Here is a 43,755-nt window from a genome sequence, read left to right on the forward strand (position 1 = left end):
GTTACTATGGGACTTCCGGATCTGTCAAACTATGCGTGCCTCCCCGGCAAAGCCGGGGGGTCTCCCTTTTGGACTAGATCCCATTGGTTCCACAGCATTGAATCATCAGCAATGCCCCTTTTACTGCCCATAGTTTTTAGAGGTAATACTTTAGCCTTGCCTTTTAACCTGCTTTTAAAGTCAGAACGTAACCTTGCAACAATAGTTGCTATAGAATATGCCTGAGCTCTGAGTGTTTTTCCGTAGTCGGCAATCGCTTTATGAACCATCACAGTCCTGCTACCACGCAGAAACACTCCTGAACTGGATTTCCATATTTCAAAGATTCGCTCTCGCGGTATACCATTTCCTAGAGGTTCCCTATAGTAACTATCAAACTCTAAAGGTGGCAAAGCCGGTAAATGATACTCATCGGCCACCCCTAATAAGGTGTATACGTAGGGAACAGGGGCATGAACCATCCGCTGTATAATCTCTTGGACAAAGATTATCGCTGGGCTAATTTCTCCCGCTTCAGTTTCGACTAGTTCATTAGGCGGAAATAACCAAGCCAAACTACATTGTTTATTATCAGGGAGGTTTAATACTGATCCCAAATGACGACCAAATGCCTTACAAAGTTCGCCATACTGCCTCTGCTCCCAAAAATATATCTGTGTTCGAGGATTTACTTTCCGTCTGTTTTTATCAATAATACTTAGCTCTCCGAAACGAGCATTGGCACGTTCAACAACCCTCACAAAGGTTTCGATAAAATTTTGAATTGCACCCCACTCAGCTGACAAATTATCTTTTGGCACAACAAAGTCAGCATAGGCTAATCTCTCCGGGTCTACACGTACATCATAAGGGAAAAGCAAATTCGCACGCAATCCAATCCCTGTAAGATAACCTGAAGAAGAATCAAAGTTGACAGCTATATCGATTTCAAGATTCACGTCCTGCGCTAAGCCTGCAACAACAGCACATGTATCGGTTGATGTAGTCCTAGAAAGTAGAGATTGAGCTTTTATTGAAATAGAGTTTCTTTCTCTTTTTAAAAAGGCGTGCTGTCCGAGGGCTGCTGGTGCAGTCGTTTGAACAGCGGTTAAATCAGGAACTGAATTTACTCCGTACTCAGATAATATTTTCCCAGCTCCACGACTAAGTCCTGCGACACGACACAAATGGTTGGAAGTCTCTGCTGCTTTAGAACAATAGTTATTTGGATTTCTCTTAAAAATCTCTTTATCAGTCGGATTTAACCATTTTTCTACTCCCAGCCAATCGCATGAATTACAACGAGGAGAGACATGATAAGGTACGCTTGCCCAGCCTGATGTATCTCCAGCGTTAATTACTCGCAATACATCTTCTTTGAAAAACTTGATGACACTAGGAATGTAAAGTAAATAATTAACCGGCTCCCAGTCAGAAACTAAAGCTAGAATTTTTTCAGGGTAGGTTTTAACCGTTTTCGATTTCAATGATTCTTTAAAATTGAGTAACTCAGCATTGTTCCATAGATAACTCGTTTGAGAAACATAATACTTACCAGACAAACCGTTCTCATGAATCCATGTCGATAAAAAGAACGTATATAAACATACTTCCGCCGAATAACTTGCATTTCCTTCTTGGACATTCTTTAAATCGACAACAAAAAGTGCCTTGCGATTGTCATCGTCACCAATAGCTTTACGGGAACCGTTAGTAAGCACTTCCCAATCGCCTGACTTCGGTAAAGCAACATAGATAATATCAGGCCTCATACCACTTAAATGCGGTATGTTCTGCTGATCTATGAGGTTAACGCCAAGGTTCGTCAGCACCGATTGCCGAAAGTCTTCCGGCTCAATCGCAGGTTGAATAATAAGGGACGGTGTAACCGCCTGACAAAGTGACTTTTCCAAATCGATGGGAGTAAAGGAAGAATCGAAAATAACATGTCCGGGCAATTCTCTAATGAGCATTTCATTTTGCTCACGCTCAAAGTCTTGGCCTGACTTCGTGATTATTTGTATACCGGGCCTAGACTTAAGCGGGACGGGAATGCCTGTCGTTTCTATTATTTCTTTTTTACCAGTAAATAGTGAGAGATACAGTTCACGATCACATCCTGTTCGTAAGAACATAGACATCGTGCTTTTAGAAATTCTCTTCTTCGGTAACGCAGACACCCTAAATACTCCATCATTCATCTAAGCCATATTCCATTAGAGTTAGTTATTTTATTTGATAATACCCACTATCTTTTCATGGTTATTATTATGCAATACCACTTTTGTATGCTCACGCAAACTTAGATACTTCCCAGTTTACGAATTATGGGATCCCACATTCAAACAGCACTATACATCCAAATTCTCTACCGCCAGAGCATTACTCTCGATAAACTCCCGGCGCGGCTCCACCTGGTCGCCCATCAGGGTGGTAAAGATCTGGTCGGCGGCGATGGCGTCTTCCACGGTTACCTGCAGCATACGGCGGCTCTCCGGGTCCATGGTGGTGTCCCACAGCTGTTCCGGGTTCATTTCCCCCAGCCCCTTATAGCGCTGGATACCATAGCCACGGCGGCTCTCATTCATCAGCCAGTCCATCACTTCCGGAAAGCTGTCCACCGCATGCTGTTTTTCGTTGCGCTGAATAAAGGCGCCCTCTTCTAGCAGACCCACCATTTTCTCACCCAGGGCACAGAGGGAAGCGTACTCCCCAGAGTCGAAGAACTCATGGTTGACCTGGTAGTCATCTCCAACGCCGTGGGCCACCACGTGGATATGGGGCAGGAACAAGCCGCGTTCGGTATTCTCGTGCACGCTCACTTCGTGCCGGCGGCTACCGCCGCTTTCTTCATCGGCGAGCTTTGCCTGTAGCTGATTGCACCAGTGGGCCATGGCTTCCTGGGACTGCAGTTGTTCCTGGGAGAGCTTGGGCAGATAAATCATGTTGCGCAGTACTTCTTCCGGGTAGAGACGCGACAGGCGCTCGATTGTAGCCTGTACACTGCGGTATTCACCCACCAGGCCCTCCAGAGACTGGCCAGACAAGCCGGGCGCTTGCGGGTTAACGTACAGCGTGGCACCTTCCAGGGCGGCGTTGGTGAGGAACTGGGTTAAAGCCGCCTCATCCTTCAGGTACTGCTCCTGCTTGCCTTTGGAAATCTTATACAGGGGCGGCTGGGCGATATAGATATGCCCGCGCTCGATCAGTTCCGGCATCTGGCGGAAGAAGAAGGTGAGCAGCAGTGTACGAATATGCGCACCATCCACATCCGCATCGGTCATGATAATAATGCTGTGGTAGCGCAGCTTGTCCGGGTTGAATTCACTTTTACCGATACCACAGCCTAACGCGGTGATCAGGGTACCCACCTCGGCACTGGAGAGCATCTTGTCGAAACGCGCTTTTTCCACGTTGAGGATCTTGCCCTTGAGTGGCAGGATCGCCTGGGTTCGGCGATCGCGGCCCTGTTTGGCGGAACCGCCGGCGGAGTCTCCCTCCACCAGGTAAATTTCTGATAGCGCAGGGTCCTTTTGCTGGCAATCGGCCAGCTTGCCGGGCAGACCGGCAATATCCAGGGCACCCTTGCGGCGGGTCATCTCGCGGGCCTTGCGCGCCGCTTCGCGGGCCTTGGCGGCATCGATCATCTTGGTGACAACAGACTTGGCTTCCTGCGGGTTCTCCAGCAGGTAGTCGCTAAAATGCTTTCCCATCTCCTGCTCGACTGCGGGCTTCACTTCGGAGGAAACCAGTTTGTCTTTGGTCTGGGAAGAAAATTTGGGGTCCGGCACTTTCACAGAAATAATCGCGGTGAGACCTTCGCGGGCGTCATCGCCGGTGGTGTTCACCTTGTCCTTCTTGCCCAGGCCTTCCCTTTCGATATAGCTGTTCAGACCGCGGGTGAGGGCGGTACGGAAGCCCGCCAGGTGGGTCCCACCGTCGCGCTGGGGAATATTGTTGGTGTAGCAGAAAATACTTTCCTGGAAGCTGTCATTCCATTGCAGGGCCACTTCCACGGCGATGCCGTCCTCCCGCTGGCTAATGAAATGCAAGACTTTATTGATCGGCGTCTTGTTCTGGTTGAGAAACCCCACAAAGGCACTCAGACCACCCTCATACTCGTAGACTTCCTCTTTGCCACTGCGCTCGTCCTTCAATACGATGCGCACACCAGAGTTCAAGAAAGACAGCTCCCGCAGACGCTTGGCCAATACATCGAAGTGGAACTCGATGTTGCTGAAGGTCTTTGCGGAGGGTTTAAAATGCACAGTGGTACCGGTGACATCCGTTTCCCCTACCACTGCCAGCGGCGCCTGGGGCGCACCTTCGTGGTAAGTCTGCTCGTAAATCCTACCGGCGCGGCGGATGGTCAGCTTCAGCTCTTCCGATAAGGCGTTCACCACCGAGACGCCCACACCATGCAGACCGCCGGAGACCTTGTAGGTGTTGTCATCAAACTTTCCGCCGGCGTGCAGCACGGTCATAATGACTTCTGCAGCGGAAACCCCCTCTTCCGAATGGATTTCCGTGGGGATACCGCGGCCATTATCGGCTACCGAGACGGATTCATCCGGGTGAATGGTTATGCGGATCTCATCACAATGGCCAGCCAGCGCTTCGTCGATGGAGTTATCGACCACCTCGAATACCATGTGATGCAGGCCTGTGCCGTCATCGGTATCGCCGATATACATACCGGGGCGCTTGCGCACCGCATCCAGGCCTTTGAGTACCTTGATACTGCTAGAGTCATAGCTTTGCTGCTCTGACATTGATTCGCTCCATTCAACTTATAGTGCGGCCGATGGTTCGGCACTGATATTCCCATGTTCCACGTGGAACACTTTCGGACAATTCCAGGGGGGATCGAGCTGTTGCCATGGCCGGCTCGTCGCGCCCTCTTCAATTCCGGTAACAAGAACCTGGCTGGCGCAACGGCTGACCCAGCGGGCAAATACCTGCTGGTTGGTTTCATCCAGCTCTGCCGGCAGGTCATCCACCAGGAATACAGGCTGCGCCCGGTGGCGACTGACCAGCTCCGCCATGGCTGTACGCACCGCACAGACCAGCATCTTCTGTTGACCACGGGATAAAATATGCTGCACAGCTTCTCCGGCCAGGGTGAATCGTATATCCGCCCTGTGCGGACCAATGCGTGTATGGCCCAGGGAAAAATCCCCCTCGCGAGACTCCTGCAGGGCTGTGTGCAGATCGGTCTCCTTGCGCCAGCCGCGCCGAAAACCGATTTCAACAGATCCTGGCAGCCCTCCGGGCAGCTCCGATAAGAGTGCCGACACCGCGGACTGAAATTCACCGAAGTGTCCCTGACGCAGGGTATTTACCCGCTCACCACTCTGTGCCAGTTGCTTTTCCCAGGCAGTAATGGCATCCACAGCGATTTTACCACGACGTAACAGCGCGTTTCGCTGTCGCAGCGCGATTTGATAGTTTTTCCACTCCCGGGCAAAAATAGGTTCCACGTGGAACACTGTCCAATCCAGAAGGCGGCGGCGCACGCCCGGCCCACCATCCAGAACGGCAAAACTGTTACTGTTAATCAGCTGCAGGGGGAGGCAGCTGGCCAGTTGGGAGCTGGACTCGGCGGGCCTCTGGTTGATTCTTGCCCGACCACTGCCGTCGCTGAGGCGTTCAACCCCCAGGCTGTAGCCTGTTTCCAACTGAGTGAAGACTGTGAGCCCCCGGCTGCTGTGCTGAATGACAGAGCGATGCTGGCGGGAGCGAAAAGAGCGGCCGGTGGCGAGCATATGCACCGCCTCCAGCAAAGAGGTCTTACCGCCGCCATTGGGGCCGCAAAACAGGTTTACCTTCGGTTCCAGCACCAGTTCGGCATGGCGGATATTGCGGAAACCGGACACCAGAAGGCGGGTCAGCGCCATTGGCACCTTCCCACAGGGGAAACTGGGCATACCCCGGGCAGGAGGCCGCCAAGCACAAGAACCGCGGTATCAATCATTGCAGCGGGTTCAATATTGTCAGGACAAACGACACTGGTGCTCCCACTACAAACGCATCGGCATAATCACATAGAGGGCGTCACCCTCCTCCGGTTGCTGTAGCAGTGCACTGCTGTTGGCATCCGCCAGGCTGATCCGTATCTGATCACTGTGGATGGCACTGGTTGCATCCAGCAGGTAGGACACATTAAAGCCTATCTCCAAAGGTTCTCCCACGTAGTCTACCTCTATCTGCTCTTCCGCCTCCTCCTGCTCCGGATTATTCGCCACAATTTGCAACAGGCTCTCCGCCAACTGCAGGCGAACACCGCGGTACTTCTCGTTGGACAGGATGGCTGCGCGGGAGAAAGCCTGCCGCAGCTCCTGGCGATTGGCGAAAACCACATTGCCGGTATCCCGGGGCAGCACGCGCTCATAATCCGGAAATTTGCCATCCACCAGCTTGGAGGTAAAGGTGAACTGGCCACAGGCCACGCGGATATGGTTGTTCCCCAGGACTACCTGCGCCGGCACCTCGCTGTCTTCCAGCAGACGGCCCAGCTCCAGCACCCCCTTGCGCGGCACAATCGCCTGAATCGGCGCAGAGACATTCAGCCCAGGTGCGTCCCGGTCACACAGCGCCAGTCGGTGGCCATCGGTGGCCACGGCGCGCAGTTGCTGCGGACGACACTCCAGCAACAATCCGTTCAGGTAGTAGCGCACATCCTGCTGAGCCATGGCGAAGCCGGTGGCTTCAATCAGCCGGCGGATCTCTCCCTGGGAAATCTCAAACTGGGTCTGGGCACTGGTTTCCTTCTGGTTGGGAAAATCCGCCGCAGGCAGTGTGGATAATTGAAAACGGCTGCGCCCGCTGCGCAGTACCAGACGCTCACCGTCACATTCAAGATGCAGCTCTGCGCCATCCGGGAGAGAGCGACAGATATCCAGCAGCTTGCGCGCGGGCACTGTAACCTCGCCTTCCAGTTCCACCTCCCCAACCGCCAGGCGACCGACAATTTCCACCTCTAGATCGGTGCCGGTCAGGGAGAGCTCCCGATCACTCAATTGCATTAATACATTGGCCAGGACCGGCAGGGTCTGACGCTTTTCAACAACCCCGGCTACCAGTTGTAACGGCTTGAGTAGGGCGTCCCGGCTCACAGAGAATTTCATCGGTAATTTCGCCTTGTTTTGTCAGTTATTCAATTAAGTGGTCAGGGACCTTGTCAGCAATTTAACATCCTCGCAGATATCCGCGTCGGAGCCCTGCAGCTCGCGAATCTTGCGGCAGGCGTGTAAAACCGTTGTATGATCCCGCCCGCCAAACGCATCACCGATCTCCGGAAGGCTGTGATTAGTCAACTCCTTGGCAAGGGACATGGCGACCTGACGCGGTCGCGCCACGGATCGGCTGCGCCGTTTGGAGAGCAGGTCCGACACCTTGATCTTGTAATACTCGGCCACAACCCGCTGAATATTATCCACACTGACCAGTCGGTCTTGCAGGGCGAGCAAGTCTTTGAGCGCCTCGCGCACCAGTCCATCATCGATAGGCCGTCCGGTAAACTGGGCGTTGGCGATCACACGTCGCAGTGCGCCTTCGAGTTCGCGCACATTGGAGCGGATACGCTGGGCAATAAAGAAGGCAGAGTCGTGGGGCAGTTCCACACCGAACTGCTCCGCCTTCTTCATTAATATGGCAACCCGGGTTTCCAGTTCCGGCGGCTCCACCGCCACCGTAAGTCCCCAACCGAAGCGGGATTTAAGCCGCTCCTCAAGGCCATCGATCTCCTTGGGGTAGCGGTCGCAGGTGAGGATAATCTGCTGTCCACCCTCCAGCAGCGCGTTAAACGTGTGAAAAAACTCCTCCTGGGAGCGCTCTTTCTTGGCAAAGAACTGGATATCGTCAATCAGCAGGGCATCTACCGAGCGATAGTAGCGTTTGAAATCGCTGATTGCATTGAGCTGCAACGCTTTCACCATATCTGCCACAAAGCGCTCAGAGTGCAGATAGACGACTTTGGCGTTTGCATTGCGCTCCAACAGCGCGTTGCCCACCGAATGCATCAGGTGCGTCTTGCCCAGGCCCACACCGCCGTAGATAAAGAGGGGGTTATAGGCGCCACCAGGATTTTCGGATATTTGCTGGGCTGCAGCCAGCCCAAGTTGATTGGACTTGCCCTCCACAAAGGACTTGAAAGTAAAGTTGCGATTGAGGGAACTGCCGCTCCTGATGCCCCCCACCCCTTCCACCTGTCGCGCGGGCGGATTTGAGGGCGCTGAACACGCCAGATTGGTCCTGGCCGGGGGGGGCGGGTCGGCCAGCGCCTTTTCTCCAACCGCCTCCTCGGCCTTTACCACCGGGTACGGGGCACTTCCATCACGGCTTCCAAAGCCCTCCTGGGGCGGCTGGTAAGACGCTCTGGTCGTCAACCTCTCAGGCGGGGCTGCAGCCATCCCTGTGGAAGTCTCAGAAACCCGGGCTACTGGCACTGACCCAGGCATTTCGAGCGACGTCTGTATCGGGGCCGCCTCCGCCTCTGGCGCAACCCGGGTGCGCTGAAAGCGGGCTGGGCGTCGGGCTGTGATTTCCAGGGCCACCTGCAGCGGTTGAGCGGGGGAGAGCTGATACACCAGTTCCCGGATACGGCTCAGGAATTTATCGCCAACCCAATCCAGAACAAATCGATTCGGAGCAATCAGGCGCAACTCGCCCTCCACGCACCCGGGGTTGACGCGCAGTGGCCTGATCCAGGTGTTGAACTGTTGCGATGGCAGCTCGTCCTGTAAGCAGCCCGCGCACTGCTTCCAAACGGATTCAGTCAAGAAAACCCCCAAAAACCCCAATACGATAAGACCAAGGGAAGACGGCAAGGCCGGGGCAGAAAGTGCCCGTTGCCGTCAAACAAGATCGATGCAGTATATCTTTTCGTCGCTGGGTTATCCACAAGAAAGACCGCCAGCGTGAAAAAACCCGCGTGGAAAAAGCCCGTACAATCAGTTAGTTGCACAACAAATGAGCAAACAGATTCCAACCCCGACAAACTTATCCACAAGAGCCTGTGTGTATCTTGGGGTCAATCAGTGGGCATTATGAGATACTCCAATTACCTCAATGACTTGTTGTGGAGAGTGAAAAAACACCAGCAATTAATTCGCGGCCATCGCGTTGCTTTCACTGCTGGCTTTCTATACAATCCGCGACCTTCGCAGCGCGTAGCGCCGGCTCTTCTGTCGCGGGTACCGGGTCGAACTCCCGGAAAAAGTCCCGAGAAATTTCGAACACAAAGTCTCAGGTAGTAAGACTATGAAACGCACATTTCAACCCAGCAACGTGAAGCGCAAACGCACGCATGGTTTCCGCGCGCGCATGGCAACAAAAAATGGCCGCAAAATTCTCGCCCGCCGCCGCGCCAAAGGCCGCAAAGTCCTGTCTGCATAAGACCGCTTCTCTTTAGTCCAGAGATCCCCCTATGCAGCAGATGCGCAGCGACTTCGGATTTGCCAAGGCGCTGCGCCTGCTCAATGCTGCGCAGTACCGCAGCGTATTCAATGACAATCTTGTGCGCTCAGCACATCCGCACCTGTTAATTCTCGCCCGCCCCAATACACTGGGACACCCGCGTCTCGGCCTGGTGATCGCCAAGAAGCATGTGCGCAACGCCACCGACCGCAATCAGATTAAGCGTATTAGCCGGGAGACTTTCCGCCTGCAGCAACACCAGCTGCCGCCGCTGGATACCGTGGTATTGGCTCGCCCCGGGGTCGGAGACCTGGACAAGGCCGCTCTGACAAAACTGCTCAACAAGCTCTGGCGCAAACTGGCCAAGCGCGCCCACCAGGCAAAACAAAAGCCATGAAATGGGTGCTTATCAAGCTAATACATGCATACCGCTACCTAGCCAGCCCCTGGGTCGGAAACCAATGCCGTTTCTACCCCACCTGTTCCCGGTATTCCGAGGAGGCCATTGCAACGCATGGAGCCACAATAGGGGGTTATTTAACCGTGCGGCGCCTTATAAAATGCCACCCCTGGCACCCCGGTGGGTTGGACCCGGTCCCCCCCAGACACAATAACTCTGTTTAGGTAACAAAATGGATTGGCAACGCTATACGCTGATGGGGGGAATTGCTGCTGTTCTCCTGGCCCTGGCTTTCCAGTGGAATACGTTTAAAGAGCAGCATACCCCTGCGGTAGACCGCGAGACCATTGTGCATAGCCCCGGGCAGGCCGACAACACGCTTCCAGAGAATCAAAGCGGCAGCGGGGAGAGCGATGTACCCCAGCTGCAGTCCCAGGCATTGGCACAGGCCGCAACCGACACAGATGACACTGAGCGTAAACTGATTCAGGTCACCACCGACGTTTTCGACCTGCTTATCAATCCCCGCGGTGGCGATATCGTTAAAGTGGCCCTGCGCCAGTTCGAACAGAAGCTGGATACCCCGGATCAACCGCTGATCCTGCTCAACCAGACCCGTTACCATACCTATATCGCGCAGAGTGGCCTTATCGGCCAGAACGGTACCGACAGCGCAACGGGCCGGCCATTGTTCAAAATCGAAAAAACCCAATACGCCCTGGCCGAGGGGCAAGAGGCCCTGATTGTCGACCTGACCCTGCATCAGGAGGGGGCCAATATCACCAAGCGCTTTACTTTCAAGCGCGGCGACTACCTGATCCAGGTCGCCTACCTGGTGGACAACACCAGCAACACCCCCTGGTCCGCGGCCATGTTCGGCCAGATCAAACGCGACAGCAGTGAGCCCCCTACAGATATGGGCTTCGGTATGTCTCCCTTCCTTGGTGCGGCTTTACGCACCACTGAGAAGAATTATTTCAAGCAGGATTTCGAGGAAATCGCTGAGAAACCCACCCGTGAAACCATCGAAGGTGGCTGGGTGGCCATGGTACAGCACTATTTCATCAGTGCCTGGATTCCACCCCAGGATGCACGTAACACCTTTGAATTGAAAGAACTGTCCGACGGGCTGTTCCGTATGGGCTTTACTGCGCCACAGGTGCAGATACCGGCCGCCACCCAGGGGGAACTGAGCGCTTCCTTCTACGCCGGCCCCAAAGATGTCTACCGCCTGGAAGAGATTTCTCCCAGTCTAGAGCTAACCGTGGACTACGGCTGGCTCTGGTGGATTGCCAAACCGCTGTTCCAGGTACTGCACTTTATCCAGGCGCATATTGTCAGCAACTGGGGCTGGGCGATCATCCTGCTCACCATCTTTATTAAAACCCTGTTGCTACCCCTGTCTGCGGCGGGTACCAAGTCCATGGCGCGCATGCGCAAATTCGCCCCACAGATGAAAAAGCTGCAGGAGCAGTACAAGGAAAATCGACAGAAGCTGGCGGAGGAGACCATGAAACTCTACCGCCGCGAGAAGATCAATCCCATGGGCGGCTGCCTGCCGATCCTGCTGCAGATGCCGGTGTTTATCGCCCTCTATTGGATGCTGACTGAAACCGTAGAACTGCGTCATGCCCCCTGGATTTTCTGGATTCACGACCTGTCGGCAAAGGACCCTTACTTTATCCTGCCGGTATTGATGGGAGCCTCCATGTGGTTTATGCAGAAACTGAACCCGGCCCCCGCCGATCCCACCCAGGCGCGCATTATGCAGCTGATGCCGGTGATGATGACCATCTTCTTCCTGTGGTTTCCGGCAGGGCTGGTACTCTACTGGATCGCCAACAACCTGATCACCATCACGCAGACCTGGTATATCAACAAGCAGGTGGATACCGGCAAGATTTGAGCTTGGTGTGAGTGCACACTTACTCGATGAGAGCCGCGGATTCGGCCCAGTGCCCTTGCCATCAGTTAAACTCAGCCGATGATGCAGCAAAGCCTTAACCGAGACACCATCGCCGCCGTTGCCACCGCGCCCGGGCGCGGTGGTATCGGCGTGATCCGCCTGTCGGGCAGGCTTGCCCGACAAATTGCCGGGCAAATCTGCGGTGATCGCCCGCTCGAACCGCGCCACGCCCATTACCGAAGCTTTTTCCACGGGGAGCAACTGATCGACCAGGGCATCGCCCTGTATTTCCCCGGCCCCAACTCCTTTACCGGAGAGGATGTGGTGGAACTGCAGGGCCACGGCGGCCCGGTCATCCTCGACCAGCTCCTGAAGGCCGCCATTGCACTCGGAGCGCGCCAAGCGCGCCCCGGCGAATTCTCCGAGCGCGCCTTCATCAATGACAAAATCGACCTGACCCAGGCAGAGGCCATCGCCGACCTGATCGAAGCGGGCAGTGCCCAGGCGGCGCGCAATGCCCTGCAATCCCTACAGGGTGCCTTCTCCTCAAAGGTGGCAGATCTGGTGGAAAGCCTCACCCAACTGCGCATCTATGTGGAGGCGGCCATCGATTTCCCCGAGGAGGAAATCGACTTTCTCACCGACGGCAAGGTGGCTGCAGATATTGAGACACTGCTGGCGCAATTAACAGACGTGGCGGCCCAGGCGCGCCAGGGCGCCATTATGCGCGAGGGCATGCATGTTGCCATTGCCGGGCCCCCCAATGCCGGCAAATCCAGCCTGCTCAACGCCCTGGCCGGACGCGATACCGCCATCGTCACCGATATCGCCGGCACCACCCGGGATATTCTGCGCGAACATATCCACATCGATGGCATGCCGGTGCAATTTGCCGATACCGCCGGAATGCGCGACGCCCCGGACAGGGTGGAACAGATCGGGATAGAGCGCGCCTGGAAAGAGGTTCACCAGGCCGACCGTGTTTTATTGGTCATGGATGCCGCGCAGCTGCACTCCCTGAATCCACTCGATGCCTGGCCGGCCTTTACCAGGCAACTTGCGGAACCCGACAAGCTCACCCTGGTATTGAATAAAATTGACCTCACCGATTACACCGCCGGATTACAGTCCCGGACCGAAGGCATACCGGTTTTGGCGGTCAGCGCCAAGACCGGCGCGGGACTGGATGCCCTCAAGGAACACCTGAAGCAGAGTATTGGCTTTAGTGGCGCGGCTGAGGGCTGCTTCAGCGCGCGCAGACGCCACCTGGAAGCCCTGGCCCGGGCGCAGGAGTTTATCCAACAGGGCGCTTTGCAGTTGCACAGTAGCGGCGCCGGCGAACTGCTCGCCGAAGACCTGCGCCAGGCTCAGCAGGTACTTGGTGAGATCACCGGCGTTGTCAGCGCCGATGCACTGCTGGGCAAGATTTTTGGCAGCTTCTGTATCGGAAAATAGCAACACACACCGTCTTTTTTACCACCGCACATCTCTACCATTTCCCTACCCCGGCCTATTGCCCTTTCAACACAATTTTTACACCGGTTGTGCACAGACTTCTCCCAGACCTGCCCCCATTTAGGCAACTCTTTTGCGGTTTTCTGCCCTTTTTAATGGTTCGTCCTCCCACTTGACACTCTATTTACAGCGCCTTGAAAACTTCCCCTGCACAAACCTGTTGATTACAACAGGCATTTCCTGGGGATAAAACAGACACTGTGTTCTCCACGGAGAATACACAAGAATTTTGCTGCTCTATACACAGAGTTATCCCTTCCCGAAAAATGCCCACGGGTTATCGCCATATTATGCGCACAAATACCCACAGTCTTTCGCCAGGAAAACATCACTGTGGACAATAAAGGGAGTAAGTACCTGGAAAACACCGCAATCAATTGAGGATAAAATTGCCTGTGGCTCGGGCAGCGAAAAGTTATCCCGGGTTTCCACAGTGCTCTACCCCGGTTACCCCCCCTTCCACCAAGGGGTTATTGGCTATGTTTTATGCCGCTTACCCTATTGATTTATAATGTTTTTCTGAAGTTATACCGGATTGTGGCGAACCCAATAATAACAACAATATCTAAATACTCTCTTTAAGAGATATATTCACTTTTATTAATTAAGATACTGGCTTACCCAGAGAAATACTTTCGCCCCGCCCCATTGAGACGGTCCCATTTACAGGATTGGTTCTGAATCCGGATAGACGGACACTACAGCTATGTGCGCAACAACCTGGGCCTGTTACACAGAATACAGCGAGGGATTCAGGTACTGATCCAGCCCCACCGGGTTTCCGTCCTCGATCAGAGGGAATGACATTGACGGCAATCTGCCGGCCACGAATTGCTGGGGGGACGAACTGTCTATAAAATGTGCGCCCCAGGTTGTAACCGTGAGCAGCAAGAGCCAGTATGGATTTCCCTAAAACCTATGACGTGATCGTGATCGGCGGAGGCCACGCCGGTACCGAGGCTTCCCTCGCGGCTGCGCGCATGGGGGCTTCCACCCTCCTCTTGACCCACAATATCGAGACCCTCGGACAAATGTCCTGCAACCCCGCTATTGGCGGCATCGGCAAGAGTCATCTGGTCAAGGAGGTGGATGCCCTCGGCGGCGCCATGGCCCGGGCCACTGACTTGGGGGGAATTCAGTTCCGGGTCCTCAATGCGCGCAAGGGTCCGGCCGTGCGCGCCACCCGTGCGCAGGCGGACCGGGCCCTGTACCGTGCTGCGATTCGATCAATACTGGAGTGTCAGGAAAACCTGGAGATTTTCCAGCAGGCTGCCGATGACCTGATTGTCGAAGGGGAACAGGTGGCGGGTATTGTCACCAGCGCCGGTATACGCTTGCGCGCAAAAACCGTGGTCCTGACGGCCGGCACCTTCCTGGGCGGGCGCATCCATATCGGTCAGGACAACCATCGCGGTGGTCGCGCCGGTGACCCACCCTCCCTCGCTTTGGCGGCACGCCTGCGCGAGCTGCCCTTTCGTGTCGAGCGTCTAAAAACCGGCACCCCGCCCCGGATTGATGCGCGCTCTGTGGATTTCAGTGCGCTGGAGGCGCAGTGGGGAGACAGTCCCACCCCGGTGATGTCCTATCTGGGCAGCCGCGATGAGCACCCGCGCCAGGTCTGCTGCTGGATTACCCATACCAATGCCCGTACCCATGAAATTATCCAGGGCGGTTTGGACCGTTCGCCCATGTACTCCGGCGCAATCGAGGGCGTAGGCCCGCGCTATTGCCCGTCAATCGAGGACAAGGTGCATCGCTTCGCCGACAGGGACAGCCACCAGGTGTTTATCGAGCCGGAGGGGCTGACCACCAACGAACTGTACCCCAACGGTATTTCCACCAGTCTGCCCTTCGATGTGCAAGTCGATCTGGTGCACTCCATCAAAGGGTTTGAGACAGCGCATATCACCCGCCCGGGCTACGCCATCGAATACGATTTCTTCGATCCCCGCGATCTGCTGCCGTCCCTGCAGAGCAAACGGCTTCGGGGGCTTTACTTCGCCGGCCAGATCAACGGCACCACTGGCTACGAAGAGGCCGCCGCCCAGGGGCTGTTAGCCGGCGCCAATGCCGCCCTGCAGGCCCAGGAGCGCGAAGTTTGGTCGCCGCGCCGGGACGAGGCCTACCTGGGCGTGCTGGTGGATGACCTGATCACCAGCGGCACCAAAGAGCCCTACCGCATGTTTACCAGTCGCGCCGAATATCGCCTGTTGTTGCGCGAGGACAATGCCGATCTGCGCCTGACCGAGAAAGGCCGCGCGTTGGGCCTGGTGGGGGAATCGCGCTGGCGCGCGTTTTGCGACAAGCGCGAGGCCATTGCCCGCGAAACCCAGCGCCTTCAAGACACCTGGGTGCATCCAAAGACCCTGCAAGCCGCGGCGGTAGAAACCAAGCTGCCCCGGCCCCTGGCACGCGAGTACAGTTTGATGGAACTGATGCGCCGCCCGGAACTGGGCTATATGGATGTGGCCAGCCTGAAAGGTGTACCGGTGGCGGATGAGCGGGTTGCAGAGCAGGTGGAAATTTCGGCCAAATACGCCGGTTATATCGATCGCCAGCGCGCAGAAATTGAGCGCTTGCAGGCCTATGAAGAGACACCCATTCCGCAGGATTTCGACTACAGCGCTATTTCAGGCCTCTCCATGGAGGTCAGGCAAAAGCTCGGTGAGACCCGCCCGGATACGCTGGCGCGGGCCTCGCGGATACCGGGGGTTACCCCCGCGTCCATCTCACTGCTGCTGATCCAGCTAAAAAAACGCGGGCTGCTCACCCGCAACAGGGCCGTCTGAGCCCTTATCCACAGGGGGCGCGGACCCTGTGGCGAAAGAATTCGCAGGAATACTGGGGGAATACCTATTTATCGGCAAATGGAACAATTTCGCCCGCGCCTGCTCCAGGCTGCGGCGCAGATGTCAGTGACACTGAGCGACCAACAGCAGGACCAACTGCTTCAGTATCTCGCACTCTTTGCCCGCTGGAACAGCACCTACAATCTGTCGGCGATTCGCGATCCGGCGCAGATGCTGGAGCGCCATATTATCGACAGCCTCAGTGTCGTGAACCTCTGTGGCGCGGGGTCCCTGATTGATGTGGGCAGCGGCGGCGGCCTGCCCGGCATTCCACTCGCTATTGTGTATCCCGCGCGCTCGATCACGCTGCTCGACAGCAATGGCAAGAAAACCCGCTTTCTGTTTCAGGTAATAAACAGTCTGCCGCTGCACAATGTGCAGGTGGTCAATGAACGGGTGGAAAAGTTTAGCGTGGAGCAGCCCTTCGCCGGTGTTGTTTCAAGGGCTTTTGCCTCTGTGGCCGATATGGTGGATTGCAGTGCCCATCTACTGGCTCCAGGGGGGCGGTTTTACGCCATGAAGGGCAGGCTGCCCGAGGATGAGTTGAGTGCGCTCCCAAAAGGCATTATGGTCGAGCAGGTACACCGCTTGTCGGTGCCCGGGTGTGATGCAGAGCGCCACCTGATCCTGCTGAGCCGCACAGAGTAAGCGAACACCCGTTGGGGCCCTCTCCGGCCTGAATACGCCCTGCGGGGGAATCCAACAGCCGTTGACGCCACTGGTAACCGGTGTCGGCGGAAACAACAAAGGACGGGAACCTTGAGCAAGATATTTGCGGTAGCCAACCAGAAGGGAGGGGTCGGCAAAACCACCACCTGCGTCAACCTGGCTGCCTCTTTGGTTGCCAACAAACGACGGCTATTGCTGATTGACCTGGACCCCCAGGGCAACGCCACCATGGGCAGCGGTGTGGACAAAAACGAGCTGAAGGTGTCGGGCTACGACGTGCTCGTACAAGGGCTGCCGGCAGAGCGGGCCCTTGTCACTACCGCGAGTGGTTTTGATCTGATCCCCGGCAACGGGGACCTTTCTGCCGCCGAGGTGGAACTGCTCAGTATGGAGGGGCGGGAATCCCGCTTGCGTCAGGCCCTGTGCGGCCTGGTTGATCGCTATGACCATGTGATTATCGATTGTCCACCCTCGCTGAATATGCTCACGGTGAATGCCCTCTGCGCCGCCCAGGGTGTGTTGATTCCCATGCAGTGTGAGTACTACGCACTGGAGGGGTTGTCGGCGCTGATCGATACCATTACCCAGATCCAACAGGCAGCCAATCCGGATCTCAAGATCGAGGGGATACTGCGCACCATGTACGATCCGCGCAGCAGTCTCACCAGTGAGGTCTCCATGCAATTGCAGGAATTTTTTGGCGAGCGCCTGTATCGCACCTGCATCCCGCGCAATGTGCGCCTCGCGGAGGCGCCCAGTTTCGGTAAGCCCGCCCTGGAGCATGACCGCCACTCCAAGGGCGCCATCGCCTATCTGGCCCTGGCTTGCGAAATCACCCGCCGCCAGAGCGATCACTCACCCAACAAAGGCCGCCCGATGGCCGAAGTGGTATAAGGGGTAACGACTATGTCCGCCAAACGCAAGGGCCTGGGCCGGGGTTTATCGCACCTGATCAGTAACCATGCCGGTGATGCGATCGCCGTGGCAACCGGCGATGTCACCAGTGAGGTAGCCGACGGCGAGCTGAAAGAGCTGCCCATTGAGTTCCTGCAGCGCGGACGCTACCAGCCGCGGCGGGATTTCCCGCAGGAATCCCTGCAGGAGCTGGCCGATTCGATCCGTGCCCAGGGCATTATGCAGCCCATCGTTGTGCGCTCAACCGGCGTGCAGCGCTATGAAATTATTGCCGGCGAGCGCCGCTGGCGCGCCGCCCAACTGGTCGGGCTGGAAAAGGTGCCCGCGCTGCTGCGCAATGTCTCGGATGAGGCCGCCATCGCCATGGCGCTGATTGAGAATATTCAGCGCGAGGACCTGAATCCGGTCGAAGAGGCGGTGGCACTGAAGCGCCTGCAAGACGAATTCAAGCTGACCCAGCAGCAGGTGGCCGATGCAGTGGGCAAGTCGCGCACCGCGGTTACCAACCTGTTGCGCCTGTTGAGCCTCAGTGAGGAGGTGCGCACCTTTCTCGAGCGCGGCGATTTGGAGCTGGGCCATGCCAAGGCCCTGCTGGGTCTCTCCGGCGCCACTCAGCGCTCCGCCGCGCGCCAGGTGGTGGAGCGCAGCCTCACCGTGCGCCAGACCGAGGCGCTGGTGCGCCGCCTGCAGCAGCCGCAGGCCCCAGCGTCGGAAAAAAACCCGCCCGATGCGAATATCCGCCGTCTGAGCGAGCGTCTGGCGGAGAAAGTGGGGGTACCGGTCTCGATCAATCACAACGACAAAGGCAGCGGCCGACTGGTGCTCAGATACACGACTCTGGAGGAGCTGGACGGAATCCTCGCCCACCTGGGCTACGCCGAGGATTGAAGCTTGGGAAAATGTGCGCCGCCCTGGCGTACAGGTCATTTGTTTGTAAGTACTCACTTCCATGTGTAATTCCAGGCAAAATCGCCAGAAAATCAAATAAGTTGGCGACATTTGCCGGTTGAATCGCGGCTGCGGTTGCTCCTATAATTCGCTCGCCCAAATTTTGGGCGGACAGCGCAGAAACAGTCGGTTTATCCCGTCTATGACGAAACCCCCGGTATTGCGAATCGCCGCGGTGCAGCTTCTGCTGGTATCGCTGGCCGGTGCGGTATTGTACTTGAGTGGCAAACCCGTGACGGCGCGCTCTGTGCTGATTGGCGGTGCCCTGTGTGCATTGCCCGGCGTTTATTTTGGCTGGCATGCCTTTCGCGACAGCGGCGCGCGCGCGGCCCAGCGGGTGGTAGGGAACTTCTACCGCGGGCAGGCCGGCAAGTTTGTATTGACCCTGGCGGGGTTTGCAGCGGTGTTTGCCACCGTTAAACCGTTAAATGCAGCGGCGCTGTTTATCAGCTACGGCCTCTGTGTGATCGTGCAGTGGGTACTAGCGGCGCGCATGGTGCGCTAGCCGGAACAGAAAAAGAATTATTACTTTTACGATTGTTGAGGAACTATGGCAGGCGAAGCTCAAACCGCGACGGCGTATATCCAACACCACCTGCAGAACATGACCTACGGCAAGCTGCCGGCCGGCTATACCCGCGCCGACGGCACTGTGGTCAGTGAGTCTACCTGGACTATGGCGCACTCCTCCCAGGAGGCCGCGGATATGGGCTTTTGGGCCCTGCATGTGGACACCCTGGGCTGGTCCGTGGGCCTCGGTCTGATTTTTTGTTTCCTGTTCGCGCGCGCGGCAAAAAAAGCGCGCGTGGACAAACCCACCGGCTTCCAGAGCTTTGTGGAGCTTGTCACCGAGTTTATCGACAAACTGGTACGGGAAACCTTTCCGCACCGCAACACCATGGTGGCGCCCATGGCCCTGACCATCTTTGTGTGGGTGTTTTTGATGAACCTGATGGATCTGGTACCGGTGGACTGGTTGCCACAGCTGGCCGCCAAGGTCTCCGGCAATGAGCACCTCTTCTTTAAGGTGGTGCCCACCACAGACCCCAATGCCACCCTGGGCATGGCCCTGGCGGTATTCGCGCTGATGATCTTCTTTAGTATCCGCGAAAAGGGGGCGCTGGGCTTTATCAAGGAATTAACCCTGCACCCCTTCCACACCGGCAAATGGTTCTTCGATATCCTGCTGATCCCGGTGAACTTCCTGCTTGAAGCGGTTTCCCTGATTGCCAAGCCGATCTCCCTGGGCCTGCGTCTGTTCGGCAACCTGTATGCCGGCGAGATGATCTTTATCCTGATTGCGCTTGTTTTCGGCGTGGGCGTACTCGGTTTTATTGGTGCGGGCCTGATGCATATGGGCTGGGCCATTTTCCATGTACTGGTAATCACCCTGCAGGCGTTTGTATTTATGGTATTGAGCACCGTGTATATGGCGATGGCGCACCACCGCGATGACGAGCACGAGCACGACCAATAAGTTTTATACAGAGAACCTTTTACCCAACCTTTACAACAACTCTTTGACTTTGATTTGGAGAACACAATGGAAGCATTAGGTCTGGTTTATATCGCAAGCGCACTGCTGATTGGTCTGGGCGCACTGGGTACCGCAATCGGTTTCGGCACCCTGGGCGGCAAGCTACTGGAGGGCTCTGCACGCCAGCCGGAACAGGCCCCGGCGCTGCAGGGCAAAATGTTCCTGATGGCCGGTCTGCTCGACGCGGTTCCCATGATCGGGGTTGGTATCGCCATGTACCTGATCTTCGCCGTTGCGCCTGGTCTGGTTTGATTACGCCGTTCCAATTGCCCTTAACCCCTTTTAAAGAGCAAGAGGTGTCGGTGTGAATATCAACCTGACTTTAATCGGCCAGTCGATCGTATTCCTGTTTTTCATCTGGTTCTGCTGGAAGTTTGTCTGGCCGCCGCTTTTGGGCGTGATGAGAGAGCGCGAGCAGAAGATCGCGAATGGACTCGCGGATGCCGAACACGCGCAAAAAGACCTGAAACTGGCCAAGCGCAAGGCGGCCGAGCAGCTGAAGGAAGCCAAGGATCAGGCTGGCGAGATTATCGATGGTGCCAACAAGCGCGCCAACCAGATTGTCGATGAAGCCAAGCAGGCCGCTCTGGCCGAGGGCGAGCGCCTCAAGGTGGCGGCCAAGGCGGAGATCGACCAGGAAGTGAACCGTGCCAAAGAACAACTGCGCAGCCGTGTGGCAGCCCTGTCTGTCCTGGGTGCGGAGAAGATTCTCGCGGTCAATATCGATGCCCGGGCGCAAGACGACCTGATCGACAAACTGGCAGCCGAGCTGTAAGCGAGGAACCCCATGGCGGAACTCAGCACACTGGCCCGGCCCTACGCCAAAGCGGCATTCAGCTATGCGCAGCAGGCCTCCGACCTCAGCGGTTGGAGCGCTGCGCTGGAAACCGCGGCGGCGGTCAGCCAGAGCGAAAAAATGCGTGAGCTGCTGGACAATCCCCAGCTCACCAGCGAAGAGCGGGCAGAGACTTTTCTGTCGATTTGTTCAGATGAACTCGGTGCCCACGCAAGCAACTTCATCCGGTTGCTGGCGGAGAATCACCGGCTGCAACTGCTGCCGGAAATTGTCCATCTGTTCGAAGCGTTGAAGGCGCAGGCGGAAGCCACCCTCGAGGTGGAAGTTGTCTCTGCAAAAACCCTCAGCGATGCGCAGACGCAGGTATTGAGCGAAAAACTCAGCAGGAAGTTTGAACGCGAAATACATCTGCACTGTGCGGTGGACGAGAGCCTGCTGGGCGGCGCGGTCATCCGCGCCGGTGACACAGTCATCGACGGCACCGTACGCGGCCGTCTGGCCAAGCTCGCCGAGGCGATGAACTCCTAAATTACTTTCCCCGCTGGCCGGTGTCACCGGGGAACTTGAGGAACAGAGCATGCAGCAACTGAATCCCTCTGAGATCAGTGAAATCATCAAAAGCCGCATCGAAAATCTCGATGTGCGCACTGAAGCCCAGAACGAGGGCACCATTGTTTCCGTTTCCGACGGGATCATCCGCATCCACGGCCTGGCCGACGTGATGTACGGGGAAATGATCGAGTTCGAGGGCGGTGTTTACGGTATGGCGCTGAACCTGGAGCGCGACTCCGTCGGTGCTGTCATCCTGGGTGATTACAAGGGCCTGGCAGAGGGCCAGAAGTGCCGATGCACTGACCGTATCCTGGAAACCCCGGTCGGCCCCGAGCTGCTCGGCCGTGTCGTAGACGCGCTGGGCAATCCCATCGACGGCAAGGGTCCGCTGAACAACAAGCGCACCGATGCGGTGGAGAAGGTGGCACCCGGCGTTATCGCCCGCCAGTCTGTGGACCAACCGGTGCAAACCGGTCTGAAAGCGGTGGATAGCATGATCCCGATCGGCCGCGGCCAGCGCGAGCTGATTATCGGCGACCGCCAGATCGGTAAGACTGCGGTGGCAATCGACGCCATCATCAACCAGAGAGGCACCGGGGTTAAGTGTATCTACGTTGCCGTGGGCCAGAAGCAGTCCTCCATTGCCAATGTGGTGCGCAAGCTCGAAGAACACGGCGCCATGGATCACACGATCGTGGTTGCCGCGGGTGCCGCCGACCCGGCTGCAATGCAATTCCTGGCGCCTTACGTCGGCTGTACCATGGGAGAATACTTCCGCGATCGTGGTGAGGACGCCCTGATCGTGTACGATGACCTCACCAAGCAGGCCTGGGCCTACCGCCAGATCTCCCTGCTGCTGAAGCGCCCGCCCGGCCGCGAAGCCTATCCCGGTGATGTTTTCTACTTGCACTCCCGCCTGTTGGAACGCGCTGCACGGGTCAACGCCGAGTACGTGGAGAAGTTCACCAACGGCGAGGTAAAAGGCAAGACCGGCTCTCTGACCGCCCTGCCGATCATTGAAACCCAGGCCGGTGATGTCTCCGCGTTCGTACCCACCAATGTGATTTCCATTACCGATGGGCAGATCTTCCTCGAGACCGATCTGTTCAACGCCGGTATCCGCCCTGCCATCAACCCAGGTATCTCTGTATCCCGTGTGGGTGGTGCCGCGCAGACCAAGGTGATCAAAAAGTTGTCCGGGGGTATCCGTACCGCCCTGGCCCAGTACCGCGAACTGGCGGCCTTCTCCCAGTTTGCCTCCGATCTGGACGAAGCCACCAAGGCCCAGCTGGATCACGGAGAGCGCGTTACCGAGCTGATGAAGCAGAAACAGTATTCTCCACTGTCTATTGCTGAAATGGCGGTTTCCGTTTACGCCGCCGACAAGGGTTACCTGAAAGAAGTGGAAGTGGCAAAGGTGCTCGACTTCGAAGCCGCCCTGCTCGCTTACATGAACAGCGAACACGCGGAACTGATGGAGAAGGTGAACAGCACCGGCAACTACAACGACGAAATTGATACTGCGTTCAGAGCGGCCATCGAGAAGTTTGTCGCCACGAGCAGCTGGTAAACGCCCTGGAAAGCACGGGAAGAGGGGCCACAGCGGCCCTTCCCCAGATTCACATTTCCAGCGAACAAGGTAAATCACTATGGCAGGCGGAAAAGAAGTACGCACAAAAATTGCCAGTATCAAGAGCACGCAGAAAATTACTGCCGCAATGGAAATGGTGGCGGCCAGCAAGATGCGCAGGGCTCAGGATCGCATGGCACTGGGGCGCCCCTATGCCCGACGCATACGCGCGGTGATTGGTCACGTTGCCAACGCCTCGGCGGAGTACCGGCATATTTACCTGCAGGAGCGCGAGGTCAGCCGGGTTGGCTTTGTACTGGTATCCACAGACCGCGGACTCTGTGGTGGCCTGAATGTCAATATGTTCAAGGCGGCCATTCGCGAGATGCAAGCCTGGTCCGAGAAAGGGGTCGATGTCGAAGTCTGCGCTGTGGGCAACAAAGCGGCCGGTTTCTTCAACGCCATCGGCAGCAAGGTTGTTGCCGCGGTGCGCGATCTGGGCGATGCGCCCCAGGCCAGCAAGTTGATCGGCTCGGTCAAGGTGATGCTGGATCGTTTTGCGGAAGGTGATATTGATCGCCTGTTCCTGGTCTCCAATGAGTTTGTGAATACCATGTCGCAAAAGCCGCGGGTTGAGCAATTGCTGCCGCTGCCGAAAGACGAGGACGAACAACTCATGCAAGCGTGGGATTACCTCTACGAGCCGGACCCGGTGGAATTGCTGGACGGCTTGCTGGCCCGCTATATCGAGTCCCAGGTATACCAGGCGGTCGTAGAGAACAAAGCCTGTGAGCAGGCCGCGCGCATGATCGCGATGAAGAGTGCTACGGACAATGCCGGCGAACTGATCGATCAGTTGCAGCTTGTCTACAACAAGGCGCGCCAGGCGGCCATTACCCAGGAGCTGTCGGAAATTGTCGGCGGCGCCGCGGCGGTTTAAGCCCCTGCTGATACCTGCAATGGTCGACCTTGAAAGAATTTAAAGCTGAGGATCCGGAAATGAGTAACGGACAAATTGTGCAAGTGATCGGAGCGGTCATCGACGTGGAGTTCCCACGCGACAGCGTTCCGAATGTCTACGACGCACTCGTGGTTGAGGGCAAGAACCTCACTATGGAAGTGCAGCAGCAGTTGGGCGATGGCGTGGTGCGCGCAATTGCCATGGGTTCATCCGAAGGTATCAGCCGCGGTCTCGCCGTGCACAATACCGGCGCTCCGGTTTCCGTGCCGGTTGGCCACGAAACCCTCGGGCGCATCATGGACGTGCTCGGCAACCCGATTGACGAGTGCGGCCCTATCGGTGAGAAAGAGCGCGCCTCTATTCACCGCGCGGCACCCACTTACGAGGAGCAGTCCAGCTCCACCGAGCTGCTGGAAACCGGCATCAAGGTGATCGACCTGGTTTGTCCGTTCGCCAAGGGGGGCAAGGTTGGCCTGTTCGGCGGTGCCGGTGTTGGTAAAACCGTCAACATGATGGAGCTGATCAACAACATCGCCACCGAGCACTCCGGTCTGTCTGTATTCGCCGGCGTTGGCGAGCGTACCCGCGAAGGGAACGACTTCTATTACGAGATGGCGGAGTCCGGCGTTGTCGACCTGGACAACAAAGGCAACTCCAAGGTGGCGATGGTATACGGCCAGATGAATGAGCCCCCCGGCAACCGTCTGCGTGTAGCCCTGACCGGCCTTACCATGGCGGAAAAATTCCGTGATGAAGGCAAGGACGTACTGCTGTTCGTCGACAACATCTACCGTTACACCCTTGCCGGAACCGAAGTCTCTGCCCTGCTCGGCCGTATGCCCTCTGCGGTGGGATATCAGCCGACCCTGGCAGAAGAGATGGGCGTTTTGCAGGAGCGTATCACCTCCACCAAAACCGGCTCCATTACTTCTATCCAGGCGGTGTATGTACCGGCGGACGATTTGACAGACCCGTCTCCGGCCACCACCTTCGCGCACCTGGATTCCACTGTGGTACTGAGCCGCGATATCGCCGCCAAAGGGATCTACCCGGCGGTAGACCCGCTGGACTCCACCTCCCGTCAACTGGACCCCCAGGTGATCGGCCAGGAGCACTACGAAGTGGCCCGCGGTGTGCAGTCCGTACTGCAGCGCTATAAGGAGTTGAAGGACATTATCGCCATCCTGGGGATGGATGAGTTGTCCGAGGAAGACAAGCAGACCGTAGCGCGCGCGCGCAAGATCGAGCGCTTTTTGTCCCAACCCTTCCACGTGGCGGAAATCTTTACCGGCGCACCGGGTAAATACGTCTCCCTGAAAGAAACCATCCGCGGTTTCCAGGGCATCCTGAGCGGTGAGTATGACCACATGCCTGAACAGGCCTTCTACATGGTGGGAACCATCGACGAAGCTGTGGAAAAGGCCAACAAGGCCGAAGGCTAATCGAGATAGGCATATACTATGGCCATGACAGTACATTGTGACATTGTCAGCGCCGAGCAGTCCCTCTTCTCCGGACTGGTGCAGATGGTGATTGTGAGTGGCATCGAGGGGGAGCTGGGGCTCTCCTATGGCCACGCGCAGTTGCTCACTGCCCTGAAGCCCGGACCGGTGCGCATCATCAAACCCGGTGGTGAAGAGGAGGTATTGTTCGTCAGCGGTGGCTACGCCGAGGTGCAACCGAATATGGTGACCATCCTCGCCGACGTGGCCGAACGCGAAATCGATGAAGAGGCTGCGCAGAAGGCCCGCGAGGAAGCGGAGCACGCCTTGCACAAAGCGCCCTCCGAAGTTGACTACGCGCGCATCTCGGCCCAGTTGGCCGAAGCCGAAGCGCGCCTGCGCACCCTGCAGGCGATCCGCAAGGCGGCTGGCAAGTAAACGCTTGCTTACCTTTTCGAATGCCTGTTTTCAGGTGACCTAAAAAGCGGCTTCGGCTGCTTTTTTTGTAAGTGCCAGTAGTTATTTTTACATCACTTCAGAGCCTGATTCGCAGGTTTACTTCGCAAAGGAGCTTTACAAACCGCATTGTCCCAACGATCTCCTTTACGGCTCATGCTCCCCTCAAAATCATGCGCCTTGAGCAACCGACGATAGCCCGTGCTGGCATATTGTGAGCCGTGATCCGAATGCACGATCAGGCCTGGACCTGACCTGGCTGAGGTATGGCAAACCGCCGGTCCAACTTGTTGTCAAACACGGGTGGTTTGTCGTGACTTTACACTTCTTCCGACATTTCACTTTAACTCCGGCTTCCTGCATCAGCTGGCACGCTCTCTGACGGCTGACCGGATAACTCAGGGCACTCAGTGCTTCTTAGGCTACGGTGCTTTGATAGCGCCTCTTGAGCTTGTAGAAACGTGAGGCAATCACGCGTTAGTGGCTAATACACGGTTTAATTTCCGAATGCTAAGCCGGATTCAACACACAGGCTCAGATAGTTCATATTTTTTATCGGCAAGAAGTTGCAGCGTATGAATTACCTTATCTACATCCTCATTACTTGTATTCCAGTTACTTAGTGCTGCTCTGATTATGGGTTCTCCCTGCCACTGCCCAGGTGTTAAAAACACTTTGCCGGTTTTGTTTAACTCGATCATGCACGCGTTGCTATCCAAGGGTATTGCATTTTGATTCGGCTTAAATAAAACAACATTAAGCTTGCAAGGTTTAATAAGTTCATAACTGGAAGAGGTTTCAATCCAGTTAGCAAATTTTTTTGCCTGTTCAATATTTTTTGAAATATTGGTGGCGATGCCATATTTTCCATAAAACATGATTGTTGCCCATACCGGGAAGGCTCGGAATCGCCGAGAATTTTCAATACCCAAAGTCATGAAAGCAGGGTGTGTGTCATCATCTGCCAGGTAGGGTGCGTAAACTTCACAGGATTCCTTGAGCAATGCGGGATGCTGGGTTAAAAATAAACCACAGTCATAGGGCACGTTTAACCATTTGTGGCAATCCAGTGTGATGCTGTCGGCAAACTCAATTCCTTTGGATTGTGTTTCCTGGTCTGGTATCAGTCGTTCGAAAATACCAAAAGCAGCATCAACATGAAGCCAGGCTTTGTGTTGTTTACACAAAGCTGAGACACCCAGTAAGTCGTCGTAGTCGGTGCCCGTAACGGTTGCAGCGCTGGCGATAACAATTTTATGGGGTGACTGAGAAGAGGACAGTGATGCCTCTAATGCAGTTAAATCTATAGCTTCAGAATTGGCCAAGCAGTCAATTTTATTCCAGCTATTTTGACCGAAACCAGCCATTCCCAGACTCTTAACCATGCTCGCGTGTGGGGTAGCGCTAAATATGCTGACATCCAGGTTTCGCATACCCTCTAATGCGACATTAATACCCTGATGCTTGCCAATATATTGTCGTGCAGTAACCGCGGCGAGTAAATTGGCCGCCGTTGCACCCGTTGTAAACACCCCTTTCAACGAAGACGGCAAATCAAATAACTGGCATATCCATTTTAGGGTTTGGTGTTCGATAGCGGTGGCAATGGAATCTCCCCCTTTGCTAACATTTTGGTTAAATGTAGTCACCAGCCAGTCAGCATAAGTTGCTACTGGATTAGCCCCGCCTGTAACAAAGCCCCAGTAGCGGCCACCATTACTTGCAGACAGGTTAGGCTGAACTTCCTCGGAAATGAGCTGATGTAGCTTTTCAAACGAAACACCGTTAACGGGAATGTCCTGTTCATTCATTGTTGGTGATAAACAGGCAACCGCTTTATCGTCTAAATTGGCATAAAATTGTTCAAATTGATCCGTTAACGCTGAAAGTATCTTGGTATTTTTCTCTGGGGAGTACTTCATAAGTGGCCTCTTTTTATTAACGGTGCAATATTTGACTCTTTGGCTTATAGGTAACAGTTATAGTTTCGCCATATTTTTAGGTAACAGATAGAATTCAATGTAAAATACAGAATCCTTGCTGAGCAAATCATGGCGGATATTAACGATGGTTGCTTGAATGTTAAAGATAAATTCCCTTTTCTTTGGGTAACCAGTACTCGTCACCAAGTAAGTATGACGATAGCTATTGCTTGTTATCGGCTCTTGGAGGCTGAAGGCTATGCCGTAGCAAAAACACAAAAGAGATATTTTGGCACTGATTAAGCGCAAGGTTATGGAGATACCTAGTACCGAAGGGGGGGATTTGACACAGTACAGCTAGAGCAGGTAATGAAAGTGGGTAAAGTTCAGGCTTGCTTACCTACAGCAAATCACCAAAATTCTACTGGGTACAGTATTAGTAGCGTGCAAAATCAGCAGTTGGGCTGGCTGGCGAATCAATACAGTATCCCTATTATTGAAGATGATGTTTTTTGAGAGCTGAGTTATCAAGCCGTGTTTTTCTATTAATGCTTTGATCAGGCTAGACTTTCCTGCGCCGCTAGGGCAGCATGAATGGAAAAGTTACCTTGCCTGGCCACAAATTTTCTCTTTGTCTCGGACGTGATGGGCTCGATTATAAGGGATTTGGTCATGCTCAGGATAGGCGTTATATCTAAATCCTGTTATAAGTGCTGCTGTGCTTGCTGGCCAGTTTGTGATCGGGTTCAGCTCGGGTTCAGTTTTAATCTAGCAGGATGGCACGCAATTTATTAAAGAAATGTCTTCAGGGATTCAAAGTGAACAAGGCTTTTTTATTTATTCTTCTATGTGCTATAGCCTGTGGCGCACAGGCCGCCAAGCTTAGCGCCAAGTGGCCCTCTAAATACCTGCAAGATTGCAAAGGCATTGCTTACGCCTATAGCACGCCAAATGGCACCTTCTTTGCTGTGGACGATATGCAGTCCTGCTCTCGTGTAAAAATTGAGGGTGAAATACACAGAATGAAGAAAAAGAAAAATGGCCGATTCCGTTTTGAAACTGAAGTGGAAGGTGTAAAACACATCACGCTTTTCTCCAATCGCACTCACATTGAAGATGAAATTGTACTGGCGCGCAATTTGTATGTGCAAGTGAATGGATATGAAGTTACTGAGCCAGAGGTCACTGTGCCGAGTCAGCAAGAACTTGCCCTGGCCTATTCAGCGCGTATCAAAATCTGCGGTGAGCATTTTAACTCCAGAAGTAGTCGCGAAAAATGTGTGCAGCTGATAAATAACTACCCCCACTCAGAAAAAGGTGCATTGAAAACCTGTAGCGATTTCACTTTATCTACCCAGGGTCGCTTCGCTTGTCTGGAGCAGTTAAAGCCCTTTACCTATGAACCTTTTGCTATTGTCAAAGCTTGTCAAGATGCTTATATGAGCACCAGCACACGAAAACAATGTATTGAAAGTGCCAAGGCGTTTGATCATAGCCCGGAACAATTACTCGGTCGCTGTAAAAACCAGTTTATGTCGACGCGCGATCAACTTAATTGTTTTCAACTTAAGTTTGGTCGCTAAATCAGAGGTAGCAATTCAGGCTTGATCCGATATATCGGTTCGTCAGTAGCTATCTATCAGGTCAGGTTTAGGCTACGCACGATTCCTTCCCGGTTTCTGTGCTTCCCGGGCAAGCGTCGACAGAAATGCTTTTCCCACACCTCGACGGCGATATCCAATCCTGTCGATGACATACAGATCTTTGATCAACAACCAGGGCATTAAATCGTACACCAATGGAAGCGGGTAATAGGTAAGGTATCCAACGGGTAACGTTTTGTCCTCGGCCATTAAACACTGGAAATCTGCTCGCTTGTATCCCAGCCCGATTGGATAAAGTGGCTTCGGCTACTTTTTTATCTATTGCTGAGTTTGTCGGGGCAATAGGATATGAAGCCTTTTTCCCATACTAAAGTTTGTTGATTCTTTGTCGTCGAAATCCCTCGCATAGATTGTTTATCGATGTATAAACTCCCCTTTATTGTTGAGCTGCAGGAAAATGCAATGAGTGAGGATCTGATTTTCTATACCAACCCCCAGTCTCGCGGGCGCATCGTGCGCTGGATGCTGGAAGAGGTGGGCGTTCCCTATAAGACCGTGGTACTGGCGTATGATGCCGACATGAAAGCTGCCCACTACCTGGCCATTAACCCGATGGGCAAGGTGCCGGCAATAACCCACAATGGCAATGTGATCACAGAGGTGGCTGCCATCTGTGCTTATCTGGCGGATATGTTCCCCGGGGCAGAGCTTCTGCCTCGGACAGCGGAAGAAAAAGCGAATTACTATCGCTGGTTCTTTTTTGCCGCGGGGCCGTTGGAGGCGGCGCTCAGTAACAAGGCGGTATTCCGGCAGAAGCCAGAGGCGGAAAAGGAGAGGACGCTGGGGTATGGTAACTATGAAAACACCCTGAACACCCTGTCACTGGCGGTAACAGCCAACCCCTTTATCGCCGGTGAGCATTTTACCGCAGCCGATGTCTATGTGGGTTCCCACATTGGCTGGGGCATGCAATTCGGTACGCTGGAAAAATGGGATGCGTTTGTGGACTACTTTGCGCGGTTACAGCAGCGCCCCGCGTTGAAACGGGCCGCAGAACTGGACGATGCGCTGGTTGAGAAGGCCAGCGAAACCTGATGGCAGTGTCTTGGCCCAATAAAAAGGCCGGCAATTTTCATTGCCGGCCTTTTTGGTGCCCTGGGGGTTTATGCAATCAGTGCACCCAGTGATGCCGCTCCCTCTTCGCTTGAATGGCTTCGGCGGTGGGCGCCGGCATGGCGCTGATGGGCAGGCGTTCGTGGAAGAATGCCAGACGCTCGCCTCTGCCCAGCTCATTCATGGTCTCCGCCTCGAACACTCGGCCGTTGATCACCGTGTAGGCGATATTTTCAGACAGGCGCAGGTTTTCCAGGGGGTTGCCCTCCACCACGATCAGGTCCGCCAGTTTGCCCGCCTCGATGCTGCCGATATCCCCATCCATACCCAGGTAGCGGGCACCGTCAATGGTACCGGCGCGGAAGGCTTCCCAGGGGGTGAAGCCACCCTGCCCCATCATCCACAACTCCCAGTGGGCGCCCAGGCCCTCGCGCTGGCCGTGGGCACCGATATGCACCGTGACACCCTCGTCGCGCAGCTGCTTGGCTTGGCGCGCCACGTTAAAGTGGTTGTAGTGGGCATCCGGCGCCGTGGGGCGGCGGATGGAGCGCGGGTTCACGATAAAGTCCGGGGTAAAGCGGGTCAGGCGCTGGTTTTTCCACACCTCGGTGCGGTCATACCAGTACTCCTCGCCCCAGAGGCCGCCGTAGGCCACCACGAAGGTCGGGGTATAGCCAACGCTGGTCTGTCCCCACAGTTGTTCCACATCGGCGTAGACATTGGCGATAGGCAGGGAGTGCTCGATGCCGGTGTGCCCGTCCACAATCATATTCATATTGTGCTGATACTTACCGCCACCTTCGGGTACCACCATGATACCGGCCTCGCGGGCGGCCTGCAGCACTTGCTGGCGCTGGTCACGGCGCGGCTGGTTGTAGCTTTTCACCGAGATAGCGCCCATCTCCTTGAGGCGGTTGACGTGGAAGCGGGCATCTTCCAGTGAGTGGATCTTGGCTTTGTAGCCGGGGCCCTTGGCACCGTAGAGAATGGTGCCGGTGGAGAAGATACGCGGTCCGGTAATCAGGCCGGCCTTCTGCATTTCCGCGGCGGAGAAGATCTCGCTGCTGTCGTTGGAGGGGTCGTGAATGGTGGTTACCCCGAAGGCCAGGCTGGAGAACAGGTTCCAGTTCTGCTGCGGGATAATCTCTTCGCGACCCTGGGCGCCGTGGGCGTGGGCATCGATCAGGCCCGGCAGTACGGTCTTGCCGGTGACATCGATGCGCTTCGCTTGCGCAGGAATTTCCACCTCAGCAGCGGAGCCCACCGCCACAATGCGGTTACTGCGCAACAGAACAACCCCATTCTCGATAATTTCGCGGGTGTTCTCCGCATCGCGCATGGTGACAACGGTACCGCCGGTCAGAGCGACCAGCCCCGCACGGTTGTCGAAGGGTTGTTTAAAGCCCAGGTTGATACCTTCGGAAACCGGCTCCGGCAGCGCCTCCGGAGCGCCGGCGACAAAGCTGAAGGCGTCCTTCAGTTCGCGCTCGAACAGCCAGGGGCCGTGGGCCCACCCCAGAGTATTGCTATCGGAGGACCAGTGCAGGTTTTCGCCGGCGCGTTTGGATACCCGGGTGACTGTAACCGCCTTGCTATCGGGGCCGATCACCTCGGACTTGCCGGTGTGCATAAAGGGCGCGACAAAGGCTTTGAAGTCCTGGGTAAAGGCAACCCATTGTCCGTCGGGGGACAAGCGGAAGGAAGTGATTTCGGCACCGTGCAGATGCTCGCGCTCGTCCTTGCCTTCCAGGTTGGTGCTCTTCAGCACGCGTTTACCGCCGTCGGCGCCAACATATTCAGAGAAATAAATACGGTCACCGGTGGCACCAAAGTGGGGCTCATAACCGGACTTCACTACTCGGCGCTGCCAGTCGCCACCGGCATCTGCCAGGTAGATACCCGGCTCCAGAGCGTACTCGGGGCTGAGCAGGTAACCGCCGGTAAATCGGCGGTAAGCCACGGTATCACCGCTGGGGGAGAAAGTCGGTTCCACATACAGGCCCGGCTGGCTGGTGATGTTCCTGCCGCGGCCATTGCGCGCGGAAACCACGCGCACATGGCCGAGTTTTTCGTCATCCCAGGTGACATAGGTGATCTCGCGGCCATCCCGGGACCAGTTGGGGTAAAACTCGAAGTGGTCATTCTGACGGGTCAGGCGGCGGCGCTCACCGCTGTTGATATCCTGTAGATAGATTTTGCCCAGGGCCTGGAATGCCACTTGTTTGCCGCTGGGGGATTTCTGTGCCCAGCGGATCATCTTTACATCGAAGGTTTCCGGAGCCACCTCCACCGGAAAGCGCACCGCATCGGCCACCTGCTTCTCGACTTTTACGTGGGTTTCAATTGGCGCAACGCTGTCGCCGTGTACCGAGATACGCAGGAACTTACCGCCGGTCCACACGATCAGTGACTCGCCGTCGGGCATCCAGTCGTATTGCACATAGTTGCCATGGGGGCCGAAGATCTCCTGCAGGTCCCGCTCCAGGCCGGAGTAAACGGGGGTTTCCAGGCCGGTGTCCAGGTCTTTCAGGAACAGGGAAGTCTGGTTGTCCTGGCGGCGGATAAACGCCAGTTTGCTGCCATCCGGGGAGGGTACCGGTGCCACTGCGCCGCCTGGACCGGAGATAAAGGTCTCCTCTTCGCCGTCCTGCAGGTCGTAGCGGTTGATGGCAAAAATCTCCTGGGTGGAGTTTTTGTTGTACTTCCAAACGGTGCCGGGGGTGGTGTCGATGGCGTAATAGACGTAGCGCCCATCCGGGGAGAAAGCCGGGTCGGAAATATTCTTCTGCGCGATCTCACCGCCGATGCGCTTTTTCAGTTGGCGCCCGTCACCACCACCGTAATGATACATCCAGATTTCCCCGGCGGGGATGCTGCGCCCGGACATAAAGCCCTTGCGCGCCACCAGATACTGGCCATCGGGGCTCCAGTTGGGTGAGTGCAGTAGGTTTTCCTTTTCCGTTGTTAGCTGGCGCAGGTTTTCGCCGTTGCGGTCCATCAGCCAGATATTGTCGGCGCCATCGCGGTCGCTGATAAATACGATGGTTTTGCCATCCGGGCTGAAGCGCGGTTGCATATTCCAGGCGATCTCAGTGGTCAGGGCTATGGCCTCACCGCCGCTAACCGGCACCGTGTAGATATCCCCCAGCATATCGAACAGGAGGGTTTGACCATCCGGACTGATATCCAGGTTACTCCAGGTAGTCTCGCGGGTATCCAGCTGGATTGGCTTAAATTCGTAAGCCGGCTTGTTGATATCCCAGGAGGGCTCCTGCTGGGCTTCTTTAGCCTCTGCAGCCGGCTCTTGTGGCTGTTTAGCGGCTTCAGCGGCCGCGGCCATCGGCAGGGTGAGGGCCAGTGCAGCCAGAGCCAGCAAACGCCGGCGCGGCTTGGTGTGCTTGATTGTGGTCATGATAAATATCCCCCCGCCATAGTCTGGGTACGGCGGTACAGTGTGTTCTTTTTGGGTAAGCAACCTGTTGATTTTACAGAAGGTAAGCTACCGGTATAGGGGGTGGGCGGCAATCGAAATGCGTTGAGCGCCAACCTGCTGCGCCGGGGTGAGGTACTCTTGAGTTCGTGGGGCAGACTGGCCACAATGCGCCCCGATTGACCTAGCGGGATTTTGATTCAAGATGACTATCGATGTTGTGGTTTTGGCGGCGGGCAAAGGCTCTCGCATGCGTTCGGATTTACCCAAGGTACTGCACCCGATCGGCGGTATCCCCATGCTGGGGCGTGTGATTGAAACGGCCAGGCAGCTTGAAGAAGTGAACATTACGGTGGTTGTGGGGCACGGTGCCGAGCAGGTGCAAGCGCACTTCGCCGACAGCGGCGTGCGGTTTGTGCAGCAGGCCGAGCAACTGGGTACCGGCCATGCTGTGGCACAGGCGATCCCCCATTTCCGTCAGGGGGCCTCGGTGTTGGTACTCTACGGCGATGTGCCACTGGTCAAGGCGGGCACCCTGCAGTCGTTGTTGTCAGCGGCGGATAAAGGCCCCGCGCTGCTGTCGGTAGAGATGGCCAACCCCGCCGGCTACGGGCGCATAGTGCGCGACGATGCGGGCCGCGTACAGGCGATTGTCGAGGAGAAGGATGCCGATGCAGCCACCCTGGGTATCCGCGAAGTGAATACTGGCATACTGGCGGCGCCGGCGGAACTGCTGGCGCGCTGGTTGCCTGAATTGTCCTGCGACAATGCCCAGGGTGAATACTACCTCACGGATGTGATCGCCCGCGCGGTCAGTGAGGAGATCGCCGTCACCGGGGTGCGCGCCAGCGATGCCTTGGAAGTGGCGGGGGTGAACAGCCGCGCACAGCAGGCGCAGATGGAGCGCGCCCTGCAACACACCCGCGCGGTGGCACTGATGGATGCCGGGGTCACCCTGCTCGACCCAGCACGGATTGATATCCGCGGCAGCCTGGAATGCGGAACCGACGTATCCATCGACATCAACTGCGTTTTTGAGGGGAAGGTCTCCCTGGGCAAGGGGGTGCAGATTGGGCCCAACTGCCTGTTGAAAAACTGCCGTCTGGCAGATGGTACCCGTGTGGAGGCCAATTCTGTGATTGAGCAGGCGGACGTTGCAGAGGCCTGCAGCATCGGCCCCTTTGCCCGCCTGCGCCCCGGTACCCAACTGGCAGCGGGCGCCAGGGTGGGTAACTTTGTCGAGATCAAGAAAGCAACCATCGGCGCCGGCAGCAAGGTCAATCACCTCTCCTATGTGGGCGATGCCGCCGTAGGGGAAGCGGTGAATGTCGGTGCCGGCACCATCACCTGCAACTACGATGGTGTGAATAAGTTCCTCACTGAAATTGGCGACGGCGCTTTTATCGGCTCCAACACCGCACTGGTGGCACCGGTGAAAGTGGGTAGGGGTGCCACTGTGGGTGCGGGTTCCACCATTACCTGCGAAGTGGGCGCGGATGAGCTGGCTGTGGCACGGGGCAGACAGCGCAATATTTCCGGCTGGCAGCGCCCGGCCAAAAAAAAACGCCAGTGACCACCTGTCTCAAGCCTGCCCCGGTGACGGGGTGAATGCCAGCGGGCAGGCCCACGGTGTGCGGGTTCAGCCCACTTCTTACCGTTAGATTTGCGCCTAGGGAATCCAAAGGGGGGCGCCCTGATATAAAAGTCCAGAGTGCGACCACTTGCCCGTTTCGACATCGCTTCGTTATCAGGATAAACGGGGTTAGATAGCCCAGACCCTGCCGGACCTTCACTGAGTGAGCACCAACAGACACGCTACGCAAAGTTGATTTCCACCGTGTTGATTATCGGCTTGGAGGTAATCGGCGGGGTATCGGCCAGCGTGCGTTCAAACGAAAAGCCAAAGCCTGCGGCTAGCTTGCTTGCGTCGAGCGTGGCTGGGGTCTTCGTTGACCCGGTGCGGCTGCTTATACGTGCCGTTTTGCCGGTCGGGCGGGTGCGATTGTCGATGCAAACTCACACCGGGATATTCTCTGGTGCATGGCAATAAAGCGGACTCATTCAACGGGTGGTATTAATGAAGCCATTGCGTTTTTTCGTGCGTATATCAATAGAAATAGTGGCACCAAAATTATCTTATTGGATGGTATTGCGTTTTCTTTCCTGCAAGAGCGGCGTAAGATCGATAAATATTTATCTGCGTGATGGGTAGTAATTGGGCCAGCCGCTCTGCGCCAATGGCCCAATAGCATCGAAATACCCAGGCATTTTCCCAAACCCCTTCCCTTCCACAGGAGAACGGTACGTGACCTAAGCGTAAGTAAAAGGCGCTGGCCCAAGGTGCCGGAAACACCAAAGGCCAGCTAACCAAATTGATAACATAGATATCAAAATGGCTCTATGGATAATACGCTAGAAGCCCGCTCGTCTTCAATAAAGTGGGCCCCCTTCAGGCGCTTGGGGCGGTTGCCCAGGCCCTGGGAGCGTTGCGTCCGCCGGTTCTGCTTTACGGCCTACCGTTCCCGTGCGCCACCCTGCATTGCCTCCCGTCGTTATTTTCCAGCTATTCCCATCACAAAAAATCACTCCAGGATTTGCGATCCGGAAGGAAAGGTTTATGTTGGTTGTAAAACGCCGGCCAGGCGAGAACCTCAGAATTGGAAAAAATGTTTCCGTCACCGTATTGGGTATTTCAGGCAATCAGGTCAGAGTGGGTATCGCGGCCCCCAAATCCCTGCCTGTACACCGTGAGGAAGTGTATAGACGTATCCAAAAGGAAGAGGAGCTAAACAAAGCGAGCCGTTGAGAAACCGGCTCGCCCAGAGGGGGAGCCTGTCAAGAATACTGTGTAGCCGCCGCTGCGTATTGCTTGAGAATGCCCAATACGCATACCCCATACCATCTTTCAGTGATTGGTTTTCCAAAATTCCGTTGTGTGAAATAAATCGGTAATGCCAGCGCTCTCCCTCTGGCGTTTACCGGTATTGACTGGCAGCCTGGCACCAGGCCCGCAGCGAATCCGCTTGGTTCGTTGTGAAGGTTTTTTCTATTGCTGCGGGCTATGGTTTTCAGCACCAGAACACAAAAAGCGGGACACAGGATTTGCACTGAACAACAGGTTTGTAGAGGATCTGAGAGGGGCCATTCACCCACTTAACTTATTATTAGCGCGGAGGTTGGCGATATGCTTATCCGATAAATCGCGCACAGCGAAATTTGTTAAAGTGGATAAGCATACCAGGCTGGAGCCTTGTGTTCTGTCCAATCCATACTTTAGTGACACGGAAAGTTTGCAGGTTTGAAAATGATCCATAAAGTGAAAAGAATTCAGAGGAACAGGGCTGGGATTAACATTCATTGAGAGATACCTGTAATTAATAGCTTTGACTTTACCGATGCTTTAAGCGAGTGCGAAAGGGCAATTTGGTCAGCCTGACCGTTATTTTTGAGAGGGCGCTAACTTTTCCTAAAAGTTCAATAAATCCAAGGGGTTACATTTATTGATGAATTTTGGGATAATGGTTGCAGTGATTATGATTTTAGGTGGTTCGATAGTGCTAAATTATTTTATCTAATTGATTTCAATTTTGGTTTTGAAATTTTGGCACAAAAAGAATCCAGAAATACTGGTCATGGTGATCAGTATATAAAAGGTAGCCTTATTGGGGAATGAGATAGATGGAAGATATATTTAAAGAGGCCTCTATTAAAAAGGAAAAACTTCATAGAGAATTCGCTGAGCTGCCAGAAACAATAATAACAGGTGTGGTTGGAGCTCGTGATGCAGTAGGTAATAAGCGAGGAGCAGGCAAAGTTCCGGGAGATGAATACTGGTCATTGAAACTATCTCTAATAGCCTGGAAAGAGCTTGGAAAAAAAATAAACAATTCACCTCTCATTTTTTCGAATGATCTTACTTACAGCGAGTTAAAACTTATTCAAGATCACGTTGAGCGAGAATCCTTGGTGCAATTTAAAGTTAAGCTCTCAAAAGAGAGTCCGTTCGGTGATGCTAGAGCACAACTATTATCCATTTTAGATACCCCGGATGACATTGAACTTAAAGCAGCACTAGAAAAATATAAAGAGCCAGTAGAAGTTACCCACCCGGAGTTTGGTGTCTTAGTGCTTGATAGGTCGTTAGATTGTTTTGAAGGCACAATAAATTGGCAGGGAGAGCCAGTAGAACTTTCGGTCTCTGTAGATGAAGAAGATGGTTCTATCAGTAGTAGTCTAAAAACTATAGAGGCTCTGTATAGTCAATCTGGTGACTGGTCTAAGAAAATTGCAGACTATGCAGTTTCTGAACTCCTTGAAGTAATGAATAAGAATTGGCTTGAAGGGGAAAAGGAATTTACTGCGTCAGATTTTATTAATTCGATGGAGTTGCTATTTATTACGGTTTATCCTGATGGAAAATTCGAGTTTTGCCATGATGATGGTGACATGTTCTTGGGGCATTCGATTATAATTTCTGGCTCACTAACTGATGGCCTTAGTGAAGCAGGTATCTCAGGCTAACAAGTGCAAGCAACAGGACTCGCAACAAGTTGCTCGCCTTTGCTGCGGGCGTTAGGACACTTTAAAGAAATCTAAATATGTTCAAGAATATAGAGGTTATACCTCAATTTCCTTCGTTAACTCCAGATGATATTTTAGACGTTAGTAATCGCCTTAAAGAAAGATTTGGATACAAAAAATTTCCAAGTGAATATGGCGATTTTCTACAAGAAACAAACGGTTGTTTATTTTCGCCTAATGACGAAGAATTGGAAATTGGAATACAGCTTAAAATTGATTTGCCATTCATAGAAAAGGCAGATGTGGCAGGCATTTTTGGCGTTTGGTATGACCGTTTCGATGGTAATGAACCTTCAAATACAAACTGGCCAGAACTGTTTGCATCTAATGAAAACTCTAAAGAAAATTTTGATGTTCTTCCTGACAATATGATGTCTTTCGCATACGAGGAAGACTCATCTGGTAGTCTCTTTGCAATATCTACAGACCAAAGAGATTTTGGTCAGGTCTATTACTATTATGACGGCTATATGTATTCGATATTCGGTCGTAAATTTATGCTAGAAAAGTTTGGTTACTGTTACTACGAGCAGAAACTGTTAAATACTCTAGAAAAATATGGCTTTGATCGAAGCCAGATAAAGAAAACAAATGAATTGTCTGAATTTGAACCATATCAAGTCATAAACAGTTTAGAAAGTTTGCCTGAAGATTGCGAATTCGAACTGTTGAGAAATAGATTTGTTCCAGTGGCAAATTCCTTTAATGACTTTATGGCCAAACTAACAGAGGTTGAGTGGTGAAAGCCCTAACAAGGTTGGACATGTTCGCCTTCGCCTTCGCTTTGCTCGGCCCATGCCAACGGCGTTATACGTAGATACGACAATGGATATTTCTCAGTATTACGATGAAGCAGAGACCATCGGGAAGTTAGTAAAGACCCAGGCGCCTTATATTTTGTCTGCATTAGATTACCCTCCTGAAGACGACCATCCATCTTCAGAGACAGCAGGGAAAGCTCTAGATTTATACATTCAAGGCGCCATAATGGAGAATAGCGCAGAGCATAAATTATGGATTAAAATAGGAGTTTCTTGTTTGGTTTTAGGGGTAGCCATCGGATGGCTTATATGGGGCTAACTACGTATAATAAGCGCATGTTGTTCGCCGCTATCGCGGCCGGACGGCTTACGCTATGCTCCAGCTGCCGCAAATGCGAACGTTATACATGAGGAGGTCATGTGGCAGAAAAATTTAAAGCCTTGACTGAAAAGCATATTGGTTTCATCGGCAACCAACATATTTTCTTTGTCGGCACTGCCGCAAGTGAAGGCTTCGTTAATGTTTCCCCAAAAGGCATGGATAGCTTTAGAGTAGTAAATAACTCCAAAGTGGCGTGGCTCAACCTTACTGGAAGCGGGAATGAAACGGCAGCCCACATTCTAGAAAACAATCGAATGACCATAATGTTCTGTTCATTTGATAAGCAGCCACTTATATTGAGGTTGTATGGTCACGTAAAAATCATCCATCCTCGAGATAAAGATTGGCCTAGTCAAGTAAAACTATTTCCCGAATACACCGGAGCACGTCAGATATTTGAGTTAAATTTGGAGCTGGTTCAAACCTCATGTGGCTACGCAGTGCCCTTTTATGAATTAGTTGGTGAAAGACCGACACTGAGAAAGTGGGCCGACAACCGAGGGAGAAAAGGTGTAGAGGAATATTGGCAAGAGAAAAATACTAAAAGCCTTGACGGTAAGGACACTGGAATAATTGAAACTGTATAACAAGCAGCGGCAACACCGACCCTGCGGGCCTGGACTCACTACGCTACCCTTTGTTCGCCGTTACGCTGAGTGTTAGTGCGTCAAGCTAAGCTTGATGCTTCTTGCAAGGTGGAAGTCCCTGTCAGGTAAGGCCTAACCAGCCACCTGTATCGAGTGTTGCGCGTAGGGCGGAGCAGTTGGGTCATCAACGGGTCGTGGTTGACCCGATCGAAGAATTTGGACAAATCGATGTCCACAGCAACCTTCAGGCCCCGCTTGATGCAGTGCTGGATACGGCTGACGGCGTCATGGGCACGCCTGCCGGGCCTGAAGCCATAGCTGTGGTTGGAGAAGGTCGGGCCCAGGATCGGCGTCAGTACCTGGCTGATCGCCTGCTGGATCACGCGGTTGTGTACCCTGGGTATCCCCAGGTGGCGCTCGCCCCCTGAGGGCTTGGGTATTGCGACCCGTTTGGCAGGTTGGGGCTGGTAGTAGCCCTCAACCAGGGCTCGGCGCAGTGCGGACCAGCGTGACTTTATCCACTGGGGATAGTCTTCGATTGTCACAACCGGATATCCTCATAAGGTAGTGATGCCTCACTCTTTGTTTAATGTTCGGGCCTTCCCTCTCTTCGGCTCCCTGCTGGTTCCAGGTACTATGTCCTGTGCTGACTTCTGCATTATCACCGCGTAGGTTCCCCCCGGCCTGTGGTGCAGATCTCCCCAGATAAAAACATGAACCGTCCCTGCACAACCGCCGCATTGTCCCTGCTTCTCGAACCTGTGGACTTCGTTATCTTGTGCTAACTCGTCCCCGGAGCTGGGCCTTATATACGATTTCTGTTCGTAGGCTCGTAGGCTCGTAGGCTCGTAGGCTCGTAGGCTCGTAGGCTCGTAGGCTCGTAGGCTCGTAGGCTCGTAGGCTCGCAGGTTTGCGCTCGGGCTTCCTCCAGAAAACCCCTCGCGAGGTTGCCCTTGCCGTCGGCTAGTAGTTATGATCACCGGTAACCCGGTGAGCAGGCTCTCCTACAGAGGACTTTCACCTCATTAATTCATGCCTATGCTGGGCGTACACAAGCGCAAGCACGCGGAACTAATTTCCGCTGCGCTTCAATTTGTCCGGTGTTGCGGGCGTTCGGCTCCAAAACATGAGGGAGATTATGAAATACTTAGTAGTTTTACTTATCACTATATTTTCTTGTGTGTCCCAAGCCTCTCAAGAGACCGCTGAATCATTGGTGCTTCGTAAGTCGTACCCGATTCAACTTTATATGGGTGCATGTGTCACTTCTCGCGCTCAGCCATCACAAGTTGAGAGCCAGGCTAAAGAAATGGGATTTATTGAAGCTGAAGGTGAAGTGGCTCGCCAATATTTGCAAGGCCATAAAGGGAAAGTGTGGGTTTCCAGCAATGAACACGGAAATTTCAGCATTGCCGCCCAAGATAGAGGTTTATGTTCCATATTTATTCATCAAGGCAACCCAGAGCAACTTATAGCCAGCATGGAGGCATGGTTACCTCCAGAAGGGTCTGGGTTCAGCTATAAGAAAGAAATCGTTTCTAAATCTGGTTCGTTGAAAACCACTTCATATAAAATATTTCGTGGCACTAAGCTAATGGAACTGTGGGTAATTTCACTATCTAGCCAAGCCAACTCTAAGCTTGTAGCAATAATGTCTTATGATACATCGCAAACCTAACAAGGCGTGCAAAAGGGACCGCCTAGTGGGCCATGCGGTTAATTCTGTAACGATTGTTTTATTCGCTCGACCGAAACTAGAAAGTGATAAAAATACGGGTAATATAAATTTGTATTTCCAATAATTACATAACTTTCTGTATGGCCCATTAGGCAGCGGCCCGTTCACTAAACGTTAACTGTAGGTGAAGTTATGAAGGAAAATGAGAGAGCCAAACAGCTTCTCATCCAAAAAGAGAAGGGAGTTACTCTTACTACTTCAATGTCAGCGATGAAGAGGAAGTTTATCTATAGAAGTATAATGTTTGTAATTGCGTGTTTATTTTACTGGTTTTACGGGGGTGGTTTATTTCTTGTAGCTATAGGTATGCTTGTAGGAACGACAATACAGGACGTTGGATGGTTGCGTGTAATAGAGAAAACTTGGCCATTTACTGTAAAAATAACAGACTGGGAAAAAGTTGAGCGCATTGCAGAAGAGTACCGTTAACATGTAGCGGTACCGACGTCTGCAAGCGGGCTGGACTCAGCACAGTGTGCTTCGCCGGTGCGCTGGACATTAGAGCAACTTAGATAGGAGATTACATGAAAATTGCTCAATCCTTAATTTTATCAATAGGACTTTTTACTTCGTTAGCTAATGCAATAGTCATTCGACATGATGTTTCCGATGAAAATTATTCTGCTGTTCCATCTGACTTCCCTCCTCTAGCAACCTTATATAACATAGGTGTTCACGGTACATTGATCCATCCTCAGTGGGTTGTAACCGCAGCCCATGCTGTTTTTTGTATGAACCCTGGACAAAAAATTAGAGTAGGCGATGAAATAGTATCTATTTCTAATCGATATAGTCACCCTGATTATCACTTAGGAGATGAACACGACATAGCTTTAATTAAACTTAAATCTAGTATTGCTGATATTAAACCTGCAGAAATTTATAGTAACAATGATGAAAAAGATGCTGTTGTTTGGTTTATAGGTGTCGGTGGAACAGGAACAGGCACTGAGGGTCAGACAGTTAGCTATAAAGAAAATAATGGGAAGTTAAGAAAAGCTCAAAATAAGATCGTTAAAACTACAGATACGGATATAGTTTTCAAATTCGAAAAAGGCTCTCAAGGAGAAGCGCTAGAAGGCGTTTCTGGTAATGGTGATAGTGGAGGCCCTGCCTATATTAAAAACGGAGATAAATATGAATTACTCGGTGTCAGTTCACGAGCCGACTCATGGTTTTATGATGTCGGAGAGTACGGGGTTACTGAGCTTTATACTCGTGTTTCATCATATAAAGATTGGATACAACAAGTAATTTCAGCGGATAGCGACTTAACTAGGGAAGAAATTGCTACCAAAAACCCTTTTCTGCATGAAAATATGAAGCCTGAAAAAATGAATGATTTATGTTCTTCCATAGAGGTAAAGTAATCACTCGTTGCTCTAACAAGCTATTCAAGTGGGACTGCTAAAATTTGGCTCGGTTTCGCTTTGCTACACATTTTAGCCAAATATTATCAGCCCCTTAACAGGCGTTATATTGCCTAGGAGAGAATGAGCATTAATAACGAGAAACAAGATAATCTAGATTACATATTTATTGTTGGTGTAAGTCTTTTAATCTTTGTCGTGTATGTCTATTTTCTCTATTCTGGGAGGGTGTTCAAAACTCTGTGTCAGCCAAGTAGCCTCATAGGCTGATATATTTTTCCAGGCGATCCGGGAAGTGGATCGTCAGCTGTGACAGCGTCAAGTTCCAGTTCTGGATCGGGTGCGTCCAGCGCTC

39 protein-coding genes and 1 pseudogene are annotated in these 43,755 nt (G+C 53.8%); 31 read left to right on the plus strand and 9 right to left on the minus strand.

Going from position 1 to position 43,755, the window contains the following annotated elements:
- Positions 1-29: 29 nt before the first annotated feature.
- The 5 genes from Q1A48_RS14600 to dnaA all read right to left on the minus strand — a co-directional run bounded on the left by Q1A48_RS14600 (position 30) and on the right by dnaA (position 8,759).
- Positions 30-2,180 (minus strand): hypothetical protein, encoded by a 2,151-nt coding sequence (locus Q1A48_RS14600; RefSeq protein ID WP_299946270.1) that lies wholly within the window; start codon positions 2,178-2,180, stop codon positions 30-32.
- A 150-nt stretch (positions 2,181-2,330) separates the two neighbouring features.
- Positions 2,331-4,751: a DNA topoisomerase (ATP-hydrolyzing) subunit B gene (gyrB, locus tag Q1A48_RS14605; RefSeq protein WP_299946273.1), complete on the minus strand. Its 2,421-nt coding sequence runs from the start codon at positions 4,749-4,751 to the stop codon at positions 2,331-2,333.
- An 18-nt stretch (positions 4,752-4,769) separates the two neighbouring features.
- Complete coding sequence (gene recF / locus Q1A48_RS14610) at positions 4,770-5,876, minus strand: DNA replication/repair protein RecF (protein WP_299946275.1); 1,107 nt, start codon at positions 5,874-5,876, stop codon at positions 4,770-4,772.
- Between the two features lie 123 nt (positions 5,877-5,999).
- The gene (gene dnaN, locus Q1A48_RS14615; RefSeq protein WP_299946277.1) at positions 6,000-7,106 is read right to left on the minus strand and encodes a DNA polymerase III subunit beta; all 1,107 of its coding nucleotides are present in this window, start codon (positions 7,104-7,106) and stop codon (positions 6,000-6,002) included.
- A gap of 33 nt (positions 7,107-7,139) precedes the next feature.
- Positions 7,140-8,759 (minus strand): chromosomal replication initiator protein DnaA, encoded by a 1,620-nt coding sequence (gene dnaA / locus Q1A48_RS14620; protein WP_299946279.1) that lies wholly within the window; start codon positions 8,757-8,759, stop codon positions 7,140-7,142.
- Positions 8,760-9,240: 481 nt separating this feature from the next.
- On the opposite strand from dnaA, the gene rpmH reads away from it, so the two are divergent.
- From rpmH to Q1A48_RS14710, 18 genes are all read left to right on the plus strand, one after another.
- Positions 9,241-9,375: a 50S ribosomal protein L34 gene (gene rpmH, locus Q1A48_RS14625; RefSeq protein ID WP_299946282.1), complete on the plus strand. Its 135-nt coding sequence runs from the start codon at positions 9,241-9,243 to the stop codon at positions 9,373-9,375.
- Positions 9,376-9,406: 31 nt separating this feature from the next.
- On the plus strand, positions 9,407-9,793 hold the full coding sequence (rnpA, locus tag Q1A48_RS14630; protein WP_299946284.1) for a ribonuclease P protein component: 387 nt from the start codon (positions 9,407-9,409) through the stop codon (positions 9,791-9,793).
- A complete protein-coding gene (yidD, locus tag Q1A48_RS14635; protein WP_299946287.1) occupies positions 9,790-10,020 on the plus strand; it encodes a membrane protein insertion efficiency factor YidD in 231 nt (76 codons plus the stop codon). The genes rnpA and yidD overlap by 4 nt, the downstream gene beginning before the upstream one ends.
- An 8-nt stretch (positions 10,021-10,028) precedes the next feature.
- The gene (gene yidC / locus Q1A48_RS14640) at positions 10,029-11,702 is read left to right on the plus strand and encodes a membrane protein insertase YidC (protein WP_299946288.1); all 1,674 of its coding nucleotides are present in this window, start codon (positions 10,029-10,031) and stop codon (positions 11,700-11,702) included.
- A 78-nt stretch (positions 11,703-11,780) separates the two neighbouring features.
- On the plus strand, positions 11,781-13,157 hold the full coding sequence (gene mnmE / locus Q1A48_RS14645) for a tRNA uridine-5-carboxymethylaminomethyl(34) synthesis GTPase MnmE (RefSeq protein WP_299946290.1): 1,377 nt from the start codon (positions 11,781-11,783) through the stop codon (positions 13,155-13,157).
- A gap of 959 nt (positions 13,158-14,116) precedes the next feature.
- Positions 14,117-16,006: a tRNA uridine-5-carboxymethylaminomethyl(34) synthesis enzyme MnmG gene (gene mnmG / locus Q1A48_RS14650; protein ID WP_299946293.1), complete on the plus strand. Its 1,890-nt coding sequence runs from the start codon at positions 14,117-14,119 to the stop codon at positions 16,004-16,006.
- Between the two features lie 78 nt (positions 16,007-16,084).
- On the plus strand, positions 16,085-16,714 hold the full coding sequence (gene rsmG / locus Q1A48_RS14655) for a 16S rRNA (guanine(527)-N(7))-methyltransferase RsmG (protein WP_299946296.1): 630 nt from the start codon (positions 16,085-16,087) through the stop codon (positions 16,712-16,714).
- A 111-nt stretch (positions 16,715-16,825) separates the two neighbouring features.
- On the plus strand, positions 16,826-17,629 hold the full coding sequence (locus Q1A48_RS14660; protein WP_299946298.1) for a ParA family protein: 804 nt from the start codon (positions 16,826-16,828) through the stop codon (positions 17,627-17,629).
- A gap of 12 nt (positions 17,630-17,641) precedes the next feature.
- Positions 17,642-18,538, plus strand: a complete 897-nt coding sequence (locus Q1A48_RS14665) for a ParB/RepB/Spo0J family partition protein (RefSeq protein WP_299946301.1) — start codon at positions 17,642-17,644, stop codon at positions 18,536-18,538.
- A 202-nt stretch (positions 18,539-18,740) separates the two neighbouring features.
- Positions 18,741-19,103 carry an ATP synthase subunit I gene (locus Q1A48_RS14670; RefSeq protein ID WP_299946304.1) on the plus strand — a complete coding sequence of 121 codons (363 nt, stop codon included), beginning with the start codon at positions 18,741-18,743 and terminating at the stop codon, positions 19,101-19,103.
- Positions 19,104-19,148: 45 nt separating this feature from the next.
- Positions 19,149-20,075, plus strand: a complete 927-nt coding sequence (atpB, locus tag Q1A48_RS14675) for a F0F1 ATP synthase subunit A (RefSeq protein ID WP_299946307.1) — start codon at positions 19,149-19,151, stop codon at positions 20,073-20,075.
- Between the two features lie 66 nt (positions 20,076-20,141).
- The gene (gene atpE / locus Q1A48_RS14680) at positions 20,142-20,387 is read left to right on the plus strand and encodes a F0F1 ATP synthase subunit C (RefSeq protein ID WP_020413895.1); all 246 of its coding nucleotides are present in this window, start codon (positions 20,142-20,144) and stop codon (positions 20,385-20,387) included.
- Between the two features lie 52 nt (positions 20,388-20,439).
- On the plus strand, positions 20,440-20,910 hold the full coding sequence (locus tag Q1A48_RS14685; protein ID WP_299946313.1) for a F0F1 ATP synthase subunit B: 471 nt from the start codon (positions 20,440-20,442) through the stop codon (positions 20,908-20,910).
- Between the two features lie 12 nt (positions 20,911-20,922).
- Entirely contained in the window at positions 20,923-21,459 is a 537-nt protein-coding gene (locus Q1A48_RS14690; RefSeq protein ID WP_299946316.1) for a F0F1 ATP synthase subunit delta, read from the plus strand.
- A gap of 49 nt (positions 21,460-21,508) precedes the next feature.
- The gene (gene atpA, locus Q1A48_RS14695; RefSeq protein ID WP_299946319.1) at positions 21,509-23,053 is read left to right on the plus strand and encodes a F0F1 ATP synthase subunit alpha; all 1,545 of its coding nucleotides are present in this window, start codon (positions 21,509-21,511) and stop codon (positions 23,051-23,053) included.
- Between the two features lie 79 nt (positions 23,054-23,132).
- Entirely contained in the window at positions 23,133-23,993 is an 861-nt protein-coding gene (gene atpG, locus Q1A48_RS14700; protein ID WP_299946322.1) for a F0F1 ATP synthase subunit gamma, read from the plus strand.
- A 59-nt stretch (positions 23,994-24,052) separates the two neighbouring features.
- A complete protein-coding gene (gene atpD, locus Q1A48_RS14705) occupies positions 24,053-25,456 on the plus strand; it encodes a F0F1 ATP synthase subunit beta (RefSeq protein ID WP_299946324.1) in 1,404 nt (467 codons plus the stop codon).
- Between the two features lie 18 nt (positions 25,457-25,474).
- Complete coding sequence (locus tag Q1A48_RS14710; RefSeq protein WP_020413901.1) at positions 25,475-25,894, plus strand: F0F1 ATP synthase subunit epsilon; 420 nt, start codon at positions 25,475-25,477, stop codon at positions 25,892-25,894.
- Positions 25,895-26,028: 134 nt separating this feature from the next.
- Here Q1A48_RS14710 and Q1A48_RS14715 read toward each other — a convergent pair.
- Positions 26,029-26,160, minus strand: a pseudogene (locus Q1A48_RS14715) (IS3 family transposase); the annotation flags it as partial.
- Between the two features lie 273 nt (positions 26,161-26,433).
- Positions 26,434-27,834 (minus strand): pyridoxal-dependent decarboxylase, encoded by a 1,401-nt coding sequence (locus Q1A48_RS14720; RefSeq protein WP_299946327.1) that lies wholly within the window; start codon positions 27,832-27,834, stop codon positions 26,434-26,436.
- 129 nt (positions 27,835-27,963) lie between these two features.
- On the opposite strand from Q1A48_RS14720, the gene Q1A48_RS14725 reads away from it, so the two are divergent.
- The 4 genes from Q1A48_RS14725 to Q1A48_RS14740 all read left to right on the plus strand — a co-directional run bounded on the left by Q1A48_RS14725 (position 27,964) and on the right by Q1A48_RS14740 (position 30,533).
- Positions 27,964-28,137: a hypothetical protein gene (locus Q1A48_RS14725; RefSeq protein WP_299946330.1), complete on the plus strand. Its 174-nt coding sequence runs from the start codon at positions 27,964-27,966 to the stop codon at positions 28,135-28,137.
- A gap of 66 nt (positions 28,138-28,203) precedes the next feature.
- Entirely contained in the window at positions 28,204-28,350 is a 147-nt protein-coding gene (locus Q1A48_RS14730) for a hypothetical protein (protein ID WP_299946332.1), read from the plus strand.
- Positions 28,351-28,652: 302 nt separating this feature from the next.
- Complete coding sequence (locus Q1A48_RS14735) at positions 28,653-29,417, plus strand: hypothetical protein (RefSeq protein WP_299946334.1); 765 nt, start codon at positions 28,653-28,655, stop codon at positions 29,415-29,417.
- A 483-nt stretch (positions 29,418-29,900) separates the two neighbouring features.
- A complete protein-coding gene (locus Q1A48_RS14740) occupies positions 29,901-30,533 on the plus strand; it encodes a glutathione S-transferase family protein (RefSeq protein ID WP_299946337.1) in 633 nt (210 codons plus the stop codon).
- A gap of 76 nt (positions 30,534-30,609) precedes the next feature.
- Here the strand turns inward: Q1A48_RS14740 and Q1A48_RS14745 are convergent, their stop codons facing one another.
- Positions 30,610-33,963, minus strand: coding sequence for an amidohydrolase family protein (locus tag Q1A48_RS14745; RefSeq protein ID WP_299946339.1), 3,354 nt, complete (start codon positions 33,961-33,963; stop codon positions 30,610-30,612).
- Between the two features lie 223 nt (positions 33,964-34,186).
- Here Q1A48_RS14745 and glmU point away from each other — a divergent pair, with 223 nt between their 5' ends.
- The 6 genes from glmU (at position 34,187) to Q1A48_RS14775 (ending at position 40,292) form a co-directional block, all read left to right on the plus strand.
- On the plus strand, positions 34,187-35,554 hold the full coding sequence (gene glmU, locus Q1A48_RS14750; RefSeq protein ID WP_299946342.1) for a bifunctional UDP-N-acetylglucosamine diphosphorylase/glucosamine-1-phosphate N-acetyltransferase GlmU: 1,368 nt from the start codon (positions 34,187-34,189) through the stop codon (positions 35,552-35,554).
- Positions 35,555-36,598: 1,044 nt separating this feature from the next.
- Positions 36,599-36,787: a carbon storage regulator CsrA gene (gene csrA / locus Q1A48_RS14755; protein WP_299946345.1), complete on the plus strand. Its 189-nt coding sequence runs from the start codon at positions 36,599-36,601 to the stop codon at positions 36,785-36,787.
- 872 nt (positions 36,788-37,659) lie between these two features.
- The gene (locus tag Q1A48_RS14760) at positions 37,660-38,502 is read left to right on the plus strand and encodes a DUF2262 domain-containing protein (protein WP_299946347.1); all 843 of its coding nucleotides are present in this window, start codon (positions 37,660-37,662) and stop codon (positions 38,500-38,502) included.
- Between the two features lie 77 nt (positions 38,503-38,579).
- Entirely contained in the window at positions 38,580-39,305 is a 726-nt protein-coding gene (locus Q1A48_RS14765; protein WP_299946350.1) for an SMI1/KNR4 family protein, read from the plus strand.
- Positions 39,306-39,387: 82 nt separating this feature from the next.
- Positions 39,388-39,642, plus strand: coding sequence for a hypothetical protein (locus Q1A48_RS14770; RefSeq protein ID WP_299946352.1), 255 nt, complete (start codon positions 39,388-39,390; stop codon positions 39,640-39,642).
- A 101-nt stretch (positions 39,643-39,743) separates the two neighbouring features.
- Positions 39,744-40,292 carry a pyridoxamine 5'-phosphate oxidase family protein gene (locus tag Q1A48_RS14775; RefSeq protein WP_299946354.1) on the plus strand — a complete coding sequence of 183 codons (549 nt, stop codon included), beginning with the start codon at positions 39,744-39,746 and terminating at the stop codon, positions 40,290-40,292.
- An 80-nt stretch (positions 40,293-40,372) separates the two neighbouring features.
- On the opposite strand, the gene Q1A48_RS14780 is transcribed toward Q1A48_RS14775, so the two are convergent.
- Positions 40,373-40,837: a reverse transcriptase domain-containing protein gene (locus Q1A48_RS14780; protein ID WP_299946356.1), complete on the minus strand. Its 465-nt coding sequence runs from the start codon at positions 40,835-40,837 to the stop codon at positions 40,373-40,375.
- Positions 40,838-41,430: 593 nt separating this feature from the next.
- On the opposite strand from Q1A48_RS14780, the gene Q1A48_RS14785 reads away from it, so the two are divergent.
- The 3 genes from Q1A48_RS14785 to Q1A48_RS14795 all read left to right on the plus strand — a co-directional run bounded on the left by Q1A48_RS14785 (position 41,431) and on the right by Q1A48_RS14795 (position 43,400).
- The gene (locus tag Q1A48_RS14785) at positions 41,431-41,970 is read left to right on the plus strand and encodes a hypothetical protein (RefSeq protein ID WP_299946358.1); all 540 of its coding nucleotides are present in this window, start codon (positions 41,431-41,433) and stop codon (positions 41,968-41,970) included.
- 192 nt (positions 41,971-42,162) lie between these two features.
- Positions 42,163-42,459: a hypothetical protein gene (locus tag Q1A48_RS14790; protein WP_299946360.1), complete on the plus strand. Its 297-nt coding sequence runs from the start codon at positions 42,163-42,165 to the stop codon at positions 42,457-42,459.
- A gap of 95 nt (positions 42,460-42,554) precedes the next feature.
- The gene (locus tag Q1A48_RS14795; protein WP_299946362.1) at positions 42,555-43,400 is read left to right on the plus strand and encodes a trypsin-like serine protease; all 846 of its coding nucleotides are present in this window, start codon (positions 42,555-42,557) and stop codon (positions 43,398-43,400) included.
- Positions 43,401-43,755: the final 355 nt, after the last annotated feature.

This window comes from uncultured Microbulbifer sp., assembly GCF_947489355.1.
In the GTDB taxonomy this organism is placed as follows: Bacteria; Pseudomonadota; Gammaproteobacteria; order Pseudomonadales; family Cellvibrionaceae; genus Microbulbifer.

Coding starts and splice junctions, on each gene's coding strand:
- csrA (WP_299946345.1), top strand. CDS start 36,599: ATGTTGGTTGTAAAACGCCGGCCAGGCGAGAACCTCAGAATTGGAAAA.
- Q1A48_RS14720 (WP_299946327.1), bottom strand. CDS start 27,834: ATGAAGTACTCCCCAGAGAAAAATACCAAGATACTTTCAGCGTTAACG.
- atpB (WP_299946307.1), top strand. CDS start 19,149: ATGGCAGGCGAAGCTCAAACCGCGACGGCGTATATCCAACACCACCTG.
- recF (WP_299946275.1), bottom strand. CDS start 5,876: ATGGCGCTGACCCGCCTTCTGGTGTCCGGTTTCCGCAATATCCGCCAT.
- glmU (WP_299946342.1), top strand. CDS start 34,187: ATGACTATCGATGTTGTGGTTTTGGCGGCGGGCAAAGGCTCTCGCATG.
- rsmG (WP_299946296.1), top strand. CDS start 16,085: ATGGAACAATTTCGCCCGCGCCTGCTCCAGGCTGCGGCGCAGATGTCA.
- Q1A48_RS14665 (WP_299946301.1), top strand. CDS start 17,642: ATGTCCGCCAAACGCAAGGGCCTGGGCCGGGGTTTATCGCACCTGATC.
- Q1A48_RS14730 (WP_299946332.1), top strand. CDS start 28,204: ATGAAAGTGGGTAAAGTTCAGGCTTGCTTACCTACAGCAAATCACCAA.
- atpA (WP_299946319.1), top strand. CDS start 21,509: ATGCAGCAACTGAATCCCTCTGAGATCAGTGAAATCATCAAAAGCCGC.
- yidD (WP_299946287.1), top strand. CDS start 9,790: ATGAAATGGGTGCTTATCAAGCTAATACATGCATACCGCTACCTAGCC.
- Q1A48_RS14795 (WP_299946362.1), top strand. CDS start 42,555: ATGAAAATTGCTCAATCCTTAATTTTATCAATAGGACTTTTTACTTCG.
- Q1A48_RS14745 (WP_299946339.1), bottom strand. CDS start 33,963: ATGACCACAATCAAGCACACCAAGCCGCGCCGGCGTTTGCTGGCTCTG.
- atpG (WP_299946322.1), top strand. CDS start 23,133: ATGGCAGGCGGAAAAGAAGTACGCACAAAAATTGCCAGTATCAAGAGC.
- Q1A48_RS14785 (WP_299946358.1), top strand. CDS start 41,431: ATGAAATACTTAGTAGTTTTACTTATCACTATATTTTCTTGTGTGTCC.
- rpmH (WP_299946282.1), top strand. CDS start 9,241: ATGAAACGCACATTTCAACCCAGCAACGTGAAGCGCAAACGCACGCAT.
- mnmG (WP_299946293.1), top strand. CDS start 14,117: ATGGATTTCCCTAAAACCTATGACGTGATCGTGATCGGCGGAGGCCAC.
- rnpA (WP_299946284.1), top strand. CDS start 9,407: ATGCAGCAGATGCGCAGCGACTTCGGATTTGCCAAGGCGCTGCGCCTG.
- Q1A48_RS14670 (WP_299946304.1), top strand. CDS start 18,741: ATGACGAAACCCCCGGTATTGCGAATCGCCGCGGTGCAGCTTCTGCTG.
- Q1A48_RS14725 (WP_299946330.1), top strand. CDS start 27,964: ATGGCGGATATTAACGATGGTTGCTTGAATGTTAAAGATAAATTCCCT.
- mnmE (WP_299946290.1), top strand. CDS start 11,781: ATGATGCAGCAAAGCCTTAACCGAGACACCATCGCCGCCGTTGCCACC.
- Q1A48_RS14765 (WP_299946350.1), top strand. CDS start 38,580: ATGTTCAAGAATATAGAGGTTATACCTCAATTTCCTTCGTTAACTCCA.
- gyrB (WP_299946273.1), bottom strand. CDS start 4,751: ATGTCAGAGCAGCAAAGCTATGACTCTAGCAGTATCAAGGTACTCAAA.
- Q1A48_RS14790 (WP_299946360.1), top strand. CDS start 42,163: ATGAAGGAAAATGAGAGAGCCAAACAGCTTCTCATCCAAAAAGAGAAG.
- Q1A48_RS14740 (WP_299946337.1), top strand. CDS start 29,901: ATGAGTGAGGATCTGATTTTCTATACCAACCCCCAGTCTCGCGGGCGC.
- dnaN (WP_299946277.1), bottom strand. CDS start 7,106: ATGAAATTCTCTGTGAGCCGGGACGCCCTACTCAAGCCGTTACAACTG.
- Q1A48_RS14710 (WP_020413901.1), top strand. CDS start 25,475: ATGGCCATGACAGTACATTGTGACATTGTCAGCGCCGAGCAGTCCCTC.
- Q1A48_RS14690 (WP_299946316.1), top strand. CDS start 20,923: ATGGCGGAACTCAGCACACTGGCCCGGCCCTACGCCAAAGCGGCATTC.
- Q1A48_RS14770 (WP_299946352.1), top strand. CDS start 39,388: ATGGATATTTCTCAGTATTACGATGAAGCAGAGACCATCGGGAAGTTA.
- yidC (WP_299946288.1), top strand. CDS start 10,029: ATGGATTGGCAACGCTATACGCTGATGGGGGGAATTGCTGCTGTTCTC.
- atpE (WP_020413895.1), top strand. CDS start 20,142: ATGGAAGCATTAGGTCTGGTTTATATCGCAAGCGCACTGCTGATTGGT.
- Q1A48_RS14760 (WP_299946347.1), top strand. CDS start 37,660: ATGGAAGATATATTTAAAGAGGCCTCTATTAAAAAGGAAAAACTTCAT.
- atpD (WP_299946324.1), top strand. CDS start 24,053: ATGAGTAACGGACAAATTGTGCAAGTGATCGGAGCGGTCATCGACGTG.
- Q1A48_RS14600 (WP_299946270.1), bottom strand. CDS start 2,180: ATGAATGATGGAGTATTTAGGGTGTCTGCGTTACCGAAGAAGAGAATT.